This window comes from Haematomicrobium sanguinis DSM 21259 (genome assembly GCF_000688395.1).
GTDB lineage: Bacteria > Actinomycetota > Actinomycetes > Actinomycetales > Micrococcaceae > Haematomicrobium > Haematomicrobium sanguinis.
The window spans coordinates 57,672-115,342 of the sequence record NZ_JIAG01000005.1; the positions used below are offsets into that span (position 1 = coordinate 57,672).

Genomic DNA, 57,671 nt, shown 5'->3' on the forward strand with positions numbered 1-57,671 from the left:
CGCGCGGGTGCCCACCATGCCTCCTTCCAATTTGGAGGAATGGATCACGACAGTGGGGCGCGTCAATAATCTTCGCGATCTTAGGAAACTCGTCAAGGCGGAGGGCGTGTGTCCCTCTCGACTTAACGGTCGAAAGGATCCCGCAGATGGAAAATGACTTTTATGTGTATGAGTTGATTGATCCCAAGGCGTATCGCGAGACGGTAGACAAGCTACTGAGCCTGTTTTACGTGGGCAAGGGTAAAGCGAATCGGCTAGACCAGCACGAAAAGGATGTCCGTAAAACCTTGCGACAAGAAGAGGAGCATTTAGAACAGTACGGGTCGAAGTGGTCGAGGATTCGCGAAATTCTAGAGCGCGGAGAGTCCGTTCGGTCAGTGCACCTCTCGTCTGGTTACGCCTCAGAAGACGACGCAAATAAAGCGGAGACGCTTGCAATCGACCCGGTGAACGGATTGCCCCGAGCGGCCAGAGGACCCGAACTGACAAATGCCATTCCTGGACACGAAGCGGGATTCTTGGATTTGGGCGAGCATTTCAAATTCGTTTTCGCCGAGGATGTAGTGGTCTCGGATTCAGTTCAGAGCGGAACTCGCAGAGCTAAGGACGGGAAAAGGACCTGGTCATCTTGGTGAAGGCTAGCTCTGAGCCGCTTGTGGCTGGAGGCCATTGCGTGTTGGCCAACGACAATCTGCCTGAGGAACTGGGCGAATTTTCTGACGGCATTGTTGTGTTGTCGGCAGACCCGGAGCATGAAGGTGAAGGGTGGGAGCGCCCGGGCTGGGATCCGGACAACCCTTGGGACGAACCAAACGCTCTCGAACGCGCCCGCCATTACTGGCCCATCGCGAAGGAAAGGGTTGGGGGTGGTTACGCGAGCCCGGCACCGCGCCAACGTCGATGCTACTTGCTATTAGCGACAAGCACGGATCGACGGTAGTGCGCTACGCATGGGATGTTGACCCGTCAGGCACATGGGAATACTTCCCAGATTTCAACCGATGGGGAGTGCCTCTTGGCAAGCGGAACTTCGAGCACTCAGCGCTCGGAAAGTCACTCCGAGAAGACCGCAACGGCAAGAACGTTTAGGTGCTGCAGGGGTATGCCGCGGGGATTCGGGTGCTGGAGGTCTAATGTCCTCACCATATTCACCTTGAGGAGAGACGTGAAAGATTCGAAGCGAAATGCGTGGACTTTCGATTTTCGCGCTAATCGGTACTTTGCGGCTGCGAGAAAACGAGATCGACGTCACCGCGTTCTAGAAAGCGTACCGCACATTGCGAACCCGTACTTGCGGGACCAGATTGTTATCTGGTTAGAAAATCCAGAGGCTCACGTTAGCTCGCGTGTTCCCAGTAATGTAGTACTCGAGGTCAGGAATCTTCTTCTTTACATTGGCACAACGGCGCTTGCGCTAGGGGCAATATTGGGAGCCGCCGCCAGCGGGGACAAGAACGGTCGAATTTGGCTCGCAGATTTTGGAGCATGGGCATTTAACCTCGCCATGGGTCTGGCGGTAGTTGCGTTTTTACTCGCCGTGGTTTCAGAAATTCCTGCGATCATTGAAGATTCGAGGAATCGTCGATGCAAGAGCCTTGCGGTCGAAATCAAGCTCGAAATCGAACGGAGGGCCCGACTGAAACCCATAAATCGACGGCTTTTGTCGCGACTTCTCACTCGGACGCACCATCGACGCGCCCAGAAATCATCGACCGATTGAGATTGAGGGTCAAGCGTGACAACAAGACCAACCCGAGTAGAACGTCAACTTAGGCAACAGACGTCACCCCTAACTGTGAGTTGACTCACTCGCATTCGTCACGCTATGATTCGTTCAGCCGAAATCTCGGCGACCACTTTTCTGAGACTTTTCCCGGGGGATTCCTATGACCATTTCCGGCTATTGCCGCGTGTGCGGCGTCGCGTATTCGCGCGAACATAGTCAGTACAATCAGCTTGACCGCCCTGAGCTTGGTGAGGCGCCATATCACTACCAGTATTGCTGGACACACTTGCTCGAGCAGTACCCGAATGCGGAGTCAGTTCGCAACCCATCCGCCCCTATGGTGAATCAATTCCCGCCACAAACGGAGGCCGAATCGGAGCGGTCCCAAAAGGCGGTCGCAAAGGTGCGGCAAGCCTTTATGAGCCCGTTCCGGCTTAGCCGAAAATCCATCATCGCCATTGGAGTCAGCGTTGTTCTGGTCGCTTTGACGATCGGTGGCGCCGTGAGCACGGCAAACGCGAGTGAAGCAACGGTGGTCAAAGTCATTGATGGCGACACTATCGACGTCAAACTCGATGGCAAAGTTCAACGCGTGCGCCTACTGAACGTGGACACGCCTGAAACGAAGGACCCAAATGAAACGGTCCAATGCCTAGGACCCGAAGCATCTCAGTATCTCTCGGAGGCCCTTCCGGTGGGCTCAAAGGTTCGTCTCGAGTTTGATACCGAGCGCACTGACAAATATGGTCGACTGCTTGCTGGTGTTTTCAAGAATAATACGTTGATCAACGGCGAGATTGCAGCACTCGGCCTCGGTCTTCCAGTAACCATCGGAGCAAACACCAAGTTTGCAGGCAAGGTCGAGGCAAGATCTGAGGAAGCTCGCACCACTAATAAGGGATTGTTCGACCCCGAGATTTCATGCACTATTCCGGGAATAGTGGCGACGGCTCAAGAAACCCTTGTTGCTGCTACAGGCGCCACTAGCGCTAACGGCAACCCCGAAGTTGCGGTTGCCTCGACCGCAGCCGCTGCAATGACCACCGTTGGCGCAATCGACAAGGCCCAGGGCACCATTGACTCATTAGCGGGAAAATTGAAGTCTGCGCTGGCCACAAGTTCTGCGCTTGCAGTGAAAGCGCTACTCCCGTCACAGATCACACGGCTGGAGAAGTCGATGGCTAGCGTAATGGCTAATCACGCCACGGCACTACAGATTGCAAAATCTCAGCATGAAAGGTTATTTGCGAAAGAGGAGAATGCGCGGGTCGAAAAGGAAAGGGCAGAGCAAGCCGCAGCGGAGGTAAAGCGTGAGGCCGAATTAGCAGCCGAACAAGAGCGAATTCGAGTCGAAGCCGAAGCTCAAGCCGAACGACTTCGAAATTTGGCTCCCCCAGCCCCGAACACGTACGTTCCCCCGTCCGATCCAGAACCCCCAGCACCCGCGCCCGCTCCTGCGCCCGACCCCGGCGATGCTGGCGGCCCCCCCGGTTATACCGGACCCCGCTGCTACGCCCCAGGTGGCAAAACGTGGAAGCCGTGCTGATAGAAGGTAGCTGGCATGGCTCACAGCACTCGTGACGGTGGAACTGATCAACGAACAGATCAGCTCCGCCGTCACTGCACATCAAGCCGCTCGGGAGATCGCGCAATACGTTTGGCCTGTAGTAATCGGGGCTCAATCACCTCACGATCGTCTTTAACGCCCTGCCCGGCGGCCTCGGGGCCGAGCTCGTCACGACGGCAGAACGAATTCGAGAGTGGTGGTCAGGATTAGGGGGCGTTGTTCGTAGGCGTCGGAAATGACTTGAAAGAGTAATGGGGGCCTTCACGGTCGATGGACAGGTTGGGCTTGACCCTGTTTCCCAGACAGGTGGTTGTTTGATCACGCTGCGTGCGCGAGCTGGCAGCGTTCGTATTCTAGCGGGCTGTGGTAGCCAATGCTCCCATGGCGACGGCGAGCGTTGCACCACCCGACGATCCAGGCATAGACGCCGCGGCGCCAGCAAAACCACACTTGAACCAAGCACGGCAATAACTGGGCGGATTCTCACGCCAACATGGCTGGAAACCATCCACCACACTGGCCGGAAAATCCCGCCATAACGACCCACCGCAACAAGACAACACACACGGACTTGCGTTACACAAAGTCCGCCACGGGGAACGGATCGTCCCCAGGCACCGTGGTCGCCGGATGCCAGCTACGGAGGATGATCCCCGCGATCCCCTCCTGACCACGCATCAGCTTCGCGGCCGCCTTCTGCGACACCACGACGCCCGCGACCTGCATGTCCGCGCGGATCCTCGGCGCCCCATACGTACCACCGGATGCGGCTAAAACGTAAGGATCTGGGCCGAAAGTTCCGCTGCCCGCTGCCCTCTAGCAGACGGGCCGGCCGCCCCCCGACTCCGGCGTATACGTATTCCTACTCTTCGTGCTCATCATAGACATCCTCCCCCGACAGACCCGCGAAAACACAGCCTCGCCTGATCAGTGTCTGGGAAATACGGACAACCTCAGAGGAGTGCTGCCAGCGGATTGTCTACACAGTAGTTTGAGACTGGGCTGCTTCCGAGACCAAGTAATGAAATAGGCTTTCTTCCATAGGGCTCGCCAAGTCAAGCTTCATGGTCACAACGTTGACCTCGCTTCCTTGCTTTCTCATGGTGGTTTGTTCAGGATTCCTCGACCGCGCCCTTCCGAGATAGTTGAACTCAACGCCCTCGGCGTCATCCTTCTTCGCAAAAAGATGAATCTTTACCGAATTGTTCGCGATGGGCTGTATTTCATCGCTCGCCAGCACTCTAGGTGTGCGCGTGTACCACTGCATTGTAGATGTGTCCAAAAGCTCATCCGGATACTTAGTGCTTTCGGAAACATCTTCGCCCTTGTGATACGTCACAAAAATAGGACACGTTTGCGAGACGAGGTCAACCTTGTATCCATAGATCGTGCTGTATTGGTTTGTTTGCCAATTGAGCATGCGACACACGTCTTTTCGCGAGTACCGATCGCCCAGCCTTAGCTCACCGCTCCAGCTTCCGCGATGTCGGGCCAGATGCAACCCAGTTTCAACAACATCGTCAACGTGATCTCGAAACAACTGAGATTCGCGATACAAATCCGACACTCGAGGATTGAGTTTGAGCTGGGGTCCCTCTCGAACCGCCCACGGACGATCGCCAAACTTTTTGCGCTCAGCGCTAGTAAAGAACTCGAGGGTTAGCAGTCTCTCAGCCGACGCCACTGTTGCTGCGTCATAATTACACCCAAATTTCTTGAACAATTCAATTATTTCTGCCGATCCGATCGATCCGTTATCAATTAAATAGCGAAGCAAGAGCAATTCATGCGGGCGCTTGCCATTCAATAGCTCCGAAGAAAGCATCGTCAGTAACCCCGACTCGATTGTCCCGGGCAAATCGTTCTCAGATTTGAATGCAACCGTAAGTGACCAATAGTTATCCTTAGCTGTGGCCATCACGACTGGATCTACCGTATCGAACCGGGCGAAGTCCAATAGTGTAGGCGGTCGGTTGAGACGGTTTCTTAGATCTGTGAATGCCGCCTTAAGATTCTTTAGGCTGTCAAGCTTAACGCTAGCCAAAGATTTCAACACGCGCTCGCGCGAAATCTGATCAAAGTTGACACTCGAAAGACCAGCGATGGCACCTGTGTCGTCAACTTTGATCAGTTTTTGACGGATAACGTCTCTACTGAGGGAGCTATCTCCCAATAATGCTATTGGGATCAGATAATTATTTGCGTAATTACCGATAAAATCTATCACCCTAAGATGATCCTTGCCACGCGCCCTTCGCAGACCACGGCCCAATTGTTGCGTGAAGATTATGCTCGATTGCGTTTGACGTAGCATGACAATCTGATTGATTGACGGAACATCGATGCCTTCATTAAAGATGTCAACTGTGAGAATATAGTCAAGCTCACCGCGTTCTAACTCCGCTACAACCGACTCGCGCACCTCAATCGAGTCACCGCCGTTAAGGTTTTTTGTTCGCAACTGATTGCCGTGAACGACCCTTTCATTAAGCAGGTGCGAAAGTTCCGCGGCTTCATCATTTCGGCTACAGAAGATCAGCCCCTTGACCTTCCCCGGTTGACCATACTTTTGAATAGCACTAATTATATGATCAATTCGGCCCCCGCTCGATAGGCGGGCCAGATCAGCGGTCTCCCCGACCGTTTCCCCGTGTGCGTCGACGTAGTCTGTCACGCCGAAGTAATGGAATGGCACCAACATCTCGGCTTCTAGTGCTGCTTGAAGCCGAATTTCGTAAGGAACGTTGTAGTCGAAAAGCTCGTAGATGTTGAACCCATCCGTGCGTTCAGGAGTGGCCGTCAAGCCCAACATAAACTTCGGCTCGAAGTGGTCCATCAGTCTGCGATACGACTCAGCGCCCGAACGGTGCACCTCATCGATAATTATGTAATCAAAAGTAGCCGGATCGATCCCTTCAAGCGTGCCGGTCTGCGTAAGTGTCTGCACAGTGGCAAATACGTACTTCTTGTCGATCTCTCGAGTCGCGCCGACAAATTTGCCGAAATGATCCAATGGCGCATTCAAAACGTCTTTGTAGGCCACGATCGCTTTATCTAATATCTGCTCTCGATGGACGACGAACAGAAGCTTCCCAAGATCTGCCTTCCGGACATCAAGTGCGGAGAGTATCGTTTTTCCCGTGCCGGTTGCCGAGATGACCACGGCCCGACGTTCTCCCTGATCGCGAACCTTTTGTATTTCCTCCAAAGCATCAGCTTGCATTTGGTTTGGAGCAATAAAATGTCTTTCCGACAGTTCATCTGTAATTGTCTCAAGTGGCGATACATCATCTAGTCCTGAGATGCCCGTGGAGAATGCACGCCGACTGCCCATGAGGCGGGCATTTGTTTGATAATGAAGACGGTATGCATCTATCCAGTTAGGAGTAAGGGAGTTGGATTTTTCAATTTGCTTCTGTATTGCACGCTTTATTTGAGTAACAATATCGCCACCTGGCAGTGCGGAGAACCTCAAGTTCCATTCCTGATTGCGCAGTAACGCCTTGGAAGTCAGATTGGAACTACCCACGATCGCGGTGGTGGACGCGGATTGATGGAATAGATAGCCCTTGGGATGGAACCCGCGGTTTGGATCTTCATGAACCCAAACCGTTACATTTTTTAATTCCAAAAGCTCCTGGAACATATCCGGAGAATTGAAGTCCAGATACGTGGAGGTAACGATAGTTCCTGTTCCCGAATAGTCCAGTAGAGCTTGCTTTAGAAGGGCAAGCGCGTCAGGAGTTATGAAGGCGACTGAGAAGATGAACGTGTTTGAGCGACGGAGTTCGTGGCGAATCGCCCAAAGCATCGTATTTTCATCTTCGTTAGAGATGAGAACTGGGTGGTAGACCTGTTCAGCGTGGGTTGAACCATCCAAGAACCCGAACTTTGTGTCCGCTTGGATGAGCTTTTCGAGTCCAGAAGTCATAAAGACGTGTCGATAAGTTTATCGACGGCTGGAATGTCTGCCGGCGCCCATTCAACCTGGAGCAACTCTGATGGGGTTAGCCACTTGATATCTTGATGCTCCGTAAGTTCTGGCTCTCCGGAGACCAAGGTACAGAAGTAAGTGGTTAGTACAACCGTTCCAAACTCATAGTCGTGTTCTGTGGTTTCAAGGCGCTCGCCAATCTCTGCTACACAGTTCAACTCTTCTTGAAGCTCCCGAGCTAGCGCCTCCTTAGACGACTCACCAGATTCAATCTTGCCGCCCGGAAATTCCCACAAGCCACCCAAAGAAGAGTTGCTACCACGTTGGGCCGCTAGAATTTTTCCGTCTCTCACTAACACGGCTCCAACCACGTCTATTCGTCGTGTCACCTTGGTTTCGAACGCTAAGGTATCGGCTGGAGGCATTTCTGAGTGTTCCATCAATATGCAGCATACCGGTCACCGCGGCAACAGTCCCCTTAGGACTTGAATCGAATTCCACGCTGTGATTAGGCCCGACATCGCGGAATGACGTCAGGCCTACATGTTTACTGTCCGAAGTAATTTCGTAGGTAGCTACGCAGGTCTGCATCCGCGACGAAAACATATGTGCCTAAAATCCCGCGAGTTAGTAGGACTGCGTAGATGTTCTGGACGTAACTCAGCAACTGCTCATCTGTGTAGTTGATGCCACGTTTTTTGTTGTTCTCCTTGCCCTTCGTGTCGAAGTAGGAAGCCCGGTCGAAACGCGTTGACTGGGTGGAGGTGTCGTACTTGAGATCATTGCCGATGATGACGCCAGCGTAGTTGAGGTCGTAGCCCTGTACAGTATGGATCGAACCTACTTCATATTCTGAACCTTTGGCGTTGATCCAGTCCTTATCGGTTGAGTTCCATCGAAGTTGCAGACCATCCAACTCAATGTCGAATGCTTGCTTGTCCTTCTTTGATTTCCAGGGCCAGGCGTAACCTGCGACGAGTCGAGCGAGTCCGTGTTCTTGGTTTCGCGCGAGAATCTCGCCTTGCATCGCGGAAAGGTTGTCGAAGAACCGTAGGTCGTACCCCGGGAAATGTTCAGGAGCTCTCGTCGGCTTGCCAGCCAGCACGTCCCGAACGTAGCCAACGTAGTCTTGTTCGGCTTTTACTCGCATTTGGGTACGTAGCGGGTAGATAGCACCGCTTTCCGTAGCTCCCGCAAGGATTGAAGAAGTAACCTCATCTGGAAGATCAGCCGGCCGAACACTTTGTCCCGTGTCCAGCATGAGGATCACGTGCCTGCTCTGTTGCGTAATCCAATCTAGCTGGGTGAGTTCAAGACGGTCCGCTTCAGAAGCTTCAGGGAAGAGTTTTCTCGAGATTTCGGAGAATTTCTGGTTCATGCCAGCTGAGGACTGATTCGCCACTTGGCCGAGACGATGGGCCTCGTCGACGATGAGGATGTCAAACCTTTCAGTGCGCTCGCCAACGTCAAACGGAGACAGAACCATCTCCTCTTTGAGTCCCGGCGTCCGCTTGAAAACCCGTTTGACGGACAGCCGGAGTGACTGCTGCGGGATGACAAAACCAATCTTCCGGTTTTCCAAAAGCTTTGGGTGACCTGGCGTAAAGAAGTCGGTGAATATGGAGTCACTGTCTAGAGGTTCCTGTTGGTCGTAATCCCTGATGTCCTCTAGGAGTTTGATGAGATAAATTGCAACGATCGTTTTGCCAGTGCCAGGGTTGCCTTGCACGATTGAAAGACTATTGGCCTCTAGCTCCAAGTTCCTGAATAGTCCCTCAAGGATGTCTTCAACTGCGGCTGCTTGATCCATGTTGAGCGCTTTAAACGGCGAGAGCTTGAAGAGATCACTGTTGATAATTTCTGGGATGGAGCGCGTGAAAAGGTCTTCATTGAGGCGGAGGTACTCGAATACCTCTTTGAAAGTCTGCCGGTAAGCCGCACGGTCGAAGTAGTCTGCGTCAACGATGCCTTCGTTCCGGTTGAGCACTTGGAATTTGCCGTCGCCGGCAAACATGCTTATTAAGTAGGACTCAAGATCCAGACAAGCGGATTTATTAAACTTATCGCCGAGAACTACACGGACCCACTCTAGGTCCTTCTTTTCGGCAGTTTCCAGATGCTGACGCATCCGGACCTCCGCGTTGAGTGACTCGCCCACGTAGACGCTTTCACCGTTGTTCATCACATAGACGACGGGCCAATTGCGGTGTTTCGCATTGGTGGCACCCCAAACGACGACTTCATCCTTTGTGAATGGAAACCTCTCTAACCTAAAGCCGGTCATATTTGACGCTCCGGCCCTTGGACTTTTCTATTGGGTATTTCTGGCGAGTGTGTTCCAGTTTCTCAAGGACCAGAGTTTCAGGATCGGATCCCAGCCGGTCTGCAAGGAGATAGCAATATGTCAGCACGTCGGCGAGCTCTTCCTTCGCACTGTCGAGATCACTCTCGTCCCACTGGAAGCACTCGAGCAGTTCACCAGCCTCGATACTGATGCTCTTCGCGAGATTCTCCGGACTGTGAAACTGCGACCAATCACGCTCTTCAGTGAAGGCTCGAAGAGTCGCCGTTGCTTGGCTGACTTGCATGATTTGAGGGTAGCAGTGCAAACGCATCTTTGGCGGTGGGCCCCTTCAGGTAGTAGTGAAAGGCACCCAACAAAGCTGGGCACTCATTAACCATCCCTATAGCATGACTAAACATCTTAGGCCTGAACGAAAGCCTGACGGGCCCACCGCACAACAAGATTCTAACTCGAGGTCGGCCGAATCCTAGTAACTAAGGTTTTTTGTCATCCTAGAGCATATTCGGCTTTTCTGGAGAAATCTCTTGACTTCACTCCCGCTTGGCGCCAGCATAGTCCTAACATAGCCGCAACCACCGACAAGGACCACCAAAATGCCAACCCAAGAAACCCTCACCCTCGATCTCCTGAACCAAGCCTCGCGCCCCGGCGGCCCGAGCGCTCTCACCGCCACCACTCACCTCGCCCCAGCCGGCGGCGAGCAGTCGCTCGTCGCACCCGCGAAATACACGGCGCGCGGCCAAGACGGCTCCGTGTATCTTTACGAGGACCGCTACCTCAACGGTGAGCTCAAGCGCACCGTCCTAATAGACGCCCGCACGTCCGTTGCCAATCGCATGGAAGACGCCCTCAACCTTGCCATCCATGACGGTCACGAACTCCTCGAGAAGCTCCCCCGGGTTGCCGTGGAATACCCCGGCGCCGACGGCCAAGAAGCCATCACCCTGACCGACACGGACCTACCGCACCGCCTATTCGATGCCCACCTACGCCTGGCCACCAAAGACGGCCAGCCCGTCACTGCAACCGAGCAGTACCGCAATGCCCGCAACGCCACCCCAGGCAACGCGAAAGCTCTGTTGGACCTCAGCCCCATCAGCATCCTTTTCGGCAGTTGGGACTCCACCCGCAAATCCAACCAAGTGCGTTTCCCCTCGGCCATTGTCGGCGAAATTATTGGCGTCATCGGCGACCGGCAAGACGAGGCAGCACCAACCAAGCGCTCCGGCGCGCGTATCGACCCCGTTGGCGCGAAAATCCAAGTCAAACCGGAAGCCGCCCGCGAAATCGCTGAGACTCAAAAGGCTGAAATCTCGGAAAAACAGTACAAAAAACTCACCGGCAAGCGCACCGACGACAAGAACGTTTCTGGCGCCGAACTCGGTCTCGGCGCAATCCCACCCAGCAGTGAAGCCCTCGACGGTATAGCCACCAGCGACATCATCCGCACCTACGTCCTCAGCTTCTCCACGCTCCGCCGCCTCCGCTTCGGCACCGGCCCCGACGGGGACGCCGCCATCCGCGCCCTCCTCGCCGCTCTCGCCATCAACGCCATGGTCCGCAATGACAGCGAACTGAACATCCGCGCCAACTGCCACCTTGTCGAAACCGAAGAACCACAAATCACCTTGGACCTCCGCCACGGCAACAGCGCAACCATCAAGCCACTCACCATCGAAGACGCCGACCAGCTCCTCCAGGACGCCTACAACCAGGCCAAGGACAAGGCAGACATCGAGTGGAACGGCCAGGTTTTCACCGTCCAGGGCAACCCAGCGATCACGGCCAACGCCAGCGACCAGGAAGATCAGGCCGAATAGCATGCCGTTCGCCATCTCTGCCGACTTCCGGCTCGGCTACTACCAGGGCCGCAACGCCGAAGGCGTCCCAGAACGCTACCCGACGCCGCTCCGCCTGCACGCCGCGCTGACCGCCGCTGCCTACGGGCAAACCGAAACCGAGGATCTCCCCGCCCCAGTAGCCCAGGCCCTCCGGTGGCTCGAGGAGAACCCGCCTGACGCCGTCGTGCTTCCGCAAAGCCAACCGAGCTGGGAGCGGAATCCGCGCAACGCCTACCGCGAGAAGAGCCTCATCAAGGCGGATAAACGCAGCACCAACCCGTCCAAGAAGAACCCCGAACTCGCGAGTCGCCTCAGCGCGCTCAACGGTCCAGTCCAATGGTGGTGGACCGCCGCACCCGACCCCGAAACGGCGGAAACCCTGGACGAACTCTGCTTTGAGACCCCCTACCTCGGCGAGGTCTCTTCGCCCGTTCGCCTCAACACCACTACTGAGGACACGCTTCCGGACCATGCCATGCCTCGCCTCGACGGGCTGCCCGTCGGTAAGGGTGACCGCCCCACCTTCGAGGTGCCGGTACCTGGCCGCCTCGAGGACCTCCAGGGGCACCACTCTGCGCTTCACCCGGCAAAGACCCCGACAGAAAAGTCCGACCAGCCAGGCAGCAACGAGAGCGAGAACCTTGCGGCATATACCCGCGAGCACATCGCGCGCGTCACCTATGACGCGCCAAGCCTGAACAAAATTGCAGTTCCCTGGGACGCCGGATACCTCCTTCCCGTGGTGTCAAAGAGGAACGACGGCGTGTCCCCCTGGCAACCGCGCGGGCGCGACTTTGTTGCCTGGTGCGTGGCAGTTCACCGTGCACTTGTGAAGAGGATTGGGTTCGGGGCACCGCCTCTCGTCACGGGAAAGTACTCGAGCGTGCGGCTCGGCGAGTCAACGGACCGGAGCCCGAGCGACCAGAACCAACCCCACCTATTACCTATGCCTGCCAATCGCCTCGCGATCCAAGTCATTCCTCCGGGGCTCCCACTGCAATCGGAGTGGGCCGAAGCGATGCCAAACGGAGGGTTCCTTCTCATGGTCCCGAGTGACGCCGCCGACAACGACCCAGAAAGCGTGGCCCAGGTGGCGGACGCGACGCAGCACGTAAAGGAGATTTACCAAAGGCACCTCGGTTCGGTGCGGCTAGGCGCACCAGTTGCCGTTGACCTTCGCGAGTTTTGGACGCCACCAGCACCCGGTTTCCAGCGCACCTGGGAACCGACGCCGGTCATGGTGGCAGAGTCACGCATCCGCCGACGCAAGGATGGCTCGCGCCCCTGGACCGCCACCGACGCGCTTGCCCTGGCCCTGGGGTACGTGTGGCGAGACAGGGCGGCCGAGTCGCTCCGCGGTGACATTAGTTATGACGCGCTTGCACAGGGCGTCCTCGACGGTGCGCTCGGTGAGAACGTTCGGGTTGAGAATGCTCGCCGCGTCCACCCTCATTCAATGGCGGACTATGTGCACAAGATTCACAAGGACAATCTTGCGACGGCCCTTACCGCTTCGTTCACCCTAGATGGCTTGCTGCCCAGCACCGCTGCCGCGGCGATCGGCCAGTCACGGCATCTTGGCGGGGGAATGTTGTACCCGGTCGATCGGCCGTCCTATCTCGCGGACGGCCTCTACAGTCGCGAGACTAGCAACGTTCACCAAGGCGGCGAGCGCGCATGATAAAAACCTCCGAACTCGCCGACCAATTCACGCAGTTCTACTCGGCGGTACATCCTGGACGCGAACCGTATCAATGGCAATTGCGCTTGCTCGACGCCGTGGCCAACTCGGGCCAATGGCCCGAACTCATCGAAGCACCGACGGGCGCCGGCAAGACGAGCGTGATCGACGTCCACATCTTCCTCAACGCCATTGCTGACTCTCTCCCACACCCGATCCCGCGACGCATCGCACTCGTAGTTGGGCGCCGCGCGCTCGTGGACAGTCAGTACGACTATTCCGTCCGCTTGCTGCACAAGCTGGACCCAAGCGCGCCCCGAGACAAAGAGCTACCCCGCCCTCAGATTCTCGACACCGTCTGGGAGGGGCTTGCTACCCGAGCAGGAAAGAATCCGGGGACGGCCCTTTCGCCAGGAGAACTTCTCCATCTGGACTATGTTCGCGGCGGCGGTTCCGACGTCTCGCGAGTGGGTCGATGGAGCATCGACCCACTCGCCACAACCCTCTACTTCATGACTCCGGACATGTTTGGGAGCCAACTGCTCTTCAACGGCTATGCCGTTGCCCGCACGGCACGCCCCATTGCCGCGGCGCTACTCGCCTTCGACACGGTCGCCGTCATCGATGAGGCGCACATGAACCAGCAGTTGGTGATCACAGCACGGCGAGTGCCCGAAATCGACGCCGACGCCGAAGAACGGTTACCGATCCTGCCACTTCAGGTTGTCACCAGCACCGCGACACCTACCAGACGCCAATCTGCCCTCGGCACCACCGGCTCGATTACGGTCCACGAGGGCGACTTCGCACAAGACACCGCGCTCGCCAACCGCATGAACGCCGCCAAATCGATCGGCCTGGAAGAGGTCGAGGGCAAACTCGAGGACAAGAAGGTCATCAAGCGCATCATCGATCTTGCGTTAGACCTTGAATCCGAGGGCACCACAGAGCGACCCGTGGGCATCATGGTCAACTCACCGAAAACAGCGGTAGCGATTTCCCGCGCACTCAAGAATGAACTTGGCGGCGACAGCGAAGCGACCGTCGCCACCATTATTGGCCGCATGCGTCCCTTTGACCGCAAACAGTATGTGCTTGGTGAGGACGGAAGCATCCGTATTGGCGGACCGGAGGGAACACCGGCTCGCTTTGTCGTGGCCACGCAAACCCTCGAAGTCGGAGTCGACATCGACCTCGAAGCTCTGATCACCGAACTCGCACCCGCCAACGCACTCATTCAACGAGCGGGCCGTGTCAACCGCATGGGGGCCCGCAACTCCGGACCCATTCACGTCCTGGTATCGCCGCTGAGCAAACGCGACGAACGCACCGGCGTGTACTTCACTCAGGATCTTGAACGCACCCGGGACTGGCTGGCAGATATCACCGTCGAAAGCCCGGATTTCAGCCCGTGGCGCATCACCCAAGAACTAGAAACACTCAAGCAGACCAAGGCGACTGACGCGCTCGGGGCGACCACGCGCCGTCGTGCATTTCAACGCCCGGAGTGGGCGGACGCCGAATTCTGGTCCATCACCTCCGAGCAAACCTTCGCGAGCAGTGCGGTCACCGGCGCGCCGGCAAACCTGGACCTCTGGCTGAGCGACGGGTTCGATTCCACCCCGGAAATCGCGGTGGCGATCCGTCGATTGCCGCGTCAAGAACACCTCGCAATTCAATATTTGCAGGCCGCGCCCATCGAGGCGGAGGAAGTCATGCCGGTTACTCTCGGCACGGCACGCACGGTGCTCAAAGAGTGGCTGAGTGCTAAGACGACAGATGGGCACCACCCGGTGCGTGCCTTCCGCATCGACGCCGACGGCAACACCGAAGTGCTCCGTCCAGGCAGCCTGAACGATCGCAGCGTGACACCACTGCGCCCGAGCGACACCGTAGTTGTGGACGTCTACGCGCCGCTCTTCGCGGACAAGGTAATGCTCTGGGGCGGGCGCGACTCGCTACCGGACGTTTCCTCAGGTTCACGCGGGACTTCCGCGGTTATCACCGCGGTCGCTTCACTTGCCGAACCGCGTGACAAAGACAGGAGTACGACGGCGGAGCTCGCCCCATTCGCGATTCCTACCAAGGAATGGCAAGAGTTGGCGCGGACTTTTGAGCCCGAAGCGACGGCGAGTTGGGCCGAGGATTACGACGGTTGGGACGCGCTCATGACCTGGGTTGATGGGTTACCAAACGGTGTAGGAGAGGTGTTGCAAGAGTTCGTACGGACCGCCGATGATGGGACGTCGGTTGACGTTTTCACGGACAATGATGAGTTGGTTCTCATCGTGCGCAAGCCTGATGCGGATGTGCTTGATGAGTCCGAACGCGAGGTGGTTACGCGACGTGGCCCCAAGGAGTATGTGCTCTTGGACGATCACCAAAGAGACGTCGCCGAGCGTGCCCGGTCGATTGCAGAGCGTCTGGGGTTGCCCGACTGGGTCCAGGACACGGTGTACCGCGCGGGGCTGTTGCATGACGAAGGCAAACGCGACGCGCGGTTCCAGTCAATGCTCGCGGTTGCTGACTGGAAAGCACGGAAGTCGCGCACCGAGCAAGGCGACGAGTGGAAAGATCTGGCCAAGAGCCGATTCCGCTCGCGCGCCCGAGAGCAACAATTCCGGAGTTTGAACGGGTTGAACGCGTGGCGTCACGAACAGCTCTCCGCTGCGGTAGCGTGGACCGTTCAAGCCGATGCTGCCCATGCTGACGCCGTGACCAGACTTGTGGGCACCTCGCACGGGTACGGTCGATGGTCCTTTGCCGATGGAGTCGCGCGGTTGATGCCACGGGCAGACTATTTGCCTGAAGCACCCCGGATCAATGGTGCCGAACGCGCTCAAGTGGGGGACGCCGCCGTCGTGCTCTTTGAGGAAGGCGAATGGGAGGCACTTATGGAGCGCACCAACCGGCAATTTGGGCTGTGGGGCATCGCGTTTTTGGAGGCGCTCCTGCGGCTGGCGGATCAGCAGATTTCGGCGGAGGGGCGGTAACGGTGATTATTCAGGGTGATTATCGCGATGCGTTGGTGCAGTTCACCGCACTTGGGCTCGCGGCGATTATCGAGAACGAATTGGGTGCGCGATCGCGTATTCAGTGGTTGGATCAGATGCGCGTGTCGGTCACGACTCTGGATGTCCTCAGTGATGAGGAGATGGCGGACGCGGTGCTGCGGCATGCGACGGCCCGAGCAGAGGATTCCTGGGTGACTGCTGTGGCGGCACTCGGCACTGCTGCGCGTTCACCGTTTAGTCCGCGGGTGGGCGCTCTCGCGGCCGAGGACTGGCAGCCGTGGCACGATGTCCGCGAGGCCGAGATTGACGATGTTTCGGCCGACGATGTGCTGGATTTGCGTTTCATTTCTGCGCTGGGCGAGCCGTCCTATTGGGCGGAGGATCCGGCAGTGTCGACTCAGATCAATTCCGGGGCAAGCCTGTGGGAAATGAAGACACGCAACCGTGGCGAGGAATTTGTGCAAAACCGGTTGGCATTGTTGGCACGTGCCGTGGCGGGTCGTTCGGCTTCTGAGGTTCTCGCTGGTCTTCTTGGAACGTCGATTCTTGACGAGGTCGGTAAGAACGCCGGGGATAGCCGCACGCCGACCGGGCTGCGGGCACCAAGCCGAACGGATAATGCGCGTGCGTGGTGTGCGATGTGGGGGATCTCGAATTTCCCGGTGCGGCCGGTGGTTTCGGGAGACGGGTTTCGGGCCTCAAAGGTTGCTGGAGCGTTCCGGGCCGGCAAATCTGCCTGGTTCTATCTTCCGGTTTTCCTCGGGCCCGATGATGGGCCTCCGGTGTCACTTGCCCGGTACCGGGCTGTTGCGCGAAGTGCCGCTCTTGCTGACCTGGCCTGGGATACTGTGCGAGTTGCAGGCGAGGCGGCTGGTGAGCAGCGCAAGGAATCTCAACGATTTACCGAAGCGGAACTGAAATCGGCCGAAACTTGGGCTCGGGCGCACGGCGTGGGAGGACTGATGTACTTCCGCCGGTTCGTCAGCGATAACCCGAATGCACCCGAGTTTTGGGCCGAACCGGGTCGGTTTGTCGGGGTGGGGGCGGTCTGACATGGCGTCTGATTCTGAGGTACCCATCAGGGAGCCGATCCCGATTAGTCTGGTTGCGCACTGGCAATTCTGTCCGCGGCGCGCCTGGCTAGAGGCCGCTGGGGAAAAGACCGATACCGCCCAAATGCAGATCGGAACCTCCCAACATAGAGGAACCGACGACCCAAAAACGGAACGTGCTGGCGAGTTCAAAGCTATAGATCTGGCGCACAAAGGATGGGGTGTCAGCGGTCGGTCAGACACGTTGGTCGAGGCTCCGGATGGATTAATTGTTCGCGAGTACAAAGCGACCCCGGTAAAGCGCCGCGCTGAGGTCACCGACGCAATGCGTGTTCAGCTTGCACTTCAGGCAGCCAGTTTGCGGGAAATGGGCCACGATGTCGCCGGAACAGAAGTCTTTTTCACAAGTCACCATCGGACGGTTCCTGTTGAGCTAGACGACGATGACTATCGGCAAGCCGAACTGGCAGTCGGTCAGACCCGCCAGGTTGTTGATTCTGCCGAGGCACCCGAGCCGCTGGAGGACAGCCCCAAGTGCACTCGGTGCTCTCACGCCACCGTGTGTCTTCCGGATGAGCGGAAGCTACAGTCGGTGGAACGGCGAATTGTGGTCTCCGATCCTGACAACCAGATTGTTTACCTCGGTACACCGGGGTCTCGTGCGTCAACCCGTCAAGGCCAGATGATCGTCACCAAGGGTGAAGAAACGTTGGCTAAAATTCCGATGGAAAAGATTCAGGGACTGCAGGTCCAGGGGAATATTGATCTTTCGAGCGGTCTCATTCGCGAGCTATTGTGGCGCAATATTTCGGTGGTCTGGGCCAGTGGAACCGGCCGGATGTATGGCTGGGCTCAGTCTTCATATGGACCTAATGGTCTGCAGCGGGCCAGGCAACATGTAGCCTCGCAGGAAGGTCGGCTCGGTCTGGCGCGTGAGTTTATTGCCTCCAAGATTTCTAACCAGGCCACCCAACTTCGCCGCGCGGGCGTCGAAAGCGATGTTGTTGTGCGTCTTCGGGAAGTCCAGAAGCTGGTTACCGGCGCCCAGCGATGGCAAGACATTATTGGTCTTGAGGGTGAGGCCGCGTCGTTGTACTTTTCCAATTGGCCGACGCTCTTGAAGCCGCGTGAGAGGGAACGCTGGGCGTGGAGTGGACGCTCGGGAAGGCCCGCGACAGACCCCATTAATGCGCTACTGAATTATGTCTATGGTGCGTTGACCTCAGACGCCGTGCGCGCCATCATTTCGTGCGGCTTGGATCCACATGCAGGGTTCCTTCACAGTAGCGGGCGGAATAAGCCCGCTCTCGCGCTTGATCTCATGGAAGAGTTCCGTGCGCCTGTAGGTGATTCTGTGGTGCAAACGGTAATCAACAATCGCGAAGTCGATCCAAACGATTTTGACGGAAGGCTTGGAACCTGGCGCATGAATGACAAGGCTCGGAAAGCGCTGATGTCCGGCTATGAGCGACGGATGCAAACTGAGTTTCGCCATCCCATTTTCGGTTATAGCGTCACCTGGCGACGAGCGTTAGAGATACAGGCGAGGCAGGTGCTCGGATTCTTGGACGGAACGCAGTCCGAGTACCGAGGAATTAGAGTTCGATGAGCGAATCGCCTCGCCGATATCTAATCGCATATGACATCAAGGACGACAAAAGGCGTTCAAAAGTGGCCACGTACCTGCAGTCATTTGGCGACAGAATTCAGTACAGTGTGTTCATCATTGATGTTCGGCCGTCACGTCTTGTGCGTGTCGACGACGAACTCAAAAACAGAATCAAGCTCTCCGAGGATCGAATTTTGATCTGTAATCTCGGTTTGGTTGGAAGCATCACACGTGATGTCTTCAGGTTCATTGGCAACTCCAAAGAGATTGAAGAGGGCCCGATAGTTCTCTGAATGTGCCCGCGAGAGGTTCGTCGAGCAGAAAAAGCCGCGGACCCCTCGCGCGCCTGTTTGGCGCGAATTTTCACGGCTCGAAGTGGATTCCCGGCCGCGCGGCGATTCGAACGCTTTCGAACACCGAAGGACCTCTCGCAACGAGCCCAAACACAAGCGCCAATACTGGGCTATATTGGAGACAGTGGCCGCCGACTATTCGGTGGCCCTTCATTGAGGTCCGCAGAACGTCCGGGACTCGATCACCCGCAACATGGTGGCCGCCGACTATTCGGTGGCCCTTCATTGAGGTGGCGTCAACCAGTCTGTAAGCCCCGTGGAAAATAACCGTGGCCGCCGACTATTCGGTGGCCCTTCATTGAGGTACCCAGACACAAGGCACCGCCAACGGTTCGGCTGATAAGTGGCCGCCGACTATTCGGTGGCCCTTCATTGAGGTCAGTCGAAAGACACCCCCGAAAACACAAGGAAAAACCGGGGTGGCCGCCGACTATTCGGTGGCCCTTCATTGAGGTTCGTTCACCAAAAACGGGCTACCGCAAACCGTCAAGTGGCCGCCGACTATTCGGTGGCCCTTCATTGAGGTTCGCACGCCGGGCGGGCGCATGTTCTTTACTGTGATCGGTGGCCGCCGACTATTCGGTGGCCCTTCATTGAGGTAGCACTAACGCTCTGGTCCAAAGAAATTCTTACCACGTGGCCGCCGACTATTCGGTGGCCCTTCATTGAGGTTCGGTGACGTTCCCGGGCGTCGTGGTCAACCAGCCTCGTGGCCGCCGACTATTCGGTGGCCCTTCATTGAGGTTCGTAAAACTCCGGTGCCTGTTCTTCCATCACTAAAGTGGCCGCCGACTATTCGGTGGCCCTTCATTGAGGTGCGTGTACGTTGCTCCGTGGCGTTGCTCATCCATAGTGGCCGCCGACTATTCGGTGGCCCTTCATTGAGGTGCCGTGGACATGAAAGCCCGGCTCGCCCAAGCATGGGAAGTGGCCGCCGACTATTCGGTGGCCCTTCATTGAGGTGTGTGGCAGAAGTTCGTCAGCGGTGTGGACGCGATCGTGGCCGCCGACTATTCGGTGGCCCTTCATTGAGGTGCGACCTCCACGAGCGTGGTGCAGTACGCCGCGCTGCCTAAGGTGGCCGCCGACTCTTCGGTGGCCATTCATTGAGGCCCGAAAACGCCGTGGTCAATGGCACCGTTCGCGAGTGGCCGCCTACTCTTCAGTGGCCTTTCATTGAGGCATTGGCTATTGAGCGTAGAATCGAACTACATGTAGATGTGGCTGCCAACTCTTCGGTGGCCTTTCATTGAGGCTGGAGACAAAGAACCCGCCGGGGTTAACTCCATCACCTAAACGTGACCGCCGACTCTTCGGTGGACTTTCATTGTGGCACGGCGTGCACTGTTGCCATTGAGTTTCGCGACCAGGTGAGGCCGCCGGCTCTTCGGCGGACTTGCATAGAGGCATCATGTTCCGCCACGGCGCCGTGTCGCGCCAGCCGTGTGGCAGCCAACTATTCGGTGGCCTTTCATTGATCCCCTAAATCACATGGGCACGCTACCCCTTCAATTTGAGGAGCATGACATGAAGGAACTTGACTTAGAAGGTCACTGGCCCGAGTTATTGGACAGTCTCGATGATAAAGCACGTCACGAAGTCCGCCAGATCTTGGCCGCGAACTGGCACGAGGGCTGGGTCCCCAACAGTGCGGATGTTGCCGAGATTGTCAAAACAATTCGCGGTGACCTTAGCGTCGACGAGCAACTTCACTCTGAGAGTGCCACTAACTCTAGTACGCTTTCAGACTAATGCCGGACGTCTTTGAAACTTGGGATTCGTATTTCATTCCGAGTACTTCCACGCTGAAGAACCTACCCGGAATCACTGACCACGATGAACTTCGCGATTGGGAGTTTAAGGCGTCGGCAGTCCGTCGTGTCGAGCTTTATCTCCACCCAGAACTTGTCGCTCGATCCTGGGATGGGGCGCATGTGCAAGCGATACACGCGCAACTTTTCCAAGACGTCTATGAATGGGCGCGGCAATCGTGCACCATGTATACGCCCAAAGGACACAGGACGCGAAGCTGACAGAGTCGACCCAGAAACCTGGATTAACGCCAGCCAGTATTCTCGCCCCGACCTGCACGGATACCACCCAAACATTGATTCGCTCTTGCCTGTTTTCTACGCCATTACGTCGAAACGTCAAGGCGCTTAGCCCAAAGCACCCCAACCCAAACGCAACCCTGCGCGCCCAAGGCGAGCATCGCCGTCGTGCATCAAATTGCCCACCGATATTGCCCCAACGCGCAAAGATAAGGAAGACTCACAACCATGCGCCCGCGGTTGAAAGAACTCTCCGAAATCGTCCTGCCGCTCTTGGAACCACTCCCCAACGAGCCACCCAAGAAGAACACAGCGGCGGAAGTCCAGCGCCGCATGACGGAGGCGCTGTCATGGTTGGAACGGGCCGCGGATGACCGCTGGAGCTTCAAGAAACTCGGCTTGGCCACCCCGGACGACAGCGAACTTCATATCACCTCAAGCCACGCGCTCGAGCGGGCGGCGCGCCTTTTCACCGAAACGCCCGATCCCACGGGCGCGATCGAGGACCTCTATAACGGCTTCGTTGAACTGAATGTTCGGTCCTACGAGCCGTTCGCCGATGACATAGACGGGCGCATGGTCGCTGATTGGTTCCTCGATTACCAGCTCGCCAGCACTCATGTGTTCCTCAAGTTGGACCCGGTCGCGTATGAGCGCGCTCTCGGCGCCGACGGGCTCAAGCGAATTCGAGAGCGCGTCGAGGAATTATGCGCACATCAGCATGCGCCGGAAGAGCCCGGCACGGGTCTCCGCCGCACCGTCGAGCGTTTGCTCGTGACCTGGCTCGACCAACGCCTGGCCGTCCTGGACGCCGACCACGCCACCATGTTTGACCTCGAATGGCAGGCGTACCGCGCCGCAAAACGGTGGTTGCGGCTCACGGAGTACCACCATCCCGAGGACGCCGAAGCCACGGCACGGCGCATCTTCCAACGCTGGCCCAACTCACACACGGGTTGCGATCTTTACCTTTTCGCCGAGATCGCGGACATTCGCCGCGAGTTCAAGCAGCGCCGGCAGCTCATGGCGGAAATTATTGCGGCAGATTTACCGTAGCCTTGGCGAGCGCCGCTGAGGTGCCGATCGGCGAGGAAGGAGGCGTCGCCGTCGTACCTTGCCCAGAAGAACGACGGCGATGCCTCCTTTTTGCCGGTTCTCACCGTGCAAACAGCGCGTCAACCGACGTCACGTAAGCATCCATGTCGAAGGAATCGATGAGCGCGCGCTGAAGGAGCATGCCTTGCGATAGCGATAGTACGAGCGGCGCGTTCTTCTTGGCCCAGGCCTTTGCCGCGCGCGGGCTCAGACCCAATTCCGACTCCGCCCAGGGCGCTAGAACGGTGGAGACCGACGTTCGGAACGCCGTAAACACTTCCGTGACGAGCTCTCGCACCTCGGGGTCATTTGCGGCTTCGCCCCACAAATGCACGACCAGTCGCGGATCAATACCGGCGCTGATGACACCTTCGCCAAGAATGCGCAGGACTCCGCCCGGGGTGACCAGACTTTGTGACGCGACGGCGTTGAGCTCGCCGATCCGCCCATCCATGACGCGCCGAGCCGCGGCGATGGCAAGCTCCTGCTTGCCCGAAAAGTAGACATAGATCGCGCCGGCGGACAGGCCAGACTCAGCCACGATGTCCGCCATCGTCGCCGAACGCATCCCACGCTTGAGGAAACACCGTAGCGCGGCATCGAGGATCTGGGTTCGGACTCTCTCTTTATGTTCTTCGGTCACTTTTGGCATCTGCACTTCTCCTATCACCACAGCGTATGCTACAACTATACCGAATGAACATTCGTTTTTATTTGTTGAGCAACAGGAGCCTCACATGCCTTCACATCGAGCAACCCCAGACTCGGCCGGCCTTCCGAGTGCCGAAGCGACGCAAAGCGACACCGCCGCGCACCATACTCCTCATGCGCCGCACACTCCGTGGCCCAAGTCCGCGGTCCTTGGCGTCATCTTGTCAATTGCGGTCTCGATTGTGGTCCTCGCATTCTCGTGGCCCGCCGTCACGGCCGAGCCGAAGGACCTTCCCGTCGCGATTAGCGGGCCCAGCCAGATGGTGGATCAGGTCAAGACGGGGATTGAGGGACAGTCCGAGGCGGCTCTCAAACTCCAGGAGGTTTCCGATCGCGAGGCCGCAATAAACCAGATCGAGCAACGCGAGGCATACGGCGCGATCATCTTGGGTGAGAAACCAGAAGTGTTGACCTCCTCCGCGGCGAGCACCGTGACCAATCAGATGCTGACCCAACTTCGCGGCACCCTCGAGCAAAACCTTCAACAGGCGGCCGCCGTGCAGGCTCAAGCCGCAGGCGTCCCCGCACCCACCGTGACCGTGGAGTTGACCGACGTGGTGCCACTTGTCGAGGATGATCCGCGCGGCGCCGCCTTCACCGCGGCTTCCTTTCCTTTGGTCATCGGCGGCCTGATCGGCGGCATCGGTATCACTTTCGCGGTTGCCGGCGCGTGGCGGCGCGTTGTTGCGTTGCTGGTGTACGCGAGTGTCGCAGGCGTCGCGATCGCAGGCATCATGCAAGGCTGGTTCCACGTCCTCGGCGGAAACTACTTTGCCATCGCCGGTACGTTCGCGTTGACGCTGCTTGCGATGGGAACGGTGATCGTCGGGTTTGCGTCCATCTTTGGCCGCGCGGGGATCTCGGTTGGCCCAGTCCTCTTCATGCTCATCGGTAACCCGATCTCCGCTGCGACCTTCCCGCGCGAGTTCTACCCCGCACCGTGGGGGGATATCGGCCAGTATCTCCCGCCGGGCGCTGGCGTGACCTTGCTGCGAGACGCGTCCTATTTCCCAGACGCGAATCTCGCCTGGCCGACCCTCACCCTCGTTGCCTGGGCAGTTGGCGGACTGATCCTGGTGGTCATTGGGCACTTCCGCGATCAAGGGCGTTTCGCGATTGAAGAGAACCCCGAGGACGCCGCCGCGACCCACGCCGTCACCAATGGGCCCAGCCGCTCCGCTCCCAACGCCGCCGTATAAATCCCCCACCACGTCTACCCGCGAGTTGCCACGTCCGACGCTTATGGCGCGCCCATTCGCGTTGGACGTGGCGACTCGCGGTCTGGGTGCGGGCGAATAGGATTGGTGAATCGCACTTTTGAGGGAGAACTGGACATGGCAGACGGCAACCGGCCCGCGCGCACAGTGGCCAAAGAGGTCAAGGCAGCGAAGTGGCTGTCCGAGCGCAGGCGCATTCTCGCCTCTGCAATAATCGCGCTAGTTCTCGGCTCGGTCGTGGTTCTTCCGCTGAGTTCGCTGCCGCCGGGGATCGCGGTGCTGGATGCCAGCGTGCTGGTGTTACTGGCGTACGTCACGTGCTACTTGGTGATCACCTGCGTTGCCTTTTCTCAGGCGTCGCCGGCGCAAATCCGCAAGTGGGCGACGCGCGATCACCGCGGCACCTTCTTGCAACGCTACGTGCTTGGGGCGGCGCCGGGGCCGGGCGTTTCGGTGTTTTTCTCGGTCACGGCCCTCGGGATCGCCATGATTTGGATGCCCGGGATTGGCGGGACGTCGCTACCGGAACACGTACGAGTCGCGATTGCGGCGGCGCTCATTGCGGTCGCGTGGGTATCAATTGTGGTGTCCTTCGCAGTGACCTTTCACGCCGACGACATCTTGGAGCGCGGCAAGGCACTGGACTTTCCGGAAACGCCAGACCCGAAGTGGAGCGACTACGTCTACTTCGCAATGGCCGTCATGACCACCTTCGGCACCACCGATGTCAGCGTCACCTCCCGGGAAATGCGGCTAACAGTGACGGTCAACGCGGTACTCGCGTTTGTGTTCAACACGGTGACGGTGGCAGCGGTGGTTTCTGCGCTGTTGGGTTGAGCGCGTCTCGGGCCGAATTAGCCCACATTGGAACACGCTGTTCAGCATTTCAGCCCCGCATAGTGCGCGCGGAACCGGCGGCCGGCCACGTTCGCCCTAGTCAGCGACCTATGGAGAGTTCGAGCGATCCGGGGCGGCGTCTAAGCGGGGCTGAAATGCCGACGAATGTGGGCTAGATTGACCCACGGTCCCCCGCACCATCAGATTTCCGGTTCCACAACTGGTGCACGCGCCCCTCGCCAGTGCCCACAAAAGCCTCAATGTCGAAGCGCTCCTGGATTCCGCCGAGCCCCTCCCACAGAGACGTCCCTCCGCCCAGCACTACCGGAACAGTCACCGTGTGCATCATGTCAACGAGATCCGCCGCGAGGAACTCCCGCACCGAACTCGGGCCGCCACCAAGGCGCACATCCAACCCGCCCGCGGCGTCCTTTGCCAACTGCAACGCTTCCTCCGGCGACGCATCCACAAAATAGAACACCGTCCCGTTCGCGAACTCAATCGGTTCGCGCGGATGGTTCGTCAGCACAAAGACCGGCGTCTTGAATGGCGGCTCATCGCCCCACCAGCCGCGCCAACCGTCGTCCGTCCACGGCCCCGACTGCGGCCCGAACTTCCGGCGCCCCATGATCTCGGCACCAATATTCTGCCCCCACAGCGTCGTGAGTGTGCGGTCCAAGGTGAGCGGCACATCGATATCGCCGACGCCGTGAATGAACCGCCCGTCGAACCCGGAAAACAGCGCGCTGGCCTCCCCGATCGGCTTCTCGAAAGTGACCTCGGTCCCCGCAGAGTAGCCGTCAATCGAGACGAACATATTGTGAATGCGAACCTTGGACATGACTCGTCTCCCACCGTCCGATATTCCTGCCTGCCACGACTCTAGGCGAGGCGCGGCGCCCATGGCGAGCATCGCCGTCGAACTTCACTGGCCTAACCTACCGCCATGACCCGCCCCTACTTAATCGATCCGCGCGTGACCCCGGAAATCACCCAGCGCTGCGAGAAAATGTAGACGATCAGTAGCGGCGCCATAGCCATCAGGTAGGACGCGAACGCCACCGGATAATCGGTGTTGTATTGCCCCTGGAACACGTACTGCGCCAGCGGAAGCGTCCGCGCACCAGGATCGGTCAGGATGACGAGCGGCATAATGAAGTCATTCCACGCCCACACGCAGGTGAGGATGCCGACGGTCGCGTTCATAGGCCCAAGGAGCGGAAACACCACCCGCCAAAACACGCGCCACGTTGACGCGCCGTCTACACGTGCGGCCTCCTCGAGTTCGATCGGGATCGACCGGATGAACGCCGTATAGATGAACACGTTCAGCGACAGACCATAGATCGTGTACAGGATGATCAGGCCGGCTTGATTATCTAGCCCGAGCAGCGCGGTCTGCTTCACCAGCGGAAGCATAATGATCGGAAACGGCACAAACAGCGCGGCGAGAAAATAAAAATACGCGGCCTTGAACGTGCGTCGGTGCAGGTTCCGGGCGAGCGCGTACGCAACAACCGAACTCGTCAGTAGCGTCAAAATCACCGCGCCGACCGTGATCAGCCCCGTGTTGACGAGCGCCTGCGGGAACGCGGTGCGCTGCCACGCGTCGGCGAAATTTTCCCAGCGGATCGGCCACGGGAGCTCAAACCCGTTGCCTTCGGCCAGCTGCGCGGGGGTTTTCAACGCTACCGCAACGGCAAGGTAGAGCGGCAGAATCACGGTCAGGCTGCACACCGCGATCAAGGCGGTGGCCCACCAGTTGATTTTTCGGGTGTCGGTATCGGCGGGCGCAATCGCCGGCCTCGTGGCAACGGTACTCATTTACATATCCGCCTCTCTGCGTTGCAGAACTCGGAATTGAAGTAGCGAAACGACGGTGATGACAATGAAAAACACCACCGCGTTTGCGGTTTGATAGGCGAACTCGCCACCGGAAAATCCGCCGCGGAAAATCAGCATCGTGACGGATTCGGTGGAAGTGCCAGGCCCTCCGTTGGTGAGCGCGATAATCGGGTCAAAGACCTGCAGAAAATTCTTCAAGCTCAGCACCACATTGATCGTGAAGAACGCGCTGATCAGGGGAAACGTGATGGAACGGAACTGCCGGGCGGGCTTGGCGCCGTCCAGGGACGCCGCCTCATACAGCTCGCCGGGGATGGTTTGCAGGCCCGCCAGGTAGATGATGATGGCAAAGGCGCAGGCCTGCCACACGGCCAGAATGACGACGGCGATCCACGCCAAATCGGGATTCGTCAAGATATTTTCTTGAATCACCGGGATAGACGAAAAAATCTTGGGTAGCGAGTTTGAAAAAATAAATTGAAAAACGTACCCGACCACCAGAATCGCCAGGATGTACGGGACAAAGTAGATGCCGCGGAAGAAGTTTCGTGCGCGGATCTTCGCGTTGAGCCCCAGCGCAATCGCGAGCGAGATGACGTTTGTCAGGATCGTCGCGGTGATTGCGAACAGGAAGGAGAAGCCGTATGCCGCCAGAACGCGGTCGTCGCGGAAGAGGTTAACGTAGTTTGCGATGCCGACCAGGTTCCACTCTCCGTAACCGGCATAGTTGGTGAAACTGAAGAAGACGCCGGCAAGCATCGGGACCGTGTGGAAAGCGGCGAAGGCGATGATCGCGGGCCAGATCATCCAGTAGTAGGCGGCGCCCGCGCGCTTTTGCTTTGGCTTCGCAGGTTGAATAGTGGCGGTGACGGCCATCTCAACCCTCCGTCACGGGGATCGTGCGGGCGGCGACCTTGCGCCACTCATTGTCCAAGGTGTTCATGGCTTGTTCTCCATTTCCGTCGAAGACGGCCTGCTGAATAATGCCGGTCAGCGGTATGGCCGGCGGGATCTGGTGGTCAATGAACCCGGTAATCTTGTTCGCCTCGAAATACGGTGCCACCGATTGCAACGCCGGATCGTCGCTGAGAGCGGCGCCTTGGACCGAGGGGAACACGGTCTGGGCCGCCGCAAACTGCTCAATAATGTCTCGACGGAACAGGAAGTTGATGAAGGTAAGGGCGGCCTCTTGCTTGGCACCGTTCTTCGGCATCGTGACGACCACGTCCACACCGGAAACTAGGACCCGATCCGCAGGGTCGCTTGGCACCGGATAGGGAAAAATCGCGGCGTCGATGTCCGGATTAATGTTTTTCACCGGGCTCAGCGCCCAGATGCCCTGCATCAGCATCGCCACGTTGCCGTTCGCGAAGAGCGCGCTGCCGTCATCGTAGGTTGCGCCGCGGAACCCGTCTTGGGCGTAACCGTAGAGTTGCGCTTGCTTCGCCATCGCATCCGGGAAGTCCTTCGAGAAGGACACCGGGGAGCTCGGACCAACGTTCTCCCCCTCCGCGCGCATTTTGTCGAAGAAGCCGTCTTGCGCCGCATACGCGCCAATCGCGTTCCAGGACGGCATGACGGTCCAACTATCCGCAAGCGTCCCGGCAAATGGGGTGACACCGGCAGCCTGGAGCTTCTCACAAATCTCGATCAGTTCGTCCCAGGTTTCCGGCGGCTGGAGACCTCGCTCGGCGAAGATCGCCCGGTTATAGATGATCCCGTTCGCGTTGTTCGTGTAGCCAAGCCCATTGACCTCCCCGTCCTTACTGCCCAGCGCCGCGAGAATGTTTTGGACATTGGGATCGAGCGTGCCGGTGACGGCATCTGCGGCAAAGTCGTGAAAGACCCCGGCCTTGGCCAGTTGCCCGTAGGAGCCGTTTCCGTTCAAGGTAATGACGTCCGGCGCGCGATCCTTCACCAGCAGAGTGCGAATCGCCGTTTCGGCGTCGGCAACTTGATTCTGAATGACCCGGATGTTCGGGTTCTCCTGGTGAAACTGATCGATCAGTTTCTGGAAATCTTCGAGCGCTTCCCCTTTGTACTGGAAGAAGTTGAGGGTGGTTTGGCCGTTGCTGTCCGTGGCGGCCGGATTGCTGCAACTCGCCAGTGACGTTGCGAGCGCGGCCGTGAGCGCGGACATACCGGTTGCGGCGAGGAAGGACCGCCGTGTCGGCTGTCTCATATGCGCCTCCTTGCGCTAGAAAGGGTGGCCTCGCCGCGAAGCTCGATCACGGTGGCCTGTTGCGGATTTTGCACCGGAGGACGAATCCCGGCGAGCGCCAATTGCCGCCCGGTGAGCACGGTGTCGCCGTGCGCCCATTCGAGCGGTGACTGCGCGGGGTTCTGCACGGGCCCTCCCGGAGTGGCGATAGTGACGGTGTAGGACCGCTCCGGGTCAAGTCCCGGGATACGGACGCGTCCAGTTGGTGAGGCAACCACGGTCCGCGGTTGCGTGATGGTAAAGAACGCTTGGTGTTTTTGATGGTCGACGACGCCGCGAACGTCTAGTCCCTGATCTATGCCAGCGGAGTCGGCGTGAATGATGGTGCCGGTGGCGACAAGTTTCCGGACGCGTTTGGCGAGGCGAACCCAGTCCGCGACACGCTGTTTTTCATCCTCGGTCACGGTTGTGAGATCCCATTCGATGCCGAAGTGCCCCAAGAGCGCCACCGCACCGGAGAGGTTGAGGTCTACCGTTCGCCCGGTGGAATGCACGTGCGGTGTGGTCAGGTGCATGCCCATCATCTCGGGTGGGACAACGACCCCTGTGTACTTCTGATTGTCCAAGCGCTCGATCGGATCGAGACTGTCACTGGTCCAGATCCGGTCGGTGCGATCGAGAATCCCGAGGTCGACCCGCGCTCCGCCACTCGCGCAGCTTTCGATTTCCAGTCCGGGGTGGGCGGCCTTGATTTCGTCGATGAGGCGGTAGACGGCAAGGACGTTTGCGTGTGTTTGGGCGTGGCCGCCCGCGCCGTTGCCGGCGTCAACAAGATCGCGGTTGTGGTCCCATTTGAGGTAACCGATGGGATATTCGTTGAGCAGCGCGTGGAGCCGTTCGGCGACGTACGCGTAAGCGTGAGGGTTGGACAGGTCGAGTACCTGTTGTTGGCGAGCCTCCGGTGGAAGTTCGCGCCGGCCGCGCAGGATCCAATCGGGATGCTCTCGGGCGAGGTCGCTATCGGGGTTGACCATTTCGGGTTCAACCCACAGCCCAAACTCCAAACCGAGTGCGGTGACGTGATTGGTGAGCGGATGGAGTCCGTCGGGCCACACCGTGTCGTCGACGTACCAGTCGCCGAGTCCCGCAGTGTCATCCCGGCGGCCGCGGAACCAACCGTCGTCAAGGACGAATCGTTCCACACCGACTTCGGCCGCGGTGTCAGCGAGCGCCGTGAGTGTAGTGAGGTCGTGGTCAAAGTAGACGGCTTCCCAGGTATTGAGCGTCACCGGCCGTGGTTTGCCCGGGTGCTGTGGGCGGGCGCGCCACTCCTCATGAAAGCGTGCCGAAAGTTCATTGAGACCGTTCCCCCAGGAGGCGATTGCCCAAGGGGACATGATTTCTTCCCCCGGCTGCAAAATAATCTCACCCGGTTGGTACAGTTCTGCAGCCCAGAGGAAGTTGTCTCCCGTGTTGGTGCGCTCCGCGGCCACGCGGTGGTTGCCGCTCCAGGCGAGGTGGACCGCGTGCACCTGCCCCGATTCGAAGCCGAACCCCGGTGTACCTGCGGCGAGGAAGAGTGTGCCGTCCGCGCCGGGGCGGCCGCGACGGCTTTCCCGCAGATGCGTGCCGAAAGTGAGTTCGTGACGTTGCGGAGTTCGCTCTTTGAGATGGCGCCCCGTGGTGTCCAGGATTTCGGTGGCGTCCCAGGGAAGAGGGAACGTAAGGTTCAGGGTCTGGAGGGTGAATGGCGTTTCCCCCACGTTGCGCACTGTTGCTCGCTGGTGGAGCAGACCATACTGTCCGAGCCTCATTTCGACCTGCAGTTCCAGATCGGCCTCGTGGTCTTGATAGTCAAGGTGAATCCTGTCTTCGGTATCCCCCGCCGCGACTTCGGTTCCAGTCAGGACGAAGTGGAGTGCAAAGTTTGCGCCAATGCGGTGGCCCTCGACCGTTGGCGTGCCCAGCCAACCGTTCGAGGGCGTGGAGACAATGCCCAAATAGGGGCTCTGATCGAGTCCACCGGAAACACGCTGCCGCTTGTTGGCCGCAATGAGCGAGTGGAGCTCCAGTTGACCAACGTTCCCGAGGTCCTGACCCCAATAGGCGATCGATGGGTTATCGGCTAGGTCAAGGACAACGCTTGTGCCTCCCCGCCGAAGGTGGATGAGGCCTTGGGTTGTGTGATCCTCGTTGATGCGTTCTGGCATGTATTAGTTTTAGCACGGAACTAATTAGGCGTCTAGAGTTAATTTTTTGAGCTCATTGCCGCAAACGATCCCGGTTCTTGGTTTTCTTGTGGAAGCAATCCCGGTTCTGGCACACTGGAAGTTGTCGCTTGCGCCCGCAAGCCGAGTAAAAGAACTTCTGACCCGGAGGGCGAGCATGGACAGCGAAACCGCGCTGGCTCAGTCCGTGTTGATCCACGGCCCCATTTCGCGAAGTGACCTCACCCGGCGGCTCGATCTATCTCCCGCGAGCCTGACCCGGCTGGCAAAGCCGCTGCTGGATCGGGGCCTTCTCGTGGAACTCGGTGAAGTGGCCGACGGCTCGGTCGGTCGACGCTCCCGCCCGCTGGATGTCGCCAAAAACGTCGGGTCCTTCATTGGAATCAAGCTCACCGGGGATCGGCTCTATGCGGTTCACACCAATGTTAGGGCGCAACCCCTAGGTTCACGATCGCATCCGATCAAGGACGCCAGTCCCGACGGCGTCGTAAAACTGATTGAGAAAACGATTGGCGAGTTGAAGGCAGAGGATCTGGTCGGTCTCGGCGTTTCGCTCGGGGGAACGGTCCGCGATGGCATCGTGGAGAACGCGCCGTTCTTAGGGTGGCAAAACGTCCCCTTCGCAGAGCTCCTGACATCCAATATTTCCGGTCCCGTCGCCATCGAGAACGATTTGATTGCCCTCGCCGAAGCCGAGCGCTGGTTTGGGATCGGTAAGGATTTGCCGGGGTTTGTTGTTGTGACAATTGGCGCTGGCGTCGGATACGCGCTTGTCGTTAACGGTGAAACAGTAGTGACCCCGGACGCAGGAACCGGAACCGGCGGCCATATTCCGCTCAGCAGTGACGGTTCGGTCTGCCCGGATGGACACCGCGGATGCTCCCGCGCGCTCCTGACCTCGCCGGCTATTTCGAACCAGGTTTCCGCCGCGCTGGGCCGACCTGTGAGCTACGAGGAAGCGCTCAAGCTGGCCGCCGATGGCGATCCGGCCGCGCGCACGATCATCGACGATGCTGCCGACGCGCTGGGAACATTTTTTGCACTGGCCGCGAACTTCACACTGCAGTCCTCCATCGTCCTCGCAGGCGAAGGCGTAGGCCTGTACCTACGAAATCGGGATCGGGTCTCGGCAAGAGTTGACCAACTACGCTCTACATCTGCCAAGCCCGTCACGGTCCAAGTCGACGAATCGGGCTTCGACGCTTGGGCCCGCGGCGCCGCCACTATCGCCATCCAGTCCGCATTGCACCAACTCCCCACTCAAAAATAGTGTTCTGCGATGCGGCGCGCCCGCGACAGTTGGGGGGGTCTCTTCGGATTGGCTGGCGATAAACCCCCAAGGGGCAATCTGGTGAGGATCATCGCCGTCGTGCATCTTTAGAGCTACACGGTGGCGGTAGTCGCTTGCGTTGCTAGGAGCGCGAGGCGGCCCGCGGACGGGGGCCCAAGTTCGGCGCGTAGATAAGGAGCGCGTGGCCCGGTTCGGCACCGATGGGTCCGGTGCGCCTCGGGCCAAGTTAGCCCACATTGGACGCTTTCGCTCGGCATTTCAGCCCCGCATACAGCGCGCGGCACCGGCGGATGCCACGTTTGGCCTAGTCAGCGGCCTGTGCGCAGCTCGAGCACCCGCGGAACCTCGTCTTATGCGGGGCTGAAATGCTGACCGATGTGGGCTAGATGTTGCGCGACCTGATGAGGTTGGTGACACAGTTGGGCCGCCAAAGGGGCGATGAGTTCACATCCGACGGGAACGTTCGCATACGTAGCCCACTAAGTATGATGATGTGTCCAAGTCAAAAGTCATCATTCTCAGCGTCGCACAACAAGGCCTCTCCAAAACAGAAGTCGCCACCAAATTCGGCGTCTCACGCAGATGGGTACAAAAACTCGTCGACCGCTACAACTGTGGCGGACTCGAGGTCCCCACCACAACCCACGCCAAACCACCCCTCAACTGCGCGAGCACATCATCTGAGGTTGACCCCAAAGCCATACCCCCGCAAACTCGCCACCACGCACTACCGCATACGCTTCGACAAAGTCACCAAAGACGGCAAACTCACCCTCGGACACGCCGGCAAACTCCACCAACTCGGCATCGGAGCACGATGGGCAAGAACCCCCGCCCTCATGCTCATCGACAACAACACCGTCACCGTTCTCCACCAAGACACAGGCGAAATACTCTCCACCAACACCATCAACGAACACACAAACTACTGGCGCAACAACGAAAGAGAGCCCGGCCGATGGCCAGGCTCTCAAACGTGAACTATGTCGCGACTCATACGTGAACGATGTCTCGACTCATCACATTGTGGGGCTCCTAAAGACTTACTGCAATCAAGACGAGACAGTCCGCCAACTCGGCGGCCTGGTGACAGAAGCCCGAGGTCAGATCAGAGGTGTCGCGCCGCGAGGCGCGCCGCTGCCTCCGCGACCGGCGCGTAAAGGGAAGCACCTGCCTATTGAAACGGAGCGAGCGATCGTGGCCGAGTACCAGGCAGGGCAGACGATGAAAGCGATTGCCGCGAAGCACGGCATTCATCGCGCCACGGTCAGCGAGGTACTCGATAGGACGGGCGCGGCGAAGCGCCCGAAGGGCATGAGTCCGAGCCAAGTCGACATGGCTGCTCGTCTCTACGAATCCGGCCTATCGCTCGCCAACGTCGGCGCGCAGCTCGGGTTCGATGCCACCACGATCCGCACGATGCTCTTGCGACATGGTGTAGTTACACGGGATAGTCACGGTCGAGAAAGATGACTTTCACGATGATGATTGCCGTCGCCACGGCGCCGCGGTATCGCCATACGTGTCCAGAACGATCTCGCACCAGGTACGCCCTGCGTTCACCGCGAGGCGTGCGTGTCTGGCGGTCAAATTGGATGCACGCGTACGCCCGTGCCCGCTTCCTTCGGCGTTGCGTAGCTCGGTGATCCCAATGGCGATACCCTTGACCCCGCCGAGCACCTTCTTGATCGCTGCTGAGCTGTCGATGGCGGCGCTCACACCGGACGCCGACAGGCCGAGTGCCTCCTGAGTTTGGCTGAGCAGGGCAGGGAGGTCAGCATCCTTAGCGACCGTCTTCCCCAGGTGCTCAAGCACTGTCTTCGCCGTGGCCTCGATCAACTCCTTCACCGCGCCGACCACGCCGGCAGGATCGGAGTCGAGCAGCAGCTCAATACGCCGGAAAGCGTCGCGGATACCCGAAGCGTCGCGCAGGCCGTCGAGCCCAGACAGCGAGGAAAGCGCGCCGCCGACCAGCGTGATCTTGCGGCTCGCGTCGACCGAGAAGCCGTCGACTTCGAGCACGCGAGTGAACGGAGTGATGTCGTCACCGCCAAACTCGATGAGGAAACTCTCGTAGACGCGGAGGACACGACGAATGTGTTCAAGGCTTGCCCAGTCAACGGATGCCTCGTACTCGGCCCAGAGCGTGACGCGCTGGCCGCCAAGTAATGTGGTTGTCCCCGGAGCGAAGCCTTCGGCTTGCCATATGCGATCGATCTCCCGGAGCACCATGCGCTGCGAGACGGCGTCGCGGAAGACTCCGCGCACTCTGCCGGTGATGAGGTCAGTCATGTATCACACCGCGAAGGGTTTCTTGCCAGTCCGTATTTAGGCGATCCATGACACCAACACTTTGAACAAGCCGTGCGAAGTTTCGCCAGAAGTGTGTGCGCATCTCCAACCGATCGACGCCTTCTCGTGCAGCGAGCCGACGCTCGACTTCGTCCACGCCGCCAGGCTGACGGGCACCTCGGGTGCGACGGTCTCCATACGGGTGATCTGTCTCGGACAGTATGCGGCTGCGTGGGATCATGCGAACGGTCTCTTCTGAGGACATCATCGCCGGCGGCAGAGAGAAGTAGCACCCGAGCCGGATGGCTTCCTCGGTCAGTTCAGCGCCACCCGTCCACCAGTGAAGGATCACGCCGTCGACTGGCGTCCGATGAAGTTCGCGCAAGACGCGCAGATGAGCACCTGCACTGTGAACGCTCACCAGCCGCGGGTGTTGCTGCAGCACCCGCAGCACCGAGCGGAAGGTGTCGAGCTGAAGTTCGATCGGCACACGGCTCGTTCCATCGAGTCCTACTTCTCCGACGAGTGCCGTGCTCTGGATCGCTTTCTCGAATGCTTCGACAGCGAACGCCTTGTTCGCTCGCACTAGGCCAGGATGCACGCCGACGCCCCACAGAGTTCGGATGTCACGCCGTTCCCGAACGAGCTCGAACTCATCGAGCGACCGAGTCATCGCAAACACGAATGCTCCGAGCTGGCGGAGATCGCGCTCAGAAATATTGGCGTCAACGTGTGCGTGCGTGTCGAGCGGCGGTGGAACTTTCAAAGCGAGAGGCTCCTCAACTCTTCTCGCCCACGACGACAAAGCTCATTCACCTCTGCCAGAGATACTCCAGACGGGAGCTGCAGCCGGGCGAGGTCAGACTCCCCGAAAGGCTCGCGCAGGAAATCCCGCATCGCTGGAATGACACTCTTGTCTGCCACCCAGGCGGTCTGCTTCGCTCCGCTCGGGACAAGGTAGGTGGTGGTGTCCGCTACGCCGGAAGCGGCGAATGACGCTCGCCGGAGCACGCAACCGAAGCAGACACCGCAAGCTACCTTCGGCGAAATTCCGTATGTCTTCGCTCCCGTGTGCGAACACGACGATGTCTCGCTGAGGAATGCGCTTGCCACTTCAACGCCGAAGGCGTCTCGCACTTGTGCGAACATCTCACCCTTGGTGATGTTCGCGTAGGGATTTACCAGATCGCTGTGCGCCCCGACGCTGTCGAGAAGCGAGATTAGATCACCGAGGAACTTCGGATGTGTCGTCTTGGTCGATAAGCTGCCACGACGACTTCTGGACAGCGGCGGGTTGATCGAGGCATACCCATTCTCAGGAATCCAGAGCGGAATCTTGTTCACGGATGCGACGGCCAGACCGAGAGCGATGAAGAGAAACGAGCGCGACCGGGACGAGTTTTCCCGACCGTATGAAGTGCCTGACGGCGACCGCCGTCCACGCGCGAGATGCACCTTGACGTGGTCCGCCTGCGTACCGGGGGCCAGCCGTTCGATCTCCTTGGCGATCCGCGTCTGCAGCGGCGACAGGGTGGGTGACGCCCAGTGGGAGACCAGAATTTGCTTCTCGTCTCGTGTGGCAAGCTCACGGGCAGAGAGCAATGCTCCTGCAGCCGAGTCCGCACCGCCGCTGAGGAGAACGACTCGCTTGGCGTCTATCCCGATCGTGCCAATCTGCTCCGGGTTACCTGTCCGCCTTTGGAAGGCGAAGTGCCAGATATCTCCCGTAAGAAACCCAAGGAGGCGCTCCAGGTCAATCCTGACATCGTTCCAGGGCGTCATTGCGAGCACGTCGACGGTGAGGGAGATGTCGCGCTGGTTCCATCTCGACAGACTCCCGGAGCGACTTGCCGAACGGTCGGCGGCCAGAACAGCGGCAGCGATGCGAACCAGATCGATGTTCCGATTGTTGACCGCTCCAAAGTCGCCAAGGAGCGGCCCGATGCTGGCCTTGAAGTAGTTAGTAGATGCCTTGCCGTGCCAATAGAAGGTCTTGTCGACGTCTGGCGTCGCCGGGTCGGGAACGGGTGCGACGGTGAGCTCGTACTCGAACATGGCTACTCGCCGCTCCTTCGATACGTCCGGCGCAGGAACCGCAACCCACGTTCGATCGCCGCGTCGATCGCCTCCTGAGATGCACCACGCTCCGAGAGGTTCGCCCGCGCCGCGAGATGCTGACTCGCCTCGTAGACGTCATCGACAAACTCCTCTCGGGTAACCGCATCCTGTGAGGTGAACTCGCCGGACTCCGAGAGAAAGATCTCTGCGATCATAAGCCCGATCGCATGCTCTGCCGTCGCCGCTGCGTCCGGCAACGTCGCGTTCTGCTCGGGGTCGAGCATCCAATCAAGAAGCCGTCCAGCAATGTCACGCTGTTCTTCATTCGGGATGTCGCTGCTCGTCTGCGCCTCGCAAACCACATCGAGGATGCTGCGAACCATCTCGGCACGTGTTGGCAACGCCGAGAGCTTGTCGAAGTCGAGGCCGGCCTTGGCGAGTGTCTCGCGATCACCCTCGCGGAACGCGCGCGCGAGGTTGGCAGCGCGACCAGCGGTTGCCGCATAGACGCGCGCATCGCGCCGTGGAGAACTCTGCTTGCGTCCGCCACCCAATGTGCCGCCGCCAGCTGTACCTCCGCCTCCGCCCCCGGATGAGCGACGCGGAAAGACCGGAATCTTGAGTGCCTGAGCGACGACCCTCTCGGGGATGGGCGTCTTGGCGGTGTCGGTTTGGCTTTGCGCCCACTGGTCAACACCATCTCGGAGCACGCGCGAGACTTTGCTCGTCGAGCCCTTGTACGACGAGCTCGTACCCATACTTAGATGCCCTCCTTGGCAGCTGCGACTGCTTCAACCAGTTCGGGCTTGCCACTCGCGTCGGCCATAGCGGTCAGCTGCTCCACGATCTCTTGTGGATCGTCAGCTTGGAGCTGAGCCAGACCACCGACCTTGAGGTCGGTCGGCTTGATTCGCTTGAGAGCCGCAACGACGGCCGACACAGCACCTGACTGCACTCGCGCAATACGCAACATGGCAACCACGCCCGCCGACTGCTTCTGCGGATCGTCGACGATGACACCGCCGATGTGATTGATCAGGAGATTTGCTTCCGCAGATTGCAAGCTCCGCAGCATATCTTCGGTAACACGTCGCGCCTCCGACGGCGACCGCGACAGAAGTTGCGTCGCGATATCCCGGATGGACTCGGGGAGTCCTTCCGATGCGAGGAACACGCTCTTGAAGCTCGCAGCAAACACCAGATAGGGCGCGATGTCCTTCTTGGCGAGCGGCGGCGAGAGACGCGCCCAACGGATCAGCGCCTCGCTGAAACGCGGTTTGGATTCCTCCGCCTTGGCGCTCCTCCTGCTTGACGTTACGGCATCGTCAGCGCCCTCGACTGTCTCGGCGCTCACCGACACGGACTCGTCCGCCGACGGTTGCGCCGCGTCATCGTCCTCTTCTGCTGAAGGCGTGCCAGCCTGCACCTCAAGTGCGGCCATGTTCTGCCGCAAGGTCTGCTCGCGCAACCACCCGGTGACCTCTTTGAACTCGGTCGGAAAGTACTGTTCCAGCACCATAAGCTTGGCAATCGTCGCAGCGTCAAGCATGATCCCGCGGCGGGCGGCAATGCTGAGGCGCACCGACAGATCGTTAAGGAACCGCTTGATGCGCCGCGGGTTGCCCTTGGTCTTCTCATGCACAATCGGGCGAATGCGGGCGGCATTATTGCGCTGTTCGACGAAGGCATCCTTCTGAAGCGATGCGACTGTTTCGAGCGCAACCGCTCCTCGGCGCGCCTCCGACACATCCGCGACAATCTGGGCGTACTCATCCGGCTCGACCAGGGAGCGAATCTGAAGAAGCACAAGATACGCCTCAGCGTCGAAGTCCGAGAGCGCCGGCACCGGGACGGATGTCTGCACGATCTTGTGCAAGTAGAGCTGCGCCGGCGTCTCCTCGCCTGCGCTTGCCTCGGGAGCAGTCGGATACCGAGTTGCGATGGCGTCCGCCACTCGCTCCTCGTCCGCAGCGATGACAAAGGACATCTTCGGCACCGACAAGAACAGACGGATGGTCTCCAAGGTCTCTACGACCGTGTCCGGCAGGCAGCGATCAAGATCATCGACGAGCACGACAACGTTGCGGATCTGCTTCAGATCTTCCGACTTGAGCAGGTCACGGAACTCGGTACGGAACTGCACCATGTCCGTTATCGGCTCCGGGTTTTCCTTGCCTTCTTCTTGCTTCGGTTTGACAAGCTCAAGCACACCGTCGAGAGACGGAAGCGTCACCGTAATTGCAGACTTCGCGGCGAGCTTGATGGCCTTCGTCCAGTCGATGCGCTTAAGGAGCCGCTGGACTATCGCCTTTGACTTTGCGCCCGTGCCCTCAGCCGGAAGCGCCGCTTCGAGTTCGGCCAGAATCTCGCCGATTAAGGACTCTTTGATCCCCAGCTGCGGGTCATACTTCCACGGGTCGGTCTCGATAACGATGCGGGAGGGCAGGTCTTCGCCTTCGACACGCAGTTGCTGCGCAATTAGGCGCAGCACCGAGGTCTTGCCACTACCCCAGCTGCCAGACAGCCCCAGCGCGATCGGGTCGAGACGCGGATCGAGCAAGGCATCAACCACCGTTGAAGCGACAGCGTCAAACGAAAGAAGATCGACGTCCGTTGGTTCGTCAAGGAACAGTGGGTACGACGCATCCACCGTTGTTGCTCCATCTGCTATGTACTCACTCACGAGTCACGACCTCCATCGCCGCTTCCTCCGACAAGCAGCCCGGCCTTGTCGGTCGTGTAGTTGTAGTCGACCGGCCCGATCGGTGCGGCGTCGAAGTGGTGTTCCGCGAAGCGGATGCGCATTGCCTCGTCCCAGTCGAGGTCGTCGAGGTTGCGCGTGTCCTTGGTTTCACGGATGAGGTAGAGCCGCTGAGTGCCGTTCTCGTCGTAGACGATGGCCCAGTCCGGCGAGTACTCACCGACCGGCGTGCGCACACGGAAGCGGCGCGGCAGCTTGATGAACAGCTTGACGTGCTCGCGATTGTTCTCCAGCTGCGCGGCGAAGGCGCGCTCGACGTGGCTGTCGTAGTCGACGTGGTCGTAAAGGTTCGCGCCGCCCTCGGGCGCAGCGATGACGCCGTTCTTCGGGTCGGGGTTGCCGGGCAGTGGCTGCGGCGGGTTCTTGGATTCGACTTCGAGGAAAACGACCTCGGCATCCCACCACTCGGTTTCATCGATGGGCTCGTAGCTGATACCGCGAACCATCTGCTCGATCGTTTCGATGCGGATGGCGTTCGCCACGATCCGCGCCCAGCGGTCAGGATCGTCGAGGACGTGCCGGGCGTAGTCGCGGTCGGGATAGTTCAGGATCTCGCGCACGATCCCGGCCAGGGTCGGTCGGGTGAGCTGGAGGGGGAACTTGCCGTACTGCAGCTGATCCTCGATGAGCTGCACGACGTCAGGCAGCCGCTGGCCCACGACGACGATGCGTTCGCCGCGCGACTCGGCCACCGCAGAATCTGCTGTGATGACGTGCCCCTCGTCGTCGTAGACGAGATCGGCGGACTGCACGACGTTGGCGCGGCGCTCGATGAACTCCAGGTCGGCCAGGTGCTCGGACGCCGCAACCACGATGCAGAGCGCTTCCGGCTCAACGGTGACACGGTAGCGCGCCTTGTAGCGGATGCGCTTCCACAGCTCGGCGAACTCGGGGCTCTCGAACAGGGCAGGGCGTCGGCGGACGATGACCTCGTTGTCGGCATTGTCGACCTCGGGGCCAGCCTCGCCGGAGCCACCACCAGAAGCGATGTACTCGGCATTCAGACCGTCGCGGAACTCCGTAAAAGACTCGTCCACGATGAGGGTCAGCCGGTTGATCGCCGGGTCCATGACACGGTGACCGTTCTGGTCAACCGGCAAACGCAGACCACGGCCGATCTGCTGGCGACGCTCCAACTCCGAGCGGGTGTGACGCAGGAAGCCGACCTGGAAGACGTTCGGGTTGTCCCAGCCCTCCTTGAGCGCAGAGTGAGAGAAGATGAACGCGCGCGGGTTGGCGCGATCGAGAATGAGTTCCTTGTTGGCGATGATCTCCTGGTACGCCCGCGCCTCCAGCTCGGCATCCGACGCCCGGCCAGACGTGTCCTTCAGGATTCCCGTCTTGGTCGACGGGAAGTACGCGACCCGCAGCTCAGCCGGGTTGGGCATCTCGCTCTCGAGATAGCCGGCGCGCAGCCACTCCTCGCGGAACAGTTCGTCGAACATCCCAGGCAGCATGGCTTCGTCACCGGCGTAGTCGGCCACGCGTTCCACGAAGAACAGTGACAGCACCTTGACGCCACGGTTCATCGAGTCGATCTGCCCCTGACGGGCCAGGTGCGTTCGAATCGTGTGGCGGATCTGGTCACGCCAGACAGCCTCAGCATCGACGCCGGTCTCAGTGCCCGCCTGCACGACGAGGCCGTTCTCGAAGATCACCCGGTCTGGCTTGCGCTCGATGCTGTCGACAACCAGGCCGCGGTACTGCGGCAGACTGCCGGACTCCTCGAACAGATCGGTGCCGTTCTGCAGCACCACCGGCACCCGCTTACCACCGGCCTTGTCGATAACGGCCTCAGCCATCAGGCGCTTGCGGACACTCCGAAGCTTGTCGAGACGGACGTAGGGCTTACCGTCCTCACCCGCGACGATGCCCTTGACCGACACCCGCTTGACCAGGCCCGCCTCGGACGCCTGCTTCGGGCCAAGCCGATGCACGAGGTTGAACGGCTCCTTATGCGTTGCGCTATAGCGCAGTGCCACCAGCGGGTTCAGGGTGGCAATCGCCTGTCGGCGCAGCGGCGTCGCCATGTTCTGCGGCTCATCGATCAGGACGACCGGGCGAGCCTTGGCGATCTGCTGCACGCCGCTGAGCGAGTCACCCCACAGCTGCGGCTGCTCCGCACTGGCGTAGAGCGTGTTCGTGTCCGGCTTGTCGAGCGCCTGCACGCTGGCGACCAGGAACTGCACCGTGCCCGACGGCTCGGTGAAGTCGTTCAGCGCCGAGTTCTCCCCGAGCACACCCCACTTGTACGGGACGCCGGGATACTTCAGTCGAAAGTGCTCTTCGGTCTGCTCGAACGTCTTCACCACACCCGCACGGATCGCGATCGAGTGCACCAGGATCACGAACTTCCGCAACCCATACAGCTCCGCCAGACGCAGCGCCGTCGAGATGTAGACATACGTCTTGCCCGTGCCGGTCTCCATCTCGACGGAGAAGTTCGGGAACTCGCGGTCGGTGCCCTCGAGATCTGTCTCCGCAAGCAGCTCCAGCTGCGTCTGCGGTTCGACAGCCTCGCGGGAGGTGATCGTCCTCAGGTTGTCGGTAAGAACGGAGTGTTCCAGCGTGAAGCCCGCGTGACCCTCCGCGCCAGGCGCCTGCCCAGCAAGCGCATCGCGCGGCGGCACCAGGGCACCCTCAAACAGGTCGACCACCGCAGAAACGGCGGCCGACTGGTGCGGCTGATCGTCAAAGCGAAACTTCACGAGGCACCCGCTCCAGAAGAATCAGCTTTGACTGCAACCGCGGCGCCAATGTCAGCGTCACCGAGTCCTCGACCTGGTCGCCACGAAGAATCAGGGTGTCGTCATCACTCAGGCCCAGCGCATCGGCCGTCGCCAGCGAGAACGCGTCGAGCGAGATCAGAAGACGACCCGACGTGCTCTTGCCGTCGGCGGGAGTGAACTCGTAGACCGTCACGCCGCCAACGTCGTGCGTCGTTACTCGCGCGTCGAGCTTCGTGCCGGTGGCCTTGAGCGCCACCTCCCATGCCACGTCGAGCGGCTTCGCACCATCAACCACCGGAGCACCGGCCGTGTGGTCGAGCACCTGCGTCAGGTAGCCCTGTCCGGTCATCTCTGGCATCGCGAACAGCGGCTTCTCGATGACGAGGTTCGTTGGACGCGTGCGGAAGATCCGGAAGCCCAGCTGCGGAGCATCGAGCGTCTCCTCCTGCAGCGAGGCAGCCGCACGGCGAAGGCGCTCAACCGTCACCTCGAAGATCGTCTCGTACCCGGCCTCGAGCGCGTTCTTACCCGACTCCTCAGACGCATCCGGCTTCTCCGGCACCTGCACCAAAATCCAGTGCCGCGTCTTGCCATCCTTCGGGTTCTGCTCCCACACCGCCTGGCCGGTCGAGCCTGAGCCCGCGAAGAAGTCCAGGATCAGGTCGCCGTCGTCGGTGATCGCGTGGAAGAGACGAGCGAGCACATCGGTGCTCTTCGGATCGTCGAAGACCTTGGCACCCATGAGCTTGTTGAGCGCGCCAGAGGCTGCGCGGCGGTCTCGGTAGAAGACAGATGCGGGCGCCCACTCCTCGTGCTCAGTCAGGTAACGCTTGACTTGAATACGCTTCTCTTTCGAGTCTGGGTATAGCAGGCGGCCTTCGGCATCAAGACGCTCCATCGCTGCAAGCTCATAGCGCCAACCGTTCTTCGGCACCGCATAGCCCTTCCACTCAAAGGTGAGATTGGGCCGAGGGTTCGGGCTGGCGATATCCCCGGGGAAGAACACGCCCCGTTGATCGATCGTGTTGTAATGTGCGTGAGCCTTCGAGGGATCTTCGTCCGCGAGCGACTTGTACCAGTCGCGGAGGCCTGCGGTCATGGCCTCATAGTCTTCGCCGAACTCCGCACGGAGTTCCTTTACCTTGGTGTAGATCGGCTCGAGACCCTCCTTGCGTTCCCGCCAGCGAATGTCGTTCGCTTTGAGGTACGAGCGGTCACGGGCATAGACAAGGACGTAGTCCTGACCGCCACCAGTCAGCTTCGCGTCACCCTTACGGGCGCCGCGCCAGGTCATCATGTCGACGAAGTTCTCTGCGCCGAACACGGCGTCGAGCAGGAGGCGCAGGTGGTGCACCTCGTTGTTGTCGATGGACACGAGGATCACGCCGTCGCGGCGCAGCAGGTGACGAGCCAGCGCAAGGCGTGGGAACATCATGGTCAGCCACGGGGCGTGCTTGCGGCCGCCGGTCTCGATCCGGCTGGTCGTGGCATTGCCCTGGTCGTCGACCTGGCCGGTCTCCTCAAGGTACTGACGCTCGGGCACTGCGAAGTCGTCGTTGTAGGTGAAGGTATCGCCCGTGTTGTAGGGCGGGTCGATGTAGATCAGCTTGACGGCGCGCGAGTAGCCGTTCTTCAGGAGCTTGAGCACCTGCAGGTTGTCGCCCTCGATCAGGACGTCGCTAGCATCCGACCAGTGCAGGGACGCATCCTCGTCGGGCACGAGCGTCGCCGTGGTCGGGACGCGCGCGTCCTGGCGCGCCCGCTCGATCCCGGGCCAACTGAAGGAGAAGGCAGGCTTCGACTCGCCATCGAGACCGAGCGCACCGAGCAGTGCATCCCGGTCAAGCTCCCCATCCAGGAAGGCGCTCGGGACAAGGTCGCGGAGCTGGGCGAGCAGATCAGCCTGGCCGTCAGCAGTCTCGTCCGGCACCGACGGGGTCATCGGGTGACCTCCTGGCGATGGACGTCACGGTTACGCCTAGTGCTGCTGGGGCCGTGCGACCACCTGGTGCTGAACGTTGTCATGCTGTGCTGGTTCTCCTCCGCGCTGAGGCGCGTCTTAAGTTGTGCTCATAGTGCCGTGTCCTACGGTACCGGCGGTCTCCGACACGCTAGGGTGCCGCGCCGCTCGGGCGGGTCGGGGTGTCGCAGGCGGGAGCCGGACGGCTCGACCGGGACGCTGCGATCTACCTTCTATTCTCTCATAATCCGCAATTTGCCGGAATAGGAATATCGCAAAGCGAGAGATAAATGCCTGACGAGAGGCGCTTTCAGTATTGCCTCAGCAAGTAATTCATGGTATATTCCGGAGCAGTAATGCGTCTGGCTTTCCATCACACCGCCTTCAAGCCCTTTTGCACCCTCGCTGTTCGAGGGGGTGACTTCGGAGCCTTCGCGTAATGCGTCTGGTGCCGGATCTCTCGCCAGTCGGCTGGTTCCTGTTCGGAGCGATGGTGCTCCTGATCTTCACCTATCTCTATTTCTGGTGGATGGTGATCAAGGCCAGCGCTCACAAGCATGTCTCTCGTGAGAAGGTCACCAACCGGACGCTCACCGCGTCCCTCGCTCACGCGAAGCGCAAGGGGAACACGCATCGCTTCCTGATCCAGATCACCACCAAGGGCGGTGCGCTCTCCGTCGTCCAGCGTGGCATCGACAACGTTCTCGCTGGCGTCGCCCGCTATCCGGTGCTGCAGAAGGTCGTTTGGGTGGAGATCATCACCGAGGATGCCGACGAGGTCGCCGCACTCCAGACCCGCTACCGCAACGCCGTCATCCCGGTGACGCCGTACCTGCTGCCCACGAGCTACCGCACACCGAAGGACACCCGTCTCAAGGCTCGCGCGCTGGAGTACATGGTCGAGCAGCACCGCGCCACCCCGACGGATTCCTACGTCGTCCACTATGACGAGGAGTCCGTCTTCACGCCCGACAACCTCGCGCGTCTCGTGCATCGGCTGAGTCGTCATCCGGTCGGGATATCGGAGGGCATGATCTCCTATGGTCTGGACTGGAACGAGACGACGCTGCTGAACAAGGCGATGGAGTCGAATCGTCCCTTCGGCTGCCACGAGTGCTACTCCGTGATGACCAGCCCGCCGCCGATGCATCTGCACGGCTCGAACCTCGTCGTTCGTCAGGATCTGGAGAACCAGATCGGCTGGGACATCGGCAACCTCGACGGCTCCGCTCTGATCGCGGAAGACCTCGTCTTCGGCCTCGCTGCCTATCTCAAGTTCGGGAAGGACGTGTTCGGGTGGCATCACACCGAGATGATCGAGCAGCCGCCGTTCACGTTGAAGGCCGCCTACAAGCAGCGTGAACGCTGGGTGTTCGGCGCGATGCAGGCCCTCGCGCACATCCGGCAGCAGTCCGACTGGATGCGCCTTTCGCGGAAGGATCGCTGGCACATCAACGTCGTCATCCGCCTGCGTGTGCTGACCTACGCGCTCGGCTTCCCGGTCTCGTTGCTCGCGCTGGGCTCCAACGTTGTCATCCTGCTCATCCTCGCCGCTGAAGCCATCCGGGAGGGAACCATCACGGTCGTCGCGCCCGAGCTGACCGTCTACGGCATCATCACCTCGATCGGGCTCGTCCTCTGGATAGCGGGCACGCAGCTCGGCCTGTTCTACAACCTCCGCTACACCGGAATGACCCGTCTGCAGAAGCTCCGCGACCACGTCCTCGTACTCGTCGTCACGCCGTTCGCCGGTGTCATTGACACTGCCGGCCCACTCGTGGCCGTCCTGAAATGGCTCGCGGGCATCCGTGAGGTGGCGTGGAAGCCGACCCCGAAGCTCGCCGTGGAGCCGAAACAGCAACCTAAGCGCGTCGCTGCCGCCGAAGTAGCAGCAGGAGAAAAAGCAGCATGAGCAGTTACCACCAGCAACGAGAAGCCCGCAGCCGGATCGTCTTCACCGTCCTGATCATCGCCGTCACTGTCGGCATTACCTATGGCCTCATCCGCCTCACCCTGCCAAGCCTCACCGGCCAGACCACGACCACGAAGAACGACTCCACCTCCCAGACCGCCGAAAAGCAGGAAGAGGAGAAGGATCTGCCTCGCGGCGACGCCAAGCGTGTTGCCGACCTCGACCGCCTCGCCGCAGCACTCAAGACCTACAAAGAACAGCACGGCGGGTATCCGATCAGCACCGGTACCTGCGCGGGCGGCAGCTTCGACAGCGACGCCGACCTCGGCTTCCTCGCCGACCTCGAACGCGAAGCCGTCATCGACGCCATCCCACGCGACCCGGCAGGCGTTGCCAAGATCACCAAAGCAGGGCAGGACAACGAGGCGACCAGCACTGAGGACTGCGACACCATGTACGGCGCGAAGCACTACCTCTACTACTCCAACGGCACCAAGTTCGCCCTCATCGCCAGCGTCGACGACGCCGACGCCATCCCCGACGACGCCGCAGGCGTCTACCTCGCAGAAGGCGACCGCGAATGGTTCGACGGCTCAGCCCTCATCGCTGACTGGCACTGGAGCCGCAACGTCTACATCGTCAGCAACCAGAAGCTCGCAGAAGTAACGAAGAAGTAGTCCGCGTCTGTAGAAGAGGCTGCACGGTCAGGGACGCTCGACGAATCAGGTCAGCTCACGCTTCGATTGCTTCAGCTGGAAACACCACGACGGAGCCGTCACGGCCCCGCTCGATCTCGATTACCACGTCAGCATGGCTCCCAACCGAGTCGAGACTGCTGCTGAGGCCCTTGAGCCTGTACGCGGCAGTGAGCAACTTGTCGACGTCGGATGGCGCATAGTGCACCTTCTTCAGCAGACCGCTCGGACGCTTGAGCTCGAGCGAGGAGAGACGTAGCAACACGCCATTGATGCTCGATTCGAGATCATTCAGTCGCTGCTCGTCGCTGCGCAGCTCGCTCAGGAACGACTTGAACGGGTTGCCGGTACCGTCGAGCTGCGCGTGCTCGACCGCCTGCAGCACCAGGACACGACGCTTCAGGGCGATGGCCAGCCTCGCGGTCTCCAGGTGCGCGCTGAAGGCACCGTTCTCATCCGTGATACCGGGGAAGGCTTCCGTCAGAGCAGTCAGCTCCACGGGCCCTTCCGGGAGTTCAGTGAGTGCGTCCTGCCATTTCTTGAGCCTGGTACGGACAGCGGCAATTGCGGTACTGATCTCGTGTGACGCGGAGTCCAGCCCGAGCGACTGCCCGATCTTGCCCTGATCGAGCAGCACTGAGGTGGCCTTGTCGATCGCATCCCGGCAGCCGTCGAGCCGGTTGCGTTCCTGCTCCAGCTTGTCGTCGTGCAGTTGCTCGAGCAGGTCGGTGATCCGCTCGATAGCTTTCTGGCGCTGGTGGTCGGCGTAGGCACTCGCACCGACGGCGACAGCCATCAGAACGAGCGGCGCTGCGACGGTCAACGCTCCGGCTCCCGCGAGGCCGACGCCCGCAGTTGCCGCAGCGCCGGTGGTCGCGCCCGCGCCAGACACAGGGACGAATGTCGCCTTGGAGACAATCCCCGTCGAGTCGCGGAGCGCGCTGTAAACACCGCCCGAGACGGCCTTGGATGCCATCGGCTTCACGAGACCCTTGCTCACCTGCGAGGCGACCTTCGCCGGCACCACCATGCGGTAGAGCACTTCTCCCGAAGCAGCCACGTCAACCTTGGCTGGGGCCGATCGTGCCGTCTGCGTGACGAGCTGCGAGAGCTGCTGGGCAAGCGGACTGCTCGCATGCAGCGCGATTCCGCCAGCCGAATCACGGCGCCGCTCGATCGGGTGCATCTCCAGCGTCGCGATGGGTGCCTGCGCGAAGGTTGCGAGCGCGGTGCGCAGGTCGGCGAGCCGCTCGGGAGTCATCTCCGCATCACCCACGAGACCTGGAACCGTCACTGCCTCGGTGGAGAGTGTCCACACGGGCACGAGCGCGTTATCGTCAGCCATATCTCGCTCCTGCCGCCACGAGTCCCGCACCTCGGGCGGCGCGCATCTCTCTCGGTAGCAATTCTACTTCGCGGAACCGACACGCCCCTGATGCTCACCGAAGATGGGCGACGGCGTCACGCGCCGGAGAAACGAGAACTAAGAAGAATGGCGGCACCCGCCGAGCGAGAGCGCATCGCTCTCAAACTCGGTCGGATGCCGCCAAGGGCACGACAGGTCAATCAGTCGATCGGGGGTAGGGCATCCATGAGGATCTGCATGCGCCGGGGAAGCTCCACGGCGGATATGACTCTCACGTTGACCGCGTCAGTCCACCGCTCGCGGAACACCACTGCCCATGCGGCGGCTGAGAAGTAGTCCTCGTGTCGCATCACACTGAGGCACCAGCACGGGTCGCCATGTTTGAGTGGCAGCAGGATGCTGGACAGCTTGCCGTCCGACCCGCTGGGCGCTGAGGTACCGCCCATCTGAATGGCCACCGCATATTCGCTGGTACCCGTGAGCAGATCGAAGATCTCCTCCGGCACGTCGGTGCTCTCACCGTTCTCATCGAGTGCGCCGACGATCACGGCGTTGCCGACGAGCATCGCCTGATGCGCGCCGGGGACATGGAACCACCACAGGAACGAGGCCCTGGAATTGAACGGCAGGCGCCGCAGCAACCCCTCCTCGTTGACGTAGATGGTGATGCCGAGGCTGGGTACGTCGACCGCCTCGATCCAGCCGTCCACGGCTGTCTGGTAGTCGTCGAGCGTCGCGAACTCGCGTTGTTCGAGCGGCTCACTCTCATCGACCGGGACATAGATTCCCTTGACCATGATTCGCCTCCTTCGTGCGAGCGACCGGGAACCGAGATGGTTCCTGCTGCGGCCGCATGACACGGACGAGCCCGACATCGTGACGAGTGCAGAGTGATGCGGCGGCGGCCAGCCCGGAGGAGAGCGGGGAAGCTCTCGACTCCGGGCGGCCACCGCTGCATTGTGGGGTGATCAGGCGCCGGAGGAAGCCGATGCCTGCTTGGTGGTGCGAGCCGATACCTTGGTGTCCTTGCCTCCAAGGACGGCGTTGATCGCGTTGCGCTTCGTCTCGGCGTCGCGCTCGATCTCGGCTCGCACTTGCTCAGCCCGCTTGAGCACCGCAGGGTCGGACTTGGACTGCTCGACCCAGTGCTCCAGCGCGATCCGAGTCTCCTCGGTCACGCTGCGCTCGTTGAGCAGGGCAAGGACTTCGAGCTGGGCTCGAGTATCCTCACTGGTGCGCACCGACAGCACCTTGTAGGCGGCGCTGCCGTATGCCGACGTAGCGGGTGTCTGCTCGCTCATGGCGAGACCTCCTTCATGCGTGCGGCCCGCGATCCTGGATGGATCACGTTCAAGCCGCATGGCAGGAACGAGGTGATCGCTGATTATGACGGGAATCTATATCGAGTCAATGGTCCGTTCGGGACGTTGTAAAAACTACGGCACGATCACAAACGCTCCTCCGCATGCGGAAGCAGTGGTCTGGCGTTCGAGAACAGCACCATCTTCAGCCCGGCGTTCTTACTGCCGTTGTCGGTGAAGATCCTGACGAGCTTGTCCATCACCGGCCAGTAGATTCCCTGGCCGTAGTCGTAGAGCGATGGCTTCTGCGCCTTGATGCGGAACCGCACCAAGCATTCGCCCCCAGGCGCGTATGAGCCGAGCGAGTAGTAGCCGAAGCGGTCAGAGTCGGGCGTGAAGGTCTTCCATGCGCCGCCGGTCTTGCTGTTGCAGATCTCGATGGTGTTGCCGTAGTAGTGGAATGCCTTCGGCAGGCGGAGGAGTTCGAGCCGGACGTTGTCTTGCTGCACGCTGCCCGTGTTCTTGTAGCGCACGCGTAGCTCGATCACATCGCCGGGTTCCAACTCCATCCGCTCCCGGTAGGGCTCCTGCACATCCTCACCTGGCATATATGGGCGCGCTTCCAGGGCCAATGTGAAGTCCGGTTTGTCGAGGACGAAGTCGAACGTCACAAAGGTAAGCGAGTCCTGCTCGGGTGGCAGCAGTCCGTCGGTTTTGCCGTCGATCCCAATGGACGCGCCTTCAGCCTTGAAGAGTGCGTGGGCGTCCAGCGGCGCCTGGCGCTGCGCACCTCTGCTCGACCATAGCGTGGCCGAATTCGGGACGATGCGCAGTGCCACGCTCGGATCGGGTGAGGGCAGGGCGATAACGCTCGAGTCCCAGATGAGTGTGTGTTCGGTGTTGTCCGCGCGTATCTCGGCCGTCAGGCGCGCCGATCCGGTGAAGCGGCCCTCGCCCTTGACGCGCACACGCACGTTTGTCGCGATGGCATCGGTGTACGTCGGGTCGGCGTCGTTGCTGACCCAGATCATGCCTCGGTAGATCCGGCCTGGTTCAACGACGACGTGCGGGGTCGGGATCGTCAGCAGATCACCAGCCTCGCTCACCTCCCGATGCGGAAGAAGTTCGTGCTGTCGCCAAGCTGCGGGTGATCGTCGCGCGAGTTCAGCACCGGATGGTCTGGTCGAAGAGCGTCCAGCCAGGTGTTGCGCGGCGGCCCCCAGCCTCCTGCGGCGGCAGGCATGAAGCGGCCCTCGGAGCCGTCCGCGCGTTCATGCTCGTACTGTTTCCAGAGCTTGCGCATCGCGGACTTCGAATCGAGCAGGGCGACGAGTTCGTTGCGGAGCGTATTCACGACCAGGGTGCGGTACTTGCCGCCTCTGCGGAACGTATTGCGTGAGGTCGCGAAGCCCGCAGCGATCCCCGCCAGTGCTCCACGGGCGCTCTTCGAACGAACAAGGAACTCCTCAGGCGACTCCCCGCTATCGGGAGTGGTGCCTGCGCTCCTCAGGAAGATCTTCCAGGTGCGCCCCTTGAGTGCTTCTTCCAGCGCCGTGTCGTCGTAGTCGCCTAAGACAAGCAGGTGGCGGGCAGCGATGAGCGCCTCGACGTGTTCCGGCCTCTTCGGCGCCGTCCGCACGAGGTGGGCGATGAGGAACCAGGCGAAGCCGGGATCGTTGAGCACGCCACCACCTGAGGCCTCTCGAGCGCGCGCAGCAGCGAGCCGGTTGAGGGTCTCCATCCCGCTGGTGTCGCGGGGCAACTCCTCGGCGTCGAAGAGCAGGGCTTCCAGCTCATCACGAAGCGCTGCACTATCAGGGGCGGAGACCATACGCTAATTATCAGGCATTGACAAATGGTTGCGATTACTTTATAATACGCTCCGGGTTGGCCCCCAATTGAAGGGAGGCCACCTATGGCCCATCACTATTCCATCCATTATGTCCCGACGGTGCGCGGCGCCGTCATCGGATTCGACCACTTCACGCGCGACACCGAATACGTCGCCGTGGCGCTCGAATCCCTCGACGTTCTGGACGGCCGGGCTCCGAGCTGCACGCTCGACCTGGTCTATCTGTGGCTGGTCGCTTCCACGACCTCCGACTATGACCGCGAGGAGTTCCTCAACCAGGGGAAAGCCTCGCAAGCGATGCCGTTCTACCTGTACTGCGAGACCTACGAAATGTTCCTGCAGGCAGCGCTCGTCATCAGCGACGCATGGTCGAACGGCGTGTTCAACCGTTCGCTCCTCGCCTCAGAGTTCCCGGGAATCGTGACAGCGTTCCCCGCAGCTCCGGCACCTGAGGAGCCCACGCTCTTCGGCATGCCATTCGCGAAGGTCTTCGACACGTTCGACACCCGCGCAGGCAACGTCGACTACGACCACCCGGTGCTCCAGCGTGAGATCTTCGAGCGCTACCACGCCGAAGGGATTGCCCGCAAGCGCCCGTGGCACGACGCCTACACGCGCGAAACGACGTAGCCAGCGACTCCGGTCGCAACCACCAGATACACAACTGGGCCACCCGCCCGCACTCAACCGAGTGCGGGCTTTTCCATGCCCTGAACAGCCCATTCACGCTCCGTACAGCCCTGTACAAGACCTCGAATGCTGTACCGCCTGTACCGGGTTCCACTTGATCTCGTCACCGCCGGACCCGCACTCGGGTTCCGGCTCTTCCTCTCTCGAAAGGAGACGAGATGGATCATCGCAACCCGCCGCCACTCGGCTTCAGCGCACGCACCGACGCCTCCATTGCAGCCCAACTCCTGCGCTCTGTCGCCGTCGACCTGGCCGTCCGCGTGGATCAGCGCCTGCCCGGCACCGCGGAGACGGTTCGCCGCCGTGTCGTCGTCTGCGGCGACGGCGATCACATCGTCGGTTTGCTCGGCAGCTACGCATCCTCGGCCTGGCATCTTGCGGGCGAGTCCTTCGACAAGCTCACCATCGCGCTGCGCCACTCAGCCCATCAAGACCTCGACCCGGTGCTCTACGCGCTTGGCATCGTCTCGACACTCACGCACGAGCTGGCGCACGCCATCACCCACCTCTACGGCATCGCGGGAACGACCGGCCCGGGCCGTATCCGGCACACCGAGGACTTCGCGGCTGTCGCCATCCGGCTTGGGCTCCGTGTCGTGCGTCGCCCGGAGCATCCCGCCGTCGTCTTCACCCCGGGTCTGTCCGAGCAGGGCAGGACGGACTACGCCGACCTCATCCAACGCGTCGCCCAAGCCCAGCTGCACCGAACCACCGGCACCGGCTACGCCGGCCCGGCTCGCTTCCACGACCTGATCGACGCCGCTCTCGCAGCTGACCCGTCGCTCGGGAAGACCAATTCCTCCACGCCGGCGAGCACGGCGTCTCCGTCTTCTCTCTTCTCCCGCTAACGAAAGGAATCCCACCATGTCCGCACTCATCCCCTCCCAGAACCACACCCCAGCCGGTGGCCTGTTCAGCATCTCGCCTGGTGCGGCCGCTGAGCGTCGCCAGAGCAACGCGCTGGCCCGGCAGACCCGTCAGGAGATCGAGCAGATCACCTCCCGGGTCGAGGTCGAAGCCACCGCCGAAAGCGCCCGCGCCTTCCTCGTCTCCCACGCGCTCACGAACGTCGCCACCCTCGTCACCCAGGCCGAAGCCCACATGAAGGTCGCCCCGGCAGGCGGGCAGTTCTACGAGCAGCTCATCGCCTCCTACGCCATCTCGGCCGGACAACGCATCGCGAGGCTCTGACATGAACGCCGACACCCTGTGGCACGGCATCAGCATGGGCTTCACCCTCGTCGGACTCACACTCCTCACGCTCGCACTCGTCCTGATCGCCCAGCTGCTTATCGAGGCCGCCACGGCGTGGTTCGCGCGTCGACGTCAGGCACGCATCGCGGCGATCGAGGCCGAACTCGACCAGAAGCAGGAACAGCTGCGCCGCACCATCCTGAACCTCGCCGCGCAGCTCGCCGCCGAACGCGACATGGTCTCCCGGGAGATGGCGTGCCAGGCGTCCCTCACATCCCGGAAGACCCCGCCGACGACCTGACCGCCAGGCAACGGGAGGGCGGCGCCTTCTCGTCCTCCCGTTGCCGATTCCACAACAACGGAAAACGCTGCCACTCGCGCCGCTATTCGACCTCTGTAACCCGTGATCCATTCGGTGATCCGTTCGGGACGCCGTGAAATGCACAACACCCCGAACGGACCATTGACGAATTCATCCCGACCCTCCATAAACGTCCATCCGCCGCTCGTGAAGCCTGAACCGCTTCAGCAAATTCGGGCGGAGAAAGGAGCCAATTTCATGTCCATCACAACAACCAACGAGGCCGGTGACCACGTCCGCGATAAGGAGCAGGCCGAGCGGCTCAGGCGCTTCGGCACCACGAAGAGGATCAAGGTCTGGTACGCCGACCCGCCGTGGGATATCGCGCAGACGGGGAAACGTGGGGCGATCCAGCATTACGACCTCATGACTCTGGAGCGCATCAAGGCGATGGGGCCGCTGATCCGAGAGCTGTCCGACGACAATGCGACGCTGCTCATGTGGGTCACCAACGCCGCCCTCCCGGAAGGCATCGAGGTGCTCAGGAGCTGGGGCTTCACCTACAAGTCGCACGCTGCCTGGGACAAGTACTACATGGGCCTGGGTTCCTACTTCCGTTCCAGCCACGAGACGCTGCTGCACGGCGTCCGGGGTAAGGCGCCGTTCAAGTTCCACGGTCAGCGCTCGACGCTGCTGTTCCCGCGTACCGAGCACAGCAGGAAGCCCGACGAGATGATCCCGCTCATCGAGCGGCTCCTCGACGGGCCGTACGCGGAACTCTTCGCGAGGCGTCGTCCGAACTCCCGCTCCGACTGGTCGATCTGGGGCAACGAGTGTGAGAGCGACTTCATGCTGCCGGGATTCCCGGTGCCGAGCGACGCCAAGTTCCGCCGTGCGCGGCCCACCGATGGAGGGGCCGGTGATGCCTGATGTTCTCCACATCCAAGCAGCCCGGCAAAGGCGACAAGGAGCCGGCCACGGTGGTCTCGCGCATCCTCGGGTTCTGCTTCGCCGTGCTGCTCGGCGTGATCATGCTGACGCTCGCACTGGAGCTGCTCGCTGCGATCTGGGGCTGGTTGCTGCTGGTCGCCGGGATCGTCGCCTTCGCGTGGATCGTGGCCGTCCTGTACCGCCGCTGGCGGGATCGCTGGTGAAAAGCATGTCCACGTTCACCTCAGTCGAAACGTTGTGGAATACACAATCCCTCTTGACAAAGGAAATTGAATACTTCGTAATCATCCGAAACCCGCGTCAAGCGGAATCCGCACGACCTTCTGCGACTGCACGTAGCAAACGTAATTCGGCGACTCGCCGGAAGGAGGTGTGCGCCAAATGAGTCGGAAATCTCAACGCCGCTACCGCAAACGTCCCGATCGCAGGGTCTGGGTCTTTAGCGAGCTGAACCATGATCTGCGTCCTGAGCAGATCGCGAACATTCTCACCGCCGCAGGCCTCGAACAGGCCCGCCTCGAAGCGGAAGCCGCCCACGAGCACGAACGGCAGCACACCCGCCACGACTCGGCGGGAACGGCCACGAAGGAGGTGCCCGATGCCTGAGCAGATCCACTACACGAGGCTGCTGCCCGGCATGGAGCTGACCTCGCAGCAGGTGCAGCGCCTCCTCGAGCGGTTGAGCACACCGGAGTCGCCCCGTCCCCTGGTCTTCGAGACCTGGGCGAGCGACGACGGCATCGCCTACCTGGTCGGGCGAGCAGAGCCTGGCAAGCCGACCGTTCGCACGCTGCTTCGCACCCATCTACCGGAGTCACGCACGCTCCGGGCATCCCGCCCCGACGCGCCGGAACGCGTGGCCCGTCTCAAGCTGACACCGAAAGCGATGCCGCTGCGGGACGACGCCACCGCGAATGTGCTGCACGGCATCTACAGCGTGCTCGACGGACGGCGGAAGGGCGAGACGATCGCGCTCCAGGTGGTGCTCGGCCGTGCCCGCAGGCCCGCCGTAGTGCCGAGCAAGATCCTCGACCCGAGCACCTCCATACCCGAACTGCTGCTGCGCGGAGCGGGATCGGCTCCGTCCGAGACCCGTCGCCGGGTTGCGCAGCACGCAGCTCAAGCCCGGATCGACGTGACGGTGCGCATCGGCGTGACCGCTGCCGTACCGGAACGACGTCAGCAAATCCGTGGCCAGTTCCTCTCCGCGCTCGAACAGCTCGAAGCGCCCGGTGCACGGCTGTCACTGGTGAGCGAGTCCCCATCGAGGTGGGAGCAGGCGACCCTCAGGTGGAGTTCGCTGCCGCTCACCGCATCACAGCTCACCGGGGTTATCTGCTGGCCCGTCGACGAGCTGGAGCTTCCCGGCCTGCCACCCCGGCACCCGAAGCTCATCCCACCACCAAGCGCCGTCACGGACACGGTGTCGGTGTTCGCCAGCAGCACCGCGCCAGGGGCCGAGAAGCGCATCGGGATGACGCCAGAGGGGCGTCTGCTCCACACCGCCATCACAGGCGGGACCGGGTCAGGCAAGAGCGAAATCTTCGCGCACCTCGCACTCTCAGACATCAAGTCAGGGCGCCCTCTGGTGCTGATTGAGCCGAAGCGGCAACTGGTCGACGCCATCGTCGCCCGCGCCCCGAAGGACGCCGCCGGGCGGATCGTGGTGATCGACGCGGCGGAAGAGAACCCAGTCGGCTTCAACCCCTTGGATATCGGGGAGCGTGATCCCGGCCCGGTCGTCGATGGCATCCTCGAAGTCCTCAAAACCGTCTTCACCGACGGGTGGGGGCCGAGAACCGAAGACCTCATGCTCGCAGGTCTCCTCACCCTCGTCGCTGACGGGCAACGACGAGGCATCCCGCACACCCTGCTCGACCTCCCGATGCTGCTCTCCGACGACGGCTACCGCAGGAGCGTCATCGGGGCGGTGGCGGACGACCCGATCCTGGCTGGCTACTGGGCGACGTTCAACGAGCTATCCCCGGCGAACCGGGCGAACATCGTGGCGGCGCCACTGAACAAGCTCCGCAAGTACGTGCTGCGCAAGAACATCGCCGCCGTGCTCGGGCAGGCACAGCCAAAGATCCGCATCCGGGACATCTGGCGCGACCCGGAACCGAAGGCGGTGCTTGTCCCGCTGAACGACGCCCTCATCGGGCCTGGGGCCTCCCAGCTGCTCGGCGGATTGATCGTCGCGGAAGCATGGCTTGCGACCCAGGAGCGCGCCGCCGAAGACAACCCGCGCTCACGTCCCGGGTTCGTCTTCATCGACGAGGTACAGCGCTACCTGCACCTGCCGACCAGTATCGACGATGCCCTCGCGACCAGCCGAAGCTACGGCGTCGGCTGGCACCTCGCCTTCCAGGGACGCGGCCAGGTACCCGCGAAGCTCGCCGATGCCATCGAGCTGAACGCCCGCAACCAGGTCACGTTCGCGGCCAGTCCGAAGGACGCGAGCGTCCTGGCCAAGACGACGACGAAGCTGAAGGCCGACGACTTCCAGGAACTTGACCGCTTCCACATCTATTGCAACCTCGTCACGGACGGCGCACCGGCCGGTTGGTTCTCCGCGAAGACGGAGCCGCCCGCACCGGACTCCGGCCATGCCGACGAGATCCGCGCCGCCTACCGTGACCGATTCGCAGGCGACAGCGCAGCTCCTGCTCGTACCGAACGCTCGTCAGCGCCGAGGAATGCGGCTCCTTCGCCAGTCGATGCATCGCTGACCACGGGCGAGGTACCTGCGGTGCGTTCGCACCAACGGAGGAGACGGTCATGACGACATTGGCGACGTTCACGAAAGGCATGAGTAGGCGTTCGAGCAGTGTCGTTCCTGATCCATTCCGTGATCCGTTCGATGCTCCGTTCGTTCTGCTGAAGCGTCCCCCTGTTCGCCACTGTTGCGGCGTTCCTCGCCCGAACTGGGATGGGACTCCCGCTCAATCGAGCGGCGCGCGGGGGCACCACAAAGGCCAGCCGCTCCCGGGCCTCTGGAGGCTGCAGGGAGGTGTTGCATGACACCGCGCACGCCCTACAAGATCGGGGAACTCCTGTTGCAGCTGACCGACCGCGACCTACGGATTCTTGA

General features: G+C 60.6%; 49 protein-coding genes, 2 pseudogenes and 1 CRISPR repeat array (2 of these 52 cut by a window edge). Of the genes and pseudogenes, 28 read left to right on the forward strand and 23 right to left on the reverse strand.

All coding sequences use genetic code 11. The features are described from left to right. The 3 genes from O148_RS0105755 to O148_RS17005 all read left to right on the forward strand — a co-directional run. Window positions 1-157: the 3' end of an exodeoxyribonuclease VII large subunit gene (locus O148_RS0105755; RefSeq protein ID WP_026530151.1), read on the forward strand. 1,256 nt of this gene lie to the left of the window's left edge; 157 of the gene's 1,413 nt are visible here — the last part of the coding sequence; its start codon lies beyond the left edge, outside the window; its stop codon occupies window positions 155-157. Beyond that, window positions 147-635: a GIY-YIG nuclease family protein gene (locus O148_RS0105760; RefSeq protein ID WP_026530152.1), complete on the forward strand. Its 489-nt coding sequence runs from the start codon at window positions 147-149 to the stop codon at window positions 633-635. The genes O148_RS0105755 and O148_RS0105760 overlap by 11 nt, the downstream gene beginning before the upstream one ends. Before the next feature lie 1,251 nt (window positions 636-1,886). Further along, window positions 1,887-3,272, forward strand: coding sequence for a thermonuclease family protein (locus O148_RS17005; protein WP_084157114.1), 1,386 nt, complete (start codon window positions 1,887-1,889; stop codon window positions 3,270-3,272). Window positions 3,273-3,869: 597 nt separating this feature from the next. Here the strand turns inward: O148_RS17005 and O148_RS17745 are convergent. The 5 genes and pseudogenes from O148_RS17745 to O148_RS0105790 all read right to left on the reverse strand — a co-directional run. Next, window positions 3,870-4,052 (reverse strand): annotated as a pseudogene (locus O148_RS17745) (IS3 family transposase); the annotation flags it as partial. Between the two features lie 220 nt (window positions 4,053-4,272). Continuing rightward, window positions 4,273-7,224 carry a DUF3427 domain-containing protein gene (locus tag O148_RS0105775; protein ID WP_026530153.1) on the reverse strand — a complete coding sequence of 984 codons (2,952 nt, stop codon included), beginning with the start codon at window positions 7,222-7,224 and terminating at the stop codon, window positions 4,273-4,275. Next, entirely contained in the window at window positions 7,221-7,667 is a 447-nt protein-coding gene (locus O148_RS0105780) for a (deoxy)nucleoside triphosphate pyrophosphohydrolase (protein WP_338035373.1), read from the reverse strand. Before O148_RS0105780 ends, O148_RS0105775 begins: the two co-directional genes overlap by 4 nt. Before the next feature lie 107 nt (window positions 7,668-7,774). Beyond that, window positions 7,775-9,511 carry a DUF2075 domain-containing protein gene (locus O148_RS0105785; RefSeq protein ID WP_026530155.1) on the reverse strand — a complete coding sequence of 579 codons (1,737 nt, stop codon included), beginning with the start codon at window positions 9,509-9,511 and terminating at the stop codon, window positions 7,775-7,777. After that, the gene (locus tag O148_RS0105790) at window positions 9,498-9,815 is read right to left on the reverse strand and encodes a nucleotide pyrophosphohydrolase (RefSeq protein WP_026530156.1); all 318 of its coding nucleotides are present in this window, start codon (window positions 9,813-9,815) and stop codon (window positions 9,498-9,500) included. The genes O148_RS0105785 and O148_RS0105790 overlap by 14 nt, the downstream gene beginning before the upstream one ends. A 310-nt stretch (window positions 9,816-10,125) precedes the next feature. Between O148_RS0105790 and cas7g the strand changes: the two genes are divergently transcribed. From cas7g to O148_RS0105835, 8 genes are all read left to right on the forward strand, one after another. Next, window positions 10,126-11,352 (forward strand): type I-G CRISPR-associated RAMP protein Csb1/Cas7g, encoded by a 1,227-nt coding sequence (gene cas7g / locus O148_RS0105795; protein ID WP_035745118.1) that lies wholly within the window; start codon window positions 10,126-10,128, stop codon window positions 11,350-11,352. A gap of 1 nt (window position 11,353) precedes the next feature. After that, window positions 11,354-13,054, forward strand: coding sequence for a type I-G CRISPR-associated protein Csb2 (gene csb2, locus O148_RS0105800; protein WP_026530158.1), 1,701 nt, complete (start codon window positions 11,354-11,356; stop codon window positions 13,052-13,054). Continuing rightward, complete coding sequence (gene cas3g / locus O148_RS0105805; protein WP_026530159.1) at window positions 13,051-16,047, forward strand: type I-G CRISPR-associated helicase/endonuclease Cas3g; 2,997 nt, start codon at window positions 13,051-13,053, stop codon at window positions 16,045-16,047. Before csb2 ends, cas3g begins: the two co-directional genes overlap by 4 nt. 2 nt (window positions 16,048-16,049) lie before the next feature. Beyond that, a complete protein-coding gene (locus tag O148_RS17010; protein ID WP_051619898.1) occupies window positions 16,050-17,120 on the forward strand; it encodes a hypothetical protein in 1,071 nt (356 codons plus the stop codon). Between the two features lies 1 nt (window position 17,121). Continuing rightward, on the forward strand, window positions 17,122-18,729 hold the full coding sequence (locus tag O148_RS0105815; protein WP_035745121.1) for a CRISPR-associated endonuclease Cas4/Cas1: 1,608 nt from the start codon (window positions 17,122-17,124) through the stop codon (window positions 18,727-18,729). Continuing rightward, the gene (gene cas2, locus O148_RS18230) at window positions 18,726-19,022 is read left to right on the forward strand and encodes a CRISPR-associated endonuclease Cas2 (RefSeq protein ID WP_026530161.1); all 297 of its coding nucleotides are present in this window, start codon (window positions 18,726-18,728) and stop codon (window positions 19,020-19,022) included. Before O148_RS0105815 ends, cas2 begins: the two co-directional genes overlap by 4 nt. A 184-nt stretch (window positions 19,023-19,206) precedes the next feature. Next, window positions 19,207-20,416: direct repeats of the CRISPR family, unit length 36 nt; unit sequence GTGGCCGCCGACTATTCGGTGGCCCTTCATTGAGGT. A 193-nt stretch (window positions 20,417-20,609) separates the two neighbouring features. Continuing rightward, window positions 20,610-20,834, forward strand: a complete 225-nt coding sequence (locus tag O148_RS15100; protein WP_035745193.1) for an antitoxin VbhA family protein — start codon at window positions 20,610-20,612, stop codon at window positions 20,832-20,834. A gap of 527 nt (window positions 20,835-21,361) precedes the next feature. Then, the gene (locus O148_RS0105835; RefSeq protein ID WP_026530162.1) at window positions 21,362-22,189 is read left to right on the forward strand and encodes a hypothetical protein; all 828 of its coding nucleotides are present in this window, start codon (window positions 21,362-21,364) and stop codon (window positions 22,187-22,189) included. 100 nt (window positions 22,190-22,289) lie between these two features. Here O148_RS0105835 and O148_RS0105840 read toward each other — a convergent pair whose 3' ends face one another. Then, complete coding sequence (locus tag O148_RS0105840; RefSeq protein ID WP_051619900.1) at window positions 22,290-22,880, reverse strand: TetR/AcrR family transcriptional regulator; 591 nt, start codon at window positions 22,878-22,880, stop codon at window positions 22,290-22,292. Window positions 22,881-22,965: 85 nt separating this feature from the next. Between O148_RS0105840 and O148_RS15105 the strand changes: the two genes are divergently transcribed. Both O148_RS15105 and O148_RS0105850 read left to right on the forward strand, forming a co-directional pair. Next, the gene (locus O148_RS15105) at window positions 22,966-24,138 is read left to right on the forward strand and encodes an ABC transporter permease (protein ID WP_051619901.1); all 1,173 of its coding nucleotides are present in this window, start codon (window positions 22,966-22,968) and stop codon (window positions 24,136-24,138) included. 105 nt (window positions 24,139-24,243) lie between these two features. Next, window positions 24,244-24,993: a DUF1345 domain-containing protein gene (locus O148_RS0105850; RefSeq protein ID WP_205618170.1), complete on the forward strand. Its 750-nt coding sequence runs from the start codon at window positions 24,244-24,246 to the stop codon at window positions 24,991-24,993. A 172-nt stretch (window positions 24,994-25,165) separates the two neighbouring features. On the opposite strand, the gene O148_RS0105855 is transcribed toward O148_RS0105850, so the two are convergent. The 5 genes from O148_RS0105855 to O148_RS0105875 all read right to left on the reverse strand — a co-directional run bounded on the left by O148_RS0105855 (window position 25,166) and on the right by O148_RS0105875 (window position 31,209). Then, window positions 25,166-25,834, reverse strand: a complete 669-nt coding sequence (locus tag O148_RS0105855; protein ID WP_026530165.1) for a dihydrofolate reductase family protein — start codon at window positions 25,832-25,834, stop codon at window positions 25,166-25,168. A gap of 116 nt (window positions 25,835-25,950) precedes the next feature. After that, a complete protein-coding gene (locus tag O148_RS0105860) occupies window positions 25,951-26,817 on the reverse strand; it encodes a carbohydrate ABC transporter permease (protein WP_051619903.1) in 867 nt (288 codons plus the stop codon). Then, window positions 26,818-27,714 (reverse strand): carbohydrate ABC transporter permease, encoded by an 897-nt coding sequence (locus O148_RS0105865; protein ID WP_051619904.1) that lies wholly within the window; start codon window positions 27,712-27,714, stop codon window positions 26,818-26,820. It abuts the gene before it with no gap. A 1-nt stretch (window position 27,715) separates the two neighbouring features. Beyond that, window positions 27,716-29,020 (reverse strand): ABC transporter substrate-binding protein, encoded by a 1,305-nt coding sequence (locus O148_RS0105870; RefSeq protein ID WP_026530168.1) that lies wholly within the window; start codon window positions 29,018-29,020, stop codon window positions 27,716-27,718. Further along, window positions 29,017-31,209, reverse strand: a complete 2,193-nt coding sequence (locus O148_RS0105875; RefSeq protein WP_051619905.1) for an alpha-galactosidase — start codon at window positions 31,207-31,209, stop codon at window positions 29,017-29,019. The genes O148_RS0105870 and O148_RS0105875 overlap by 4 nt, the downstream gene beginning before the upstream one ends. Window positions 31,210-31,255: 46 nt before the next feature. Between O148_RS0105875 and O148_RS15110 the strand changes: the two genes are divergently transcribed. The 4 genes and pseudogenes from O148_RS15110 to O148_RS17750 all read left to right on the forward strand — a co-directional run bounded on the left by O148_RS15110 (window position 31,256) and on the right by O148_RS17750 (window position 33,991). After that, the gene (locus O148_RS15110) at window positions 31,256-32,497 is read left to right on the forward strand and encodes an ROK family transcriptional regulator (RefSeq protein ID WP_240470804.1); all 1,242 of its coding nucleotides are present in this window, start codon (window positions 31,256-31,258) and stop codon (window positions 32,495-32,497) included. Between the two features lie 514 nt (window positions 32,498-33,011). Next, window positions 33,012-33,134, forward strand: a pseudogene (locus O148_RS18095) (helix-turn-helix domain-containing protein); the annotation flags it as partial. A 70-nt stretch (window positions 33,135-33,204) separates the two neighbouring features. Then, window positions 33,205-33,498, forward strand: a complete 294-nt coding sequence (locus tag O148_RS18100) for a hypothetical protein (RefSeq protein ID WP_051619906.1) — start codon at window positions 33,205-33,207, stop codon at window positions 33,496-33,498. A gap of 217 nt (window positions 33,499-33,715) precedes the next feature. Next, window positions 33,716-33,991: a helix-turn-helix domain-containing protein gene (locus O148_RS17750; protein ID WP_157374526.1), complete on the forward strand. Its 276-nt coding sequence runs from the start codon at window positions 33,716-33,718 to the stop codon at window positions 33,989-33,991. A gap of 3 nt (window positions 33,992-33,994) precedes the next feature. Here the strand turns inward: O148_RS17750 and O148_RS0105895 are convergent, their stop codons facing one another. From O148_RS0105895 to O148_RS15130, 7 genes are read right to left on the reverse strand one after another with little or no spacing between them, the layout of a single operon-like run. Then, window positions 33,995-34,810, reverse strand: a complete 816-nt coding sequence (locus tag O148_RS0105895; protein WP_035745124.1) for an abortive infection family protein — start codon at window positions 34,808-34,810, stop codon at window positions 33,995-33,997. Next, entirely contained in the window at window positions 34,803-35,576 is a 774-nt protein-coding gene (locus O148_RS17020; RefSeq protein WP_051619908.1) for a TatD family hydrolase, read from the reverse strand. Before O148_RS17020 ends, O148_RS0105895 begins: the two co-directional genes overlap by 8 nt. Further along, complete coding sequence (locus O148_RS0105905; protein ID WP_026530172.1) at window positions 35,573-36,865, reverse strand: hypothetical protein; 1,293 nt, start codon at window positions 36,863-36,865, stop codon at window positions 35,573-35,575. Before O148_RS0105905 ends, O148_RS17020 begins: the two co-directional genes overlap by 4 nt. 2 nt (window positions 36,866-36,867) lie before the next feature. Beyond that, entirely contained in the window at window positions 36,868-37,626 is a 759-nt protein-coding gene (locus tag O148_RS0105910) for a hypothetical protein (RefSeq protein WP_026530173.1), read from the reverse strand. A 2-nt stretch (window positions 37,627-37,628) separates the two neighbouring features. Then, the gene (locus O148_RS15125) at window positions 37,629-39,551 is read right to left on the reverse strand and encodes a KAP family P-loop NTPase fold protein (protein WP_084157120.1); all 1,923 of its coding nucleotides are present in this window, start codon (window positions 39,549-39,551) and stop codon (window positions 37,629-37,631) included. Then, window positions 39,548-42,337, reverse strand: a complete 2,790-nt coding sequence (locus O148_RS0105920; protein ID WP_205618171.1) for a restriction endonuclease — start codon at window positions 42,335-42,337, stop codon at window positions 39,548-39,550. Before O148_RS0105920 ends, O148_RS15125 begins: the two co-directional genes overlap by 4 nt. Next, window positions 42,321-44,300 carry a site-specific DNA-methyltransferase gene (locus O148_RS15130; RefSeq protein ID WP_084157122.1) on the reverse strand — a complete coding sequence of 660 codons (1,980 nt, stop codon included), beginning with the start codon at window positions 44,298-44,300 and terminating at the stop codon, window positions 42,321-42,323. The genes O148_RS0105920 and O148_RS15130 overlap by 17 nt, the downstream gene beginning before the upstream one ends. 457 nt (window positions 44,301-44,757) lie before the next feature. On the opposite strand from O148_RS15130, the gene O148_RS0105930 reads away from it, so the two are divergent. Further along, entirely contained in the window at window positions 44,758-46,230 is a 1,473-nt protein-coding gene (locus O148_RS0105930) for a glycosyltransferase family 2 protein (protein ID WP_026530175.1), read from the forward strand. After that, complete coding sequence (locus O148_RS0105935; protein WP_026530176.1) at window positions 46,227-46,907, forward strand: hypothetical protein; 681 nt, start codon at window positions 46,227-46,229, stop codon at window positions 46,905-46,907. Before O148_RS0105930 ends, O148_RS0105935 begins: the two co-directional genes overlap by 4 nt. 55 nt (window positions 46,908-46,962) lie before the next feature. Here the strand turns inward: O148_RS0105935 and O148_RS0105940 are convergent, their stop codons facing one another. The 5 genes from O148_RS0105940 to O148_RS0105960 form a co-directional block, all read right to left on the reverse strand. Next, window positions 46,963-48,270, reverse strand: coding sequence for a bifunctional 23S rRNA (guanine(2069)-N(7))-methyltransferase RlmK/23S rRNA (guanine(2445)-N(2))-methyltransferase RlmL (locus tag O148_RS0105940; protein ID WP_026530177.1), 1,308 nt, complete (start codon window positions 48,268-48,270; stop codon window positions 46,963-46,965). A gap of 221 nt (window positions 48,271-48,491) precedes the next feature. Continuing rightward, a complete protein-coding gene (locus O148_RS0105945) occupies window positions 48,492-49,088 on the reverse strand; it encodes a DUF3846 domain-containing protein (RefSeq protein ID WP_026530178.1) in 597 nt (198 codons plus the stop codon). Between the two features lie 171 nt (window positions 49,089-49,259). Further along, a complete protein-coding gene (locus tag O148_RS0105950; RefSeq protein ID WP_026530179.1) occupies window positions 49,260-49,592 on the reverse strand; it encodes a hypothetical protein in 333 nt (110 codons plus the stop codon). Between the two features lie 146 nt (window positions 49,593-49,738). Continuing rightward, on the reverse strand, window positions 49,739-50,698 hold the full coding sequence (locus O148_RS0105955; RefSeq protein ID WP_026530180.1) for a hypothetical protein: 960 nt from the start codon (window positions 50,696-50,698) through the stop codon (window positions 49,739-49,741). Continuing rightward, window positions 50,695-51,423 (reverse strand): hypothetical protein, encoded by a 729-nt coding sequence (locus O148_RS0105960; protein WP_026530181.1) that lies wholly within the window; start codon window positions 51,421-51,423, stop codon window positions 50,695-50,697. The genes O148_RS0105955 and O148_RS0105960 overlap by 4 nt, the downstream gene beginning before the upstream one ends. Before the next feature lie 84 nt (window positions 51,424-51,507). Between O148_RS0105960 and O148_RS0105965 the strand changes: the two genes are divergently transcribed. The 9 genes from O148_RS0105965 to O148_RS15155 all read left to right on the forward strand — a co-directional run. Next, complete coding sequence (locus O148_RS0105965) at window positions 51,508-52,074, forward strand: hypothetical protein (protein ID WP_026530182.1); 567 nt, start codon at window positions 51,508-51,510, stop codon at window positions 52,072-52,074. A 218-nt stretch (window positions 52,075-52,292) separates the two neighbouring features. After that, window positions 52,293-52,982: a SprT family zinc-dependent metalloprotease gene (locus O148_RS0105970; RefSeq protein WP_026530183.1), complete on the forward strand. Its 690-nt coding sequence runs from the start codon at window positions 52,293-52,295 to the stop codon at window positions 52,980-52,982. A gap of 16 nt (window positions 52,983-52,998) precedes the next feature. Further along, the gene (locus O148_RS15135; protein WP_051619910.1) at window positions 52,999-53,325 is read left to right on the forward strand and encodes a hypothetical protein; all 327 of its coding nucleotides are present in this window, start codon (window positions 52,999-53,001) and stop codon (window positions 53,323-53,325) included. A gap of 1 nt (window position 53,326) precedes the next feature. Then, window positions 53,327-53,629 carry a hypothetical protein gene (locus tag O148_RS0105980; RefSeq protein ID WP_026530184.1) on the forward strand — a complete coding sequence of 101 codons (303 nt, stop codon included), beginning with the start codon at window positions 53,327-53,329 and terminating at the stop codon, window positions 53,627-53,629. A gap of 258 nt (window positions 53,630-53,887) precedes the next feature. After that, window positions 53,888-54,559, forward strand: a complete 672-nt coding sequence (locus O148_RS15140; protein ID WP_084157126.1) for an MT-A70 family methyltransferase — start codon at window positions 53,888-53,890, stop codon at window positions 54,557-54,559. Further along, window positions 54,559-54,783 carry a hypothetical protein gene (locus O148_RS15145; RefSeq protein ID WP_035745128.1) on the forward strand — a complete coding sequence of 75 codons (225 nt, stop codon included), beginning with the start codon at window positions 54,559-54,561 and terminating at the stop codon, window positions 54,781-54,783. Before O148_RS15140 ends, O148_RS15145 begins: the two co-directional genes overlap by 1 nt. A 178-nt stretch (window positions 54,784-54,961) precedes the next feature. Next, the gene (locus O148_RS0105995; protein WP_026530185.1) at window positions 54,962-55,186 is read left to right on the forward strand and encodes a hypothetical protein; all 225 of its coding nucleotides are present in this window, start codon (window positions 54,962-54,964) and stop codon (window positions 55,184-55,186) included. Next, on the forward strand, window positions 55,179-57,362 hold the full coding sequence (locus O148_RS15150) for a type IV secretory system conjugative DNA transfer family protein (protein ID WP_051619911.1): 2,184 nt from the start codon (window positions 55,179-55,181) through the stop codon (window positions 57,360-57,362). Before O148_RS0105995 ends, O148_RS15150 begins: the two co-directional genes overlap by 8 nt. 235 nt (window positions 57,363-57,597) lie before the next feature. Beyond that, a protein-coding gene (locus O148_RS15155) for a replication-relaxation family protein (RefSeq protein ID WP_051619912.1) crosses the window boundary here: on the forward strand, window positions 57,598-57,671 show its beginning. It continues 784 nt past the right edge of the window; only the first 74 of its 858 coding nucleotides appear in the window; it begins with the start codon at window positions 57,598-57,600; its stop codon lies off the right edge, out of view.

What these genes read in the sequence shown, in the direction of transcription:
- O148_RS0105760 (WP_026530152.1), top strand. Translation starts at nt 147, where the DNA reads ATGGAAAATGACTTTTATGTGTATGAGTTGATTGATCCCAAGGCGTAT.
- O148_RS17005 (WP_084157114.1), top strand. Translation starts at nt 1,887, where the DNA reads ATGACCATTTCCGGCTATTGCCGCGTGTGCGGCGTCGCGTATTCGCGC.
- O148_RS0105775 (WP_026530153.1), bottom strand. Translation starts at nt 7,224, where the DNA reads ATGACTTCTGGACTCGAAAAGCTCATCCAAGCGGACACAAAGTTCGGG.
- O148_RS0105780 (WP_338035373.1), bottom strand. Translation starts at nt 7,667, where the DNA reads ATGGAACACTCAGAAATGCCTCCAGCCGATACCTTAGCGTTCGAAACC.
- O148_RS0105785 (WP_026530155.1), bottom strand. Translation starts at nt 9,511, where the DNA reads ATGACCGGCTTTAGGTTAGAGAGGTTTCCATTCACAAAGGATGAAGTC.
- O148_RS0105790 (WP_026530156.1), bottom strand. Translation starts at nt 9,815, where the DNA reads ATGCAAGTCAGCCAAGCAACGGCGACTCTTCGAGCCTTCACTGAAGAG.
- cas7g (WP_035745118.1), top strand. Translation starts at nt 10,126, where the DNA reads ATGCCAACCCAAGAAACCCTCACCCTCGATCTCCTGAACCAAGCCTCG.
- csb2 (WP_026530158.1), top strand. Translation starts at nt 11,354, where the DNA reads ATGCCGTTCGCCATCTCTGCCGACTTCCGGCTCGGCTACTACCAGGGC.
- cas3g (WP_026530159.1), top strand. Translation starts at nt 13,051, where the DNA reads ATGATAAAAACCTCCGAACTCGCCGACCAATTCACGCAGTTCTACTCG.
- O148_RS0105815 (WP_035745121.1), top strand. Translation starts at nt 17,122, where the DNA reads ATGGCGTCTGATTCTGAGGTACCCATCAGGGAGCCGATCCCGATTAGT.
- cas2 (WP_026530161.1), top strand. Translation starts at nt 18,726, where the DNA reads ATGAGCGAATCGCCTCGCCGATATCTAATCGCATATGACATCAAGGAC.
- O148_RS15100 (WP_035745193.1), top strand. Translation starts at nt 20,610, where the DNA reads ATGAAGGAACTTGACTTAGAAGGTCACTGGCCCGAGTTATTGGACAGT.
- O148_RS0105835 (WP_026530162.1), top strand. Translation starts at nt 21,362, where the DNA reads ATGCGCCCGCGGTTGAAAGAACTCTCCGAAATCGTCCTGCCGCTCTTG.
- O148_RS0105840 (WP_051619900.1), bottom strand. Translation starts at nt 22,880, where the DNA reads ATGCCAAAAGTGACCGAAGAACATAAAGAGAGAGTCCGAACCCAGATC.
- O148_RS15105 (WP_051619901.1), top strand. Translation starts at nt 22,966, where the DNA reads ATGCCTTCACATCGAGCAACCCCAGACTCGGCCGGCCTTCCGAGTGCC.
- O148_RS0105855 (WP_026530165.1), bottom strand. Translation starts at nt 25,834, where the DNA reads ATGTCCAAGGTTCGCATTCACAATATGTTCGTCTCGATTGACGGCTAC.
- O148_RS0105860 (WP_051619903.1), bottom strand. Translation starts at nt 26,817, where the DNA reads ATGAGTACCGTTGCCACGAGGCCGGCGATTGCGCCCGCCGATACCGAC.
- O148_RS0105865 (WP_051619904.1), bottom strand. Translation starts at nt 27,714, where the DNA reads ATGGCCGTCACCGCCACTATTCAACCTGCGAAGCCAAAGCAAAAGCGC.
- O148_RS0105870 (WP_026530168.1), bottom strand. Translation starts at nt 29,020, where the DNA reads ATGAGACAGCCGACACGGCGGTCCTTCCTCGCCGCAACCGGTATGTCC.
- O148_RS0105875 (WP_051619905.1), bottom strand. Translation starts at nt 31,209, where the DNA reads ATGCCAGAACGCATCAACGAGGATCACACAACCCAAGGCCTCATCCAC.
- O148_RS0105895 (WP_035745124.1), bottom strand. Translation starts at nt 34,810, where the DNA reads ATGACTGACCTCATCACCGGCAGAGTGCGCGGAGTCTTCCGCGACGCC.
- O148_RS0105905 (WP_026530172.1), bottom strand. Translation starts at nt 36,865, where the DNA reads ATGTTCGAGTACGAGCTCACCGTCGCACCCGTTCCCGACCCGGCGACG.
- O148_RS0105910 (WP_026530173.1), bottom strand. Translation starts at nt 37,626, where the DNA reads ATGGGTACGAGCTCGTCGTACAAGGGCTCGACGAGCAAAGTCTCGCGC.
- O148_RS15130 (WP_084157122.1), bottom strand. Translation starts at nt 44,300, where the DNA reads ATGACCCCGTCGGTGCCGGACGAGACTGCTGACGGCCAGGCTGATCTG.
- O148_RS0105930 (WP_026530175.1), top strand. Translation starts at nt 44,758, where the DNA reads ATGCGTCTGGTGCCGGATCTCTCGCCAGTCGGCTGGTTCCTGTTCGGA.
- O148_RS0105935 (WP_026530176.1), top strand. Translation starts at nt 46,227, where the DNA reads ATGAGCAGTTACCACCAGCAACGAGAAGCCCGCAGCCGGATCGTCTTC.
- O148_RS0105940 (WP_026530177.1), bottom strand. Translation starts at nt 48,270, where the DNA reads ATGGCTGACGATAACGCGCTCGTGCCCGTGTGGACACTCTCCACCGAG.
- O148_RS0105945 (WP_026530178.1), bottom strand. Translation starts at nt 49,088, where the DNA reads ATGGTCAAGGGAATCTATGTCCCGGTCGATGAGAGTGAGCCGCTCGAA.
- O148_RS0105950 (WP_026530179.1), bottom strand. Translation starts at nt 49,592, where the DNA reads ATGAGCGAGCAGACACCCGCTACGTCGGCATACGGCAGCGCCGCCTAC.
- O148_RS0105960 (WP_026530181.1), bottom strand. Translation starts at nt 51,423, where the DNA reads ATGGTCTCCGCCCCTGATAGTGCAGCGCTTCGTGATGAGCTGGAAGCC.
- O148_RS0105965 (WP_026530182.1), top strand. Translation starts at nt 51,508, where the DNA reads ATGGCCCATCACTATTCCATCCATTATGTCCCGACGGTGCGCGGCGCC.
- O148_RS0105970 (WP_026530183.1), top strand. Translation starts at nt 52,293, where the DNA reads ATGGATCATCGCAACCCGCCGCCACTCGGCTTCAGCGCACGCACCGAC.
- O148_RS15135 (WP_051619910.1), top strand. Translation starts at nt 52,999, where the DNA reads ATGTCCGCACTCATCCCCTCCCAGAACCACACCCCAGCCGGTGGCCTG.
- O148_RS0105980 (WP_026530184.1), top strand. Translation starts at nt 53,327, where the DNA reads ATGAACGCCGACACCCTGTGGCACGGCATCAGCATGGGCTTCACCCTC.
- O148_RS15140 (WP_084157126.1), top strand. Translation starts at nt 53,888, where the DNA reads ATGTCCATCACAACAACCAACGAGGCCGGTGACCACGTCCGCGATAAG.
- O148_RS15145 (WP_035745128.1), top strand. Translation starts at nt 54,559, where the DNA reads ATGTTCTCCACATCCAAGCAGCCCGGCAAAGGCGACAAGGAGCCGGCC.
- O148_RS0105995 (WP_026530185.1), top strand. Translation starts at nt 54,962, where the DNA reads ATGAGTCGGAAATCTCAACGCCGCTACCGCAAACGTCCCGATCGCAGG.
- O148_RS15150 (WP_051619911.1), top strand. Translation starts at nt 55,179, where the DNA reads ATGCCTGAGCAGATCCACTACACGAGGCTGCTGCCCGGCATGGAGCTG.